Origin of the sequence: Halomonas sp. DP8Y7-1, assembly GCF_019801685.1 — a bacterium.
GTDB classification, from domain to species: domain Bacteria; phylum Pseudomonadota; class Gammaproteobacteria; order Pseudomonadales; family Halomonadaceae; genus Halomonas; species Halomonas litopenaei_A.
Map to the genome: position 1 here is coordinate 115,343 of NZ_JAHVIN010000010.1, position 57,671 is coordinate 173,013.

The window sequence follows — 57,671 nt, forward strand, 5'->3', positions numbered from 1 at the left end:
TAAACACACCTATGCATAAACACATAAGGCAACTTTGATTTCGTCACAAAAGGAGCGGTGATGAGAGCGACGTTCTTGCGTCGGCCTGACGGCCTGGCCACGGCAGTGGCCTGGGTAATGGCAAGCAGTCTCCTGGCATCGGCAGTGGAAGCCGCGCCAGCGTTTGACTATACCCGTCCGGCCATTTCCCCAGAGGAGGGCTCCGGTTACGAGGAAAAGCCGGGTTGGGCGACCGAGCGGTTTGCGGTGGCAGCGGCCAACCCGCTGGCGACGGATGCCGGCTATCAGGTATTGAAGGCAGGTGGCAACGCCATCGACGCGGCGGTCGCCGTACAGATGGTGCTGACGCTGGTCGAGCCTCAGTCCAGTGGGATTGGCGGTGGCGCCTTCCTGATGCTGCATGACGGCGAGAAGGTCCACGCCTTCGATGGCCGAGAGAAGGCTCCGTTAGGGGCCGACGAGGCGCTGTTTCTGGATGCAGACGGCGAGCCGATCGAGTTCATGACCGCCGTGGAAAGTGGCCGCTCCGTCGGTGTGCCCGGCACCGTGCGCATGCTCGAGCTGGCCCACGACGAACATGGCAAGCTGCCATGGGCGTCCCTGTTCGTGCCCGCCATCACCCTGGCAACCGAGGGCTTCGAGGTCAGTCCACGCCTCCACCAGAGTCTGGCCGCCACGCCATCGCTAGCGGAAGACGATGTCGCGGGTGCCTACTTCTTCGATGACGAAGGGCAGCCTGTGGCGGTCGGCACCCGGCTACGCAATCCGGCGCTGGCGGCGATTCTGACCAAGATCAGCGAGGAGGGGAGCACAGCTCTGCATACCGGTGAGATTGCCGAGGATCTGGTGTCCAGGGTACAGAATCATCCGGACATGCCGGGCACCCTGAGTCTCGAGGACATGGCCGGCTACGCGGCCGTGGAGCGGGACGCACTGTGTACCCCTTGGCGGCAGTGGGAGGTCTGCGGTTTTCCGCCTCCTTCCTCGGGGCATCTGACGATGATGCAGATCCTGGGCATCATGGAGGCCAGGCCCGAGATCGAGACCGCGCTGAATGAGGGGGTGCCCACCGTGGACTGGCTGCACCCGTTCCTTGAGGCGTCGCGTCTGGCCTTTGCCGATCGCGCCCGCTTCATCGGTGACAGCGACTTTGTCGAGGCCCCTGGCGGTACCTGGAGCTCGCTGGTAGCGCCGGAGTATCTGGCCAAGCGGGCCGAGTTGATCGAAGAGCAGAGCATGGGTAGCGGTGCGGCGCGGCCGGGCAACCCAGGGGCGATGAAGACAGCCTACGCGTCGCAGCCTCATCAGCCTGAGTATGGCACCAGTCACATCAGCATCATTGATGGTGACGGACAGGCGGTCGCCATGACCGCGAGTATCGAGCAGGCGTTTGGCTCGCGCATCATGGCCAATGGAGGGTCGGACCTGGACGGCGGCTACCTGCTCAACAATGAGCTGACCGACTTTTCCTTTACGCCTACCGATGAGCAAGGCACGCCCATTGCCAACCGGGTCGAGGCGGGCAAGCGGCCCAGGTCCAGCATGAGTCCGACGCTGGTGTTCGACCAGCAGACGGGTGACCTGGTGGCCAGCCTCGGGTCGCCGGGGGGCGCGGCCATCATCCACTACACCGCCCAGACGCTGGACGCCATGCTGGTGCGTGGGCTCGACGCCCAGCAGGCGCTTAATCTGCCCCATGCCATCACGCTGGGTGACGCTGTCTATCTGGAGGAAGGGCGTTTTCCCGAGGCCACCGTGCGTGATCTGCAAGGTATGGGACACGAGGTGGAGACCCGTGAGCTGACCAGCGGCTTGCAGGCACTGGAGGTCACCGAAGAGGGTCTGTTCGGTGGCGCTGACCCCCGTCGAGAAGGCGTTGTCATGGGCGACTGAGGTGATGGCTGGCTGAGCCTTGGCAGCGCCAGCTGGGCTTTGGCTGGCACTGCCACTTGGCTTCTGGCGGGCTACGCCACTTGGCCTGTGGCTGGCAGTGCCATGTCTCCGCCGCCGGAGCTCAGCTCTCCAGCCAGTGGCGTAGCTTGGTCAGCATCAGTTCCGCATCGCTCATGGCCTGGCGCTCGCGCAGCAGCGCCGTCAGCAGGTCAGGTCGGTCGGTAATGATACCGTCGACCCCCAGGTCGATCAGGCGAGCCATGCGCGCTGGGTCATTGACGGTCCAGGCGTATAGCGGCTTGTCGCTCACGTGGGCCCGGCGCAGCTGGTCGTCGTCAATCTGCGTATGGCGAAGCCCGAGCCCATCGAAATGGCGATAGGGCAGGCTTCCGGGCAATGCCCACTCCGCCAGCAGCAGGCTGCGTGCATCGGGCGCAAGCTGATTGATGCGCTGAACCTGGCGATAGGACAGCGATGCCAGCCAGCTGGTCTGCAGCAGCTGCGGGTCGCCGCAGACGAGCCGGTCGAGTTTGTCCGTGGCATCGTGACGACATGCCAGCCGCTGCTGCCGCTCGTTCTGCAGGTCGCCTAGCACAGCCTCGATCAGCGCTTCTTCCTGGCCCCGCTCAGGCTTGAGCTCTATCAACAGCCTAGCGCGTCCTCGCACCTCCTCAAGGACTCGATCGAGCCTGGCCAGGGGCTCTCCGGCATAGGCATGCGCGAAGCTTGCGCCGATGTCCAGCCTGGCAAGCTCGCTCCAGTCGAGATCACCGATGCGTCGGTCATCACCGGCCAGGCGCAGCAGGGTGGCATCGTGACTCAGTACCACGGTGCCGTCGCCGGCCAGCCTGACATCAATCTCGATCACATCAGCGCCGTCGTCCATGGCGCGACGAATCGCCGACATGGAGTTTTCCGGCGCGACCATGGAGGCGCCCCGGTGGGCGATCACGTCGACCTGTTCGCGGATATCCTGTCGCTCGACCATCAACCATGCCTGAGACAGGGCAAACAGCACGATGCCTACCTCGATACCCCATGCCCAACGACCCGGGTGGGCATCGGCAGGAGGTGGGGCGGGACGGGGCAGGCGATGGGCACGCCGCAGGTAAAGGCAGGTCGCCAGCAACGCATTGACGACGATGATGGCGAAAGCGACGCCCAGGGTCAGCAGCGTGGCCGAGGTCACCACCGCCAGCATGGTCGGTATGACCACTGCGCCGATATCCGGCAGATTGGCGATCAGGGGGCCGACCCAGGCACTGAATACCAGTGAGACCGCAGAAGGCAGGGCCAGCAGGATGGTCAGCATGCTGAAGATGACCAGTGCCAGGCCGCCTTGGCGTTTGACCGTCAGAGCGTGGCTGCGACGCAACGCGGCAAAGGGCTTGAGGCCCTCCAGCACGAGGCTTGGCAAGGCAAGCCACCAGCGAATGTACAGCCTGCCTGCAAGCGCCAGCCACAGTCCTACCATCGGCAGCAAGGTAGAGAGATAGAGCCAGAAAGCCGGTGGTCGCACGTGACGGACGTAGTAGGCGTCCAGGCCGCTGAGCAGACTGTCATGCACCAGGTGGGCACAGGCCAGCAGGATGGCCACGCCGCTTAAGTGAACGGCCACCTGCAGGCACGCCAGTGTGGCCAGTGCCGGCAGCCGATGCAGGCTCTGCCATAGCGCCACCAGTGCCTGACGCGCATGGGAGCCCTGGCGTTCGACCGCCACCAGCATCATGCCGGCCTGCTGCAGGTACAGCAGTGTCAGCAGGCCGGCGGCAAAGGCAAAGACCCAGGTGAAGCCCAGAGGTGACAGCAACAGCGCGACGGCGTCGGCAGTGGTCACCAGTGGTCGACCGACCTGTTCCAGCCAGATGGCCAGCAGCCAACCCAGTGTGGGCAACAGCAGGGCGGAGGCGAACAGGGTGAACAGCAGATGGTAGGCCAGCAGCGGGCGCAGGTGGTCGCTAAGGCTGGTAAAGACATCCCGGGCAAGCGTCATTGAGGGTCGTCTGCCGTTGGACGGTGCATGTATGGCGTGCCGAGGCTATGGTCGATGGTGCTGGACCACAGCCCTGGATGGGTCACAGGAGGCTGGGCAGCCGCGGTGGGGGGAAGCGTCGCGACGATCGCGGAACACCTCACTCCAGAGCGAGACGCTCTTCAGCCACCAGGATGCCGTTGTTGTCGGCGTAGACCCATTGGCCGGGGGTAAAGCTGACCCCAGCGAAGGTGACCGGCACATCGCGCTGCCCTTCACCACGCTTCTCGCTCTTGCGTGGGTGGGCGCCGAGCGCCTGAATGCCTAGATCCGTCTCGGCAAGGATGTCCACGTCGCGCACGCAGCCGTACATGATGACGCCGGCCCAGCCATTGCCTGCCGCCTGTTCTGCCAGCATGTCGCCGAGCATCGCGCAGCGGGTCGAGCCGCCGGCATCCACGACCAGCACCGCGCCGTCGCCAGGTTCGGCGACCGCCTGCTTGACCAGGGAGTTGTCCTCGAAGCACTTGACCGTGCGAACCGGGCCGGCAAACGCTTCTTGACCGCCGTAGTTGACGAAGATCGGGTCACATACGGCCACTTCAGGAAAGGCATCACAGATATCTGGGGTGACAATCTGGCTCATGGGGGCATCTCCGTTGCTGTTCATCGCATGATGCCATAGATGCGGGGGTTATCCAGCCCCGGGGCGCTGCGTGACATCGTGACATTCGCGAGGCGCCCAACGAAAAAGCGCCCGGACGTTGACGTCCGGGCGCTTCATTGCTGACAGGCGGCGTGCCTGATCAGGGCGTAACTCAGGCCTCCTGGGCGACCGGAATCACGTTCGAGGCGGCTTTCTGATATTCCTCGATTTCATGGAAGTTCATGTAGCGGTAGATTTCACCGGCCATGGCATCGAACTCACCCATGTAGCGACGGTACTCGTCGACGCTCGGCAAGCGGCCTTCCACCGCCGCCACCGCCGCCAGTTCGGCGGAGGCCAGGAAGACGTCGGCGCCGTCGCCCAGGCGGTTGGGGAAGTTACGGGTGGAGGTGGACACCACCGTGCTCTTGGCGGCAACACGCGCCTGGTTACCCATGCACAGCGAGCAGCCGGGCATTTCCATACGGGCGCCAGCGCGGCCATAGATGCCGTAGTAGCCTTCCTCGGTCAGCTGGTGCTGGTCCATCTTGGTCGGCGGAGCGAGCCACAGCTTGGTCTTCAGGCTGCCTGCGGGCTGCTTCTCGAGCAGCTTGCCGGCGGCACGGAAGTGACCAATGTTGGTCATGCACGAACCGATGAACACTTCATCGATGCTCTGGCCAGCCACTTCGGACAGCAGGCGCGCATCGTCCGGGTCGTTGGGGGCACACAGCACCGGCTCCTTGAGCTGCTCAAGGTCGATCTCGATGACCTCGGCGTACTCGGCGTCGGCGTCGGCGCGCATCAGGCTCGGGTTGGCCAGCCACTCTTCCATGGCCAGGATACGGCGCTCGATGGTGCGCTTGTCGCCGTAGCCGTTGGCAATCATCCACTTGAGCAGAGTGATGTTCGACTTCAGGTACTCGCTGACCGAATCCTCGGACAGGGTGATGGTGCAGCCTGCAGCGGAGCGCTCGGCACTGGCGTCGGACAGCTCGAAGGCCTGCTCGACGGTAAGCTCCTCGAGGCCTTCGATTTCCAGCACGCGGCCAGAGAAGGCGTTCTTCTTGCCGGACTTCTCGACGGTCAGCAGGCCCTGCTGGATCGCGTAGTAAGGGATCGCGTGGACCAGGTCACGCAGGGTCACGCCGGGCTGGCGCTTGCCCTTGAAGCGAACCAGAATCGACTCCGGCATGTCCAGCGGCATGACGCCGGTGGCGGCGGCAAAGGCGACCAGACCAGAACCCGCGGGGAACGAGATACCCATCGGGAAACGGGTGTGGGAGTCGCCGCCGGTGCCGACAGTGTCCGGCAGCAGCATGCGGTTCAACCAGGAGTGGATGATGCCGTCGCCGGGACGCAGGGAGACGCCGCCACGGTTCATGATGAAGTCGGGCAGGGTGTGGTGAGTTTCCACGTCTACCGGCTTGGGATAGGCACTGGTGTGACAGAATGACTGCATCACCAGGTCGGCCTGGAAGCCGAGGCAGGCCAGGTCCTTGAGCTCGTCACGGGTCATCGGCCCGGTGGTGTCCTGGGAGCCAACGGTGGTCATCTTCGGCTCGCAGTACATGCCCGGACGCACGCCGTCCATGCCGCAGGCCTTGCCGACCATCTTCTGGGCCAGGGTGAAGCCCTTGCCGGTGTCCTTGGGCTGCTCGGGCAGGCGGAAGACGTCCGACTGATCCAGGCCCAGCGCCTTGCGCGCGTTGTCGGTGAGTCCGCGACCAATGATCAGCGGAATACGGCCGCCAGCGCGCACTTCGTCGAGAATTACCTGAGTCTTCAGCTCGAAGGTGGAGATGACTTCGTCGGTGTCGTGACGGCAGACCTTGCCTTCATAGGGGTAGACGTCGATGACATCACCCATCTCCATCTTGGAGACGTCCATTTCGACGGGCAGGGCGCCGGCATCTTCCATGGTGTTGAAGAAGATGGGAGCAATCTTGCCGCCGAAGCAGAAGCCACCAGCGCGCTTGTTGGGCACGTTGGGAATGTCGTCACCAAAGAACCACAGCACGGAGTTGGTGGCGGACTTGCGCGAGGAGCCGGTACCGACGACATCGCCGACGTAAGCGACCGGGAAGCCCTTGGCCTTGACCGCTTCGATCTGGGCCATCGGGCCTTTGGTACCGGGGACTTCCGGCTCGATGCCTTCACGCTCGTTCTTGAGCATGGCATTGGCGTGCAGCGGAATGTCCGGGCGTGACCAGGCGTCCGGAGCCGGCGACAGGTCGTCGGTGTTGGTCTCGCCGGGCACCTTGAACACTGCCAGGGTGATCTTGTCGGCCAGGGCGGGCTTGGACAGGAACCACTCGGCATCGGCCCAGGACTGCATGACGTCCTTGGCGACGTCGTTGCCGGCCTTGGCGCGGTCAGCGACGTCGTGGAAGGCATCGAACATCAGCAGAGTGTGCTTGAGCTGCTCACCCGCTTCCTTGGCCAGCTCTGGGTTGTCGAGCAGTTCCACCAGGGTGGCGATGTTATAGCCGCCCTGCATGGTGCCCAGCAGCTTGACCGCATGGACCTTGTCGATGAGCGGAGACGTTGCCTCGCCCTTGGTAATGGCGGTCAGGAAGCCGGCCTTGACGTAGGCCGCTTCATCGACGCCGGGAGGCACGCGATTGGTCAGCAGATCGAGGACCGCTTCTTCTTCGCCGGCGGGCGGCGCCTTCAGCAGTTCGACCAGTTCGGCGACCTGCTCGGCATTCAGCGGCTTGGCAGGGATGCCTTCCTGGGCACGCTCTTCGACATGTTGGCGATAGGCTTCAAGCACGTGGGGGCCCTCATTGGTTTATGGTGGTCACGCTCCGGCGGACTGAGCCGAGCGTGAGGGACACGCTGTCAACGGTGGCCGGGATTCTAGAATAAACTGTCGACAATGTTAAGCGAGCCCCCCATAACGGCCTTTGAACTTTGGTCGCCGAGGGCATCGCCGAGCCAGTTCAGGGGTGTGTCTCGGCGGTGCAGGCGTTACCATGTCGCCGATTCAAGAGACGGGAACAGGCGGTGCATCAATGACGGGAGCAGTGCTGTCTCCTTGCGTCGGGCTATGTTCCACCACGCTGGGGGATGACGTTTGTCGAGGCTGTCAGCGCCATCGCGACGAAATTCGCGACTGGTTTGCCATGCCCGCAGAGGAACGTCAGCGGCGCATGAACGAACTCGATGCCTTGCGCCAGCAGCAAGCGTCGGTGCTGATCGACGTATTCGATGAAGCCCGGCTCGAGCAGCAGATGCGTCGACATCGCATCCGTTTTCGTGCGTCACAGCCGGCGTTGTCCCGCGCCGTCGAGCTGTTACGCGTCGGTCGAGAGCGCATTGGCGTGCTCGACGCCTATGGCCTCAGTCCACGCCCCGGCGCGCCTGCGTCGGCGGCCGAGTTGTACGCAGCGCTGAGCGACGCCTTGAATGGCGCCGCCGCTTCCCGTCGTCAGCGCGATTCCCAGGCAGGTCGCTGACCTGCCCACTACTGGATGTTTTCTGCATGAACAGTCCTGTCAGCACCGAGCATGACGCCTCCTTGCCTGTCGAACTTCTCGAGTTTCTGCCCTGTGAGACGCCTGCATCATGGGTTCAATGGGCCCTCGATAACGAAACCCTGCTATTGATCGATCACGCTCAATGCGAGAAGAAGGCGGCCTCGACCGCCATGAGCCTGATGTACCGTTATGTCGATCACACCGATCTGCTGACCAAGATGTCGCAGCTGGCGCGGGAGGAACTCCTGCACTTCGAGCAGGTGGTCAAGATCATGAAGACGAGAGGCATTGAATACCGTCATCTCAGTGCTTCGCGCTACGCTGAGGGGCTCAGAGAACTGGTCAGAAAAGATGAGCCTGATAGGCTTGTAGATATACTGATCGTGGGTGCCTTGATCGAAGCGCGCAGCTGTGAACGGTTCGCAAGACTGATTCCGCATCTTGATGAGGAGCTTGCCAAGTTCTACCGAGGTCTGGTTAAGTCGGAGGGACGTCACTTCGAGGATTACATCAGTCTGGCCCGCCAGCTGACCGACGCGCCGATAGAAACGCGTATTGCGGAGTTCAAGGCCCGCGAAGAGCAACTAGTGACGACCCCGGACGTCGCCTTTCGTTTTCACAGCGGTGTACCGGCCTGACGCCGAGTGCATCGCCACGCAGGGACACCATCATGCGGGACGCCCAACACGATGCTTCCCAGATAATCGACCAGGATCACCTGGCACTCTTCGGGCACTTTTCCCTGAGCCTGGGAGACGATGTCCTCGTTCAATTCAGCTACGACAAGGTCAAGGCATTACTGGTGTATCTGCTGCTGCATCAGCAGCCGGTCAACCGCGCCACACTGGCAGAACTGCTGTGGCCCGATCAGGGCCTGTCATCAGGCAGGACCAATCTGCGTCATGCACTGCACTGCCTGAGACAGTCTCTGGGGGATGAGGCCGACAAGGTGCTGACCGTGTCGCGCCAGACCATTGCCTTCCAGCTGCCGTCCCAGTGGGGCTTCGATGTACATGGCTTGCAGCGTTTGCTCGAGGGCAAGCGCGATATCGACACCCTCAAGACGATTCTTGAGCTGTATCGCGGAGATCTTGTCGAAGAGCTGCAGCTACCTGCCTGTCCTGACTTTCAGCGCTGGCTGATTCAGGTGCGTAACGAGTGGCGTCAGCGCGTCATCCGCTTTGCTGAAGACGTGCTGGACCAGGAGGGCGAAGCGCCTGATCAACTGCTGCAGGATCTGGTCAGCCGTTTCTCAGGCTACGCACCGTTTCACGAGCGACTGGTTCGCCAGCTGGCCGAGCAGGGTCAGATGGCGGCCGCTCACGAGCAGTACAACAGCTTCCTGCAGCTGCTGGCGCTGTCCGGCCAGCAGCCTGACCCCGGCTTCCTGCAGCTGGCCGCCTATTGGTCAGACAGCCAGGCCGATAGTGGTTCGCTGTCGCCCAAGGGAGCGTTCTCACGCACCTTGTCCGTGGACAGTCCACCTCTCAGTGAAGACGAAGTCGAGCATCGTCAGCTGTCCGTCATGGCAATCCGCCTGAGCCTGCAAGGCGACATGGGCAGCCGCGCGGAGACCCGTGCCTGCCTGGCGCTGCAGATCGAGCTGATGCGCTGGCTGGAAAAGCAATGTCATCACCTGGGTGGGTTCTGGCTGCCCGGTGCGACCGGCGGCCTGGGGCTTGCCTGTTTCGGTACCCATGGCCCGGCCCACCAGCTGGCTGAACTGGTTGCGCTGTACGAGCACTGCCGTCGGCTGCTGGATGAAGAATGCCAGCGCCATTGGACGGGCGAGGGCAGTGTACCGACCATCGAGCTGGCCGCCGGGTTGAACAGTGGCCAAGTGGTATACCTTCCAGCACGTCATCTGGTAGATCCGCTTGGCCAGGTGACCCAGGGGGCACTGAATTTGATGAGTGCCGCCGAGGGCAGCGAGCTGGTCATCTCCCAGGAGGCCAGTCAGCACATGCCTCCTGCACTGGACCTCCAGCCTCGGTTGTTTTCTCGGTTGGTCGCCAGCGATGGCCGGGTGCGCCTGCGGGCGCTGGTGCTGGGCAGCAACGAAGGCGGGCGCGACGCCATGCCACCCAGCCTGGTGGGCCGCGAGAATGCGCTGCGCATGTTGCGTGATGCCCTGGCGAGGGCAGGCATTGGCCTGCGCCAGAGCGTGTTGGTCAAAGGGCCATCCGGTCTCGGAAAGTCGGCCCTGCTGGTAGGTTTCCGTCACCTGGAGCAGAGCCGTGACGCGACGATCTGCTGGCAGCCGAATACCCGCATGTCGGTTCAGGAACCCTATGGAGTGGCGCGTCAGCTGCTGCGCTGGCACCTAGGGGGTGAGCTCGATGCCGAGGGGTTAAGCGGACTGGTCGAGCGCCTGGGGCTGGGTGAACTTGACGACAACGACCGGCAATGGCTGGAAGAGGCCATGGGCATCCGGGATGCCCAGGAGAGCACCTTGCTGGCCAAGAGCAGCGAGGCGGTGGAAGCTGTCGTCTCCCTGTTGCACGGCCTGGTGCTCGAGCTGTCACAGGATCGGCCGCTGGTACTGATGATCGATGACCTGCAATGGGTCGACGAGCCCTCCTTCAAGGTGCTGGCCGGACTGCAGGCCCGCCTTCCGATCAACTGCCCGCTGCTGTTGATCGCCAGTCATCACGGACGTGAGTCACTCCCGACTCGCCTGCACTGGGACCAGCAGATCACGCTGGGCCGTCTTGATGCGATGCAGTCGTCGCGGCTGCTGACCCAGCTGGCTCGACGTTATCGGCTGCACCTGTCACCGCGCTTGCGAGGTCAGATCATCGAGCGCTGTGATGGGGTGCCGCTGTATCTGCAGGAGATCTGCCGCCGCCTCGATATGGATCGACGTGAAGGCCGTAGCGTTCAGCTAGATGAGCTTCCCCACGGGTTGCTGGGCCTTCTGACCAGCCGGATCGACCAGCTGGACGTGGATCGTGAAGTTGCCCACGTGGCCGCCGTGCTGGGGCGTAACTTCCGTTTCGACTTTCTGGCCGAATGTAGCGGTTGGGAGCCCGATCGTCTGGGCAAGGCGCTGGAGGAAATGCGCCGGCTGGAGATCATCGAGATCGCTGACGGTGAAGCGGGCGCAAAGCAGTATCAGTTTACCCATCAGCTGCTCCACGAAGCCGCCTATCTATCCTGTCCCCGGGATGTGCGAGTCGACATGCATCGCCGCGTCGTGCAGTTGATCGAAGAACGCTTCCCGATGTGGATCAGCCGCCACCCCGGCGATTTCGCGATGCACTTGCGGCGCAGCGGACATTACGCGCGGGGTGCTCGCTACTTCGAACTGGCGGCACGAGAGGCCCTCAAGGTCAGCGCCAATCGCACGGCACTGAAGATGGCCGATGCGGGACTCGCGAGCCTGCGTCAGGTCGAACGACAGGCCGAGCGAGAAATCAGCCTGCTGACGGTCCGAGGTCAAGCCGCCTTTGCACTGGAGGGACACGGTTCTCCCACTGCCCACGAGAGTTTCGTCAAGGCCAGGGAGCTTCTGACCGAGTGCACCACGGATCTTGAGGACGAGGACGATCTCGAGCAGGCCTTCCTGGTCAAGTGGGGGCTATGGGTGGGCTGCAGTCAGCGTAACGCCCATGCCGATGCCTTCCTGCTGGCGTCACGTCTGAACGATCTGGCGGTGCGGCTGGAGGATCCCCGCTATCAGCGGCTGGCAGACTATGCCGGCGCCAATTGCGAGTACTGGGCGGGGCGCATTCGTCAGGCCTATGACCACCTCGAGGAACTGGATCCGCTCAATAACCCGATGATGATCGAGTGGCTGCCGTTCTCCGATCATCCTCAGGTGGCGGCGGCCTGCTTCCAGGGCTGGACGCTGTGCCTGAGGGGTGACTATCAGCGGGCTGAGCGACACGTGGAGTCCGCGATCCGACTGGCGGAAGAGATTCATCACCCCGGTAGCCTGGCGATGGCATTGATGTACGCCGCCGCCTTGTACCGCCAGCTGGGCCATGTGCACGAGGCCGCCCATCGCGCGCAGCGCGCGTTCGAGTTGACCGGAAGCTCCGATCTGCACCTGTGGCAGGTGTCCTCGCGGGCGGTGGTTGGCTGGCAGCGTGCGCTGGCGGGCAGCCGTGACGGCTTGCAACAGCTTCAGGCCGCCCACGAGGAACTGGCCGAGATCACTGGGCGAGATCCTTGCCAGCGTCCCAACTTCTGGTATGTGGACGCCTGCCTGGCCATGGGGGAACTGGAACAGGCCGAGGACTATCTCGACCAGTGCCTGCTGCTGGCCAGAGAACGCGCGACTCTGTTCGTTCCGGAGCTGGCCATTCAGTTGGCGCGGGTGAGGCGCCAGATCGGCCGTGATCTCGACTCGGTGCGCACCTTGGCCGAGCTGGCGAGACAGCAGGCCAAGCGCGACGGCAACCTGCATCAGCAGCTCTGTGCGCTGGAACTCTGGTTGAGCCACGTCGACGGCAATGATGATGCCGCCCACGATGAGTTCCGTCAGCTGTTGGCCCAGGTCTCGCTGAGTGACGCCCCGGTGCTGATTCGCTGGCGCGCCTTGCTGGATCGGCGAGTATCGCAGACTAGCGGAGCCTGATCTGCCCATCACGAGCGCTAGTGTTCTGGAGGGCCGTGACGCTTTTTTCGAAACGTCTCAAGGGCCCCAGTAGCAGGGCCCAGTGGCCAAGACCCCGACAGGCTAACCTGTTGGGGTCTTGTCGTCATAGAGCAGGGCGTGAGTCGTCCTGTAGTGTGGCGGAGGGGGTGCTGCTCACGTCATCTGCTCCAGAGCCGTGATGCGCTCAAGCGCTTCATCGCGATGGGTACCGCAGAGGTCAGCATCAAAGTCGAAGCGTGCGCATACCGCCGGGCGTTCGGGCGAGCCAAACAGCTTGCACAGGTGATCGCTGTCGAGCTGGACGCAGCGCACGCCGGCCGGTTTTCCCTCAGGCATGCCCGGTATCGGCGAGCTGATCGACGGGGCGATGCAACAGGCGCCACACCCCGGCCGACAGTCGAGGTGGCCAGATGCCTGGGCTTCTGTCGCTGGTGATGCCGCCGCGGCGACGGCAATCAGCTTGTCCGTGGACCTCATCGTCATGATCAGTGGGGGGCCTTGGCCGTGGCGGTGGCACCCTTGTCCACGCCCTCGTAGGCGCGCACCCAGGTATCAATACCCGTGTCCCGTGCAACGTGTTCGGCCAGCCACATGGCGATTCGTTCGACGGTGGTCGCGCCAGGCAGGCAGCGGCAGCGTTCCCGGGGCAGCCGCAGCTGGAAGCGCCCCTGGGGTGCCTGATAGGCGCTGACCAGGGCGTCACCCTCTACGCAGACCAGGTCATGCTCGTCCACCAGGTAGCTGTCATCCAGCCAGCGTGCATAGTGCTCCTCAAGTCCAGGCTGGCGACTGCCGCGCTGGATGATCTCGAGCCGCGAACGATGGCCGTGGGCAATGCGCTGACAGTTCCCGGCGTGGCGCCTGAGGCCGTGGCTGTAGGTATAGGCGGCGCCGTCAATTGACTCATCGCTCAGGTATAGCTCGATGTGCTCGACCCGCTCTGGCGGATGGCGCAGCAGTTGGCGCGACAGATGCTCGGCCATGGCAGCCTGGGTGATTCGTGGCCAGGGCAACAGGGTAAACGCCTGTCGTGGGCCGCGGACTTCCATGGGGTAGGGCGATGAGGTACGCACACACAGTCCCTCACGGCACTCACTGACCTCTACCCCGGGAGCTTGCGTAGGCACCAGCAGTGTATGGTCGGCACCGCTATCAAGGCGTGACTTGATCCATGGCTTGACCTCGCCGAAGTCAAACAGCATGCCATCCTCACCCAATGCACCGTCGAGGGTGGCATCCACTTGCCAGCTGGCCCCGATCAGACCACGGTCCGGGCACCACAGCGACACGTCGAGGTGCGTCAGTCGTCGTACAAAGAGTGCCATCAGTCGATTCCTGCGATCTTGTGGGTTTGCAGCGACAGCCGCCAGCGTGGATGAGCCATGCAGTGGGCGACGGTGGCTTGCAGTGGCGTGGCAGGCGCATCGCTGGCGACCAGCGAGGTGTCCATTGGCTGCAGCAGAAAGTGATCGAACTGCATCGCTTCAAAGGCCTCCGGCGGCGCCTCGGCCTGGGGAAAGACCAGCTTCAGCTCGTCACCATGGCGCTGCGCCAGCGGGGCGGCGCCCTTGGGACTGACGCACAGCCAGTCGATGCCCTCCGGGGCCGGAAGTGTGCCGTTGGTTTCGACGCCGATCTCGAAGCCCGCCCTGTGCATGGCCTCGATCAGCGGTGTGTCGAGCTGCAGCAAGGGCTCCCCTCCGGTAAACACCACGTAGGGAATGACTCGGGAATCGCTGTGGGGCCAGAGTGAGGCGAGGTGAGCGGTCAGCGCCTCTGCAGTGGAAAATTTCCCACCGTTCTGACCGTCCGTGCCGACGAAATCGGTATCGCAGAAGTGGCACTGTGCGCTCGCGCGGTCCTGCTCACGACCGGACCACAGGTTGCAGCCAGTAAAGCGACAGAACACGCTAGCCCGCCCGGCCTGTACGCCTTCGCCCTGCAAGGTATAGAAGGCTTCCTTGACGCTATACATCCTGCGTGGCTCCAACCGCCGGTTGGGCGTCTTCTGCTGCAGCAGCATAGGCTAGTGGATCCGTGACGCCCTGGGCCGCGAAGGCGGCGAGGCGCTCACGGCAGCTGCCACAGCGGCCACAGGCCAGTGGGCGTCCCTCGTAGCAGGTCCATGTGTGGCGGTAGTCCAGGCCCATGGCAAGCCCATCGGCGAGGATGTCGCTCTTGCTGGCATTGAGGTAGGGCGCATGTATGGCCACCGGGGAGAAGTTGGCGATGGCGGCCACGTCGTTCATCTTGTGCACGAATTCCGGGCGACAGTCGGGGTAGAGCACGTGATCACCACCATGAGCCCCGTAGTCCACGCGGCTGGCGCCAATATTCACCGCCTTGGCGATGGCCAGTGAAAGCAGCACCATATTGCGGTTCGGGACCACCGTGGCACTCAGGTTGTCCTCGGCGTAGTCCCCGTCGGGCATGGCGCGGGCTGCATTGGTCAAGGCGGAGTTGTCGATCAAGCCGTGGATGGCGGTGATGTCGACCACTTGATGGGGAATCTTCAGTTCCTGGCACACCTGCCGCGCCACCTCGAGCTCACGGGCGTGACGCTGCCCGTAGTCGAAGGACAGGGCATGTACCTTGAGGCCCTCGCGAAGGGCGCGATGAAGAACGGTATAGGAATCCATGCCACCGGAGTAGATCACCACGGTGGTGGCGGGAGTAGGGCTCATGCTGAATATCTCGAGTCGGAGAATTTGGGGGAGGCGACTCGTTGTCGCCAGGGGCCGGGGTCCGGTCCGGCTAGATGCCATGGGCAATGTCGCTGCCTGACTTGAGTGGCTTAAGTGCTTAAGTCGCTTAAGGGCTTAATTTGCTTAAGTGCATAGGCGGCTCAAGTGTCAGCGAGACACGCCGGCGCTGGAGCATTCTCTCGCCAGCACCTGCCTGTGGCGCCGCATAGGGTACCGAAAGGTGGGGAACAAGGCCAGGCACCTTTGATGCCGATCATTTGCGCCTCGTCAATATCGGACGTTCCCTGGCATGGCATGCTGCCGGGCCCGCACTGCGGTGTCTGAGCTGCGGCGTCTGAGCTGCGGTGTCTGAGCTGTGGTGTCTGAGCTGTAGAAGGAACCAGGATGTCCAGCCAGTCTTGGCTAGACATACGCTCCGCCGTATTGCCTTGACCATTACCCCTGACGAGAATCGCCACCATGCATGCCCCTGAACTGCTGTCCCCGGCCGGCACCTATCGCCATATGCGCTTCGCCTTTGCCTACGGTGCGGATGCGGTCTACGCGGGCCAGCCCCGCTATTCGCTGCGGGTGCGCAACAACGACTTTGGCTTGGATAATCTGCTGCGTGGTATCGAACACGCCCGCAGCCAGGGCAAACGCTTTTACGTGGCGTCCAACATCGCCCCGCATAACGCCAAGCTGCGAACCTACCTCGATGACATGGCGCCGATTGTCGAGGCGTCACCCGACGCACTGATCATGTCCGATCCAGGCCTGATCACGATGGTGCGGGAGCGCTGGCCCGAACAGCCCATTCACCTGTCGGTGCAGGCTAACGTGGTCAACCACGCGGCGGCCCGGTTCTGGCAGGCCCAGGGGATATCCCGGATCATCCTGTCACGGGAGCTGTCCCTCGAGGAAATCGCCGAGATTCGCGCCGAGTGTCCGAGTCTCGACATCGAGACCTTTGTTCACGGGGCGCTGTGCATCGCCTACTCAGGTCGCTGCCTGTTGTCCGGTTACTTCAATCGTCGAGACCCCAACCAGGGGACCTGCACCAATGCCTGCCGCTGGCAGTACCAGACTCACGCGGCCACCACGGATGACTGTGGCGACCTGGTACCCACCAGCGCTCAGCCGTCGGTGTTGATCGAGGACCCGCAGCGCTCGGGGGAGCTGATGCCGGTCCATGAGGACGAGCACGGCAGCTACATCATGAACTCCAAGGACTTGCGAGCGGTCCAGCACGTGGCAAGGCTAGTCGAGATGGGCGTCAGCTCGCTGAAGATCGAAGGGCGCACCAAGTCTCCCTACTACGTTGCCCGCACCGCCCAGGTCTATCGTCGTGCCATCGACGATGCCGTGGCGGGACGGCCGTTCGACAGGCGACTGATGGATGAGCTCGAGAACCTCGCCAATCGCGGCTATACAGAAGGCTTCTACCGCCGTCACGTACACGACGAGTATCAGAACTACGAGCGCGGGCACTCGATTGGCGTGCACCAGCAGTTTGTGGGAGAGGCGCTGGGCATGGAGCGTGAAGGGTGGCTCGAGGTTGCCGTCAAGAACCGCTTCGAAGTCGGGGATGGGGTGGAGTTGATGCTGCCGACCGGCAATCGGCGCTTTACCCTAAAGGCAATGATGTCGTCCAGCGGTCGTCCCCTGGAGGTGGCGCCTGGCGACGGGCACCGCGTGCGCCTGGCGTTGGAGGGCGAGTCATTGAGCGCTGCGGCGCGCAGCCAGGAGGCGCTTGGCTTTGGGCTGCTGCTGAGGGATCTTCCCGCTGCTCGCCAGGGTGCCGTACCTTTACAGGAAGACGTGCAACCCTGATGCTGGGGCTTGTACGAAAAGTGCCTGCGCTTGGTGATACGGCGTTAAAAATCAACTTAAAATGCTCATTTACACCTCGTAAACTGCGCTTTCTCACCGATTTTTGCCTTGTCTAACCTTCGCTCGTCGACTTTTCGGACAAAGCCTCGGGCTCAAGTGGCGCCACGGGTTGAGCGGGCGCCGGGACTTTCTGGCTCAGGATGCTGCCATGGCCACCATTGAACATAGCGCTGTTCTCGCCGCGCCACCGGAGCGGGTGTTCGCCCTGCTCGAGAACGTCGAGGACTTCGCCGACTACTCCGACCTGATCACCTCGATCGAAGCCTTGGGAGATGATCGTTACCGCTGGCACGTTCATGCGGTGGCGATGGACTGGACCTTCGATGTTCAGTTGACCGAGAAGTCGGCACCGTACCGGCTGGCGTGGCAATCGGTCGATGGGGTCAGCAATGAAGGGCGCTATGATCTTGAGCGCGTGGAAGAGGGCACCCGGGTCAGCCTGACCATCGACTATCGGATCCGCAATCGCCTTCTCGAGAAGGCGGTCAACCGAGCCGCCAAGCCGCTGGTCAGCAAGGTCAGCGCCCAGATCCTCGAGCGTGTCGAGGCTCGCCTGTGACGTCAGAGCTGTTCCTCGACCCCCTGGTCGCTGGCCTCGCTGTCGTGCTGGATGCGGGCGCGCCCTGACGCCTTGGCACCGTACATCTGCTTGTCGGCTGCGGCGATCAGAGCCGCTGCATCGGTGCGCGGCATCTCGGGTAGCCACTGCGCCACGCCGATCGATGCGGTGACCTGCAGCGGCCGCTGTTCCACGCTGGCCATCGGTTGTCGGGCCAGCCATTGCTCGATGCGTCGTGCGACCTCAAGTGCGCCGGACGCTGGCGTGCCTGCGAGGGCGATCACGAACTCTTCGCCTCCGTAGCGCGCGGCTAGGTCGTTGGCCCTGACGGCATCGCGCAGCGTGGCGGCTACGTTGACCAGCACGATATCGCCGATGCGGTGGCCATACTGGTCATTCAGCTGCTTGAAGTGATCAAGATCGATAAACAGAAGCGACAGCGGACGACTCGTGGAGTAGGCCTCATGCAGCATGGTGCCGAGGCGCTGTTCCAGGGCGGCTCGGTTGGCAAGTCCCGTCAGCGCATCCGTGGTCGCCTTTACGTCCAGGGCCTCGTTGTCACGCTTGAGCGCGGTCAGCTGGGTTTCACGATGATGCAGCTGTTCGACCAGGTGGAGCGTCAGTCCATGCAGCTGCTGTTTCCCGGCGAGCAGCAGGCGTTCAATGTCCGCTTCCGGTGACAACAGGGCAGCCAGGAAGCCGGGGAGGGTGCCCATGGCGTCGTCGAGCTGGCGGGTCAGCACCAGCTGCGTCTCATCGGCCAGGCCCGTGGTCAGCCTGAATCGGTGCAGACTGGCATCGATCGCCGCGCTATCGCCTGCCAGGCAATGACGCGATAGGTCATTGGCCAGGCGCAGGCAGCAGACGTCCAGCCAATGGGTCGTCATCTCGCTATCGACATCTTCCTCGAGCCTTGCCAGTACGGCGTGGGGCAGCTGCCAGCGTTCGACCAGCCAGCGTGAGGCCTGCTCGCGAGTGCAGCCCAATGCCGCGCGCTCGATGGACTGGCGCTGGCCCTTGTCGTCGGCCTCGGCGATCAGCGCAAAATAGCCAGGATCGACCCCGTGCAGGACCAGCATCCCGATGTCCTGAAGCAGTGCCTGGGTGGTCAGTTCCGTGACATGTTCTGGCCGCAGCACTGTGGCAATGGCTCGGGTCAGATGGGTCGTTGCCAGGGTCTGGCGCCAGTAGTCCTTCAAGGGGCCGCGGACGGCGTCACGAATCAGCGTGAAGCCGAGCAGGGCGGTCAGGGTGCCATCGACACCCAGTCGCGCCACGGCGTCGGCATGACAGCTTAGTGGTTTGCCGCCCCGGCGGTAGTACGGGCAATTGGCCAGCTTGAGCAGCTGCAGGCACAGGGCCGGGTCCTTGGCGACAAGCTCGACAAAATCTGTCAGTGGGGCGTCATGATCGTTGGCCAATGTCAGCAGTTCACCCACGACGGAGGGGAGCGACGGCAGTCGCTGTGCGGTTTCAAGTCGTGCTTCGATATCCGGAGAAAGCATGCTCACAGGGGCGCCGAGTCAAGTTCGTTGAAGGGGATAGTACCACCCAGGCATGCCCCTTCTGCGGGAGCAGTGCCTGTGGGATGAATGACAGATGATGGCAGTTCCATGACCGCCATCGCTGTCCCGCTGGCCGCTACCAAGGCCGAATGTCGCGGATGATGAGCGTCACGGTTTGCGCAGCGACGCATTCAGGTGATCGACGACCTCGGCCCAGTCCGCGTCCGCCTCGATGGCCTCGCGCAGGAACTCGGCTTGGCCTTCGTTCCAGCAGGCGGCATCCGGTAGCTCGACGTCCTCGGGGATTGGCGCGTTGCGGTCGATGAAGCGCTTGATCGCCTCGGGTTCCGATGCCAGTCCCAGCTGTTCGAACAATTCACTGAACGGGTGATCCGGGTGTTCCATGGACGTCTCCTCATCCTCACGGTTCTCCCTAACCTTACTCCATCGTTCTCGTTGGGGAAGACCATGAGCACAAAAAAGTTGTCTTGGTCTGCCCTTCAGCCGCGCTCGCCTACCAGCGGCGTGCGGAACAGCTCGCGCCGCTGGGCAGAGTCGAGAGGGAGAGACAGCAAATGGACGAGCTTGGTGAAGGCCGCTTCCGGGGTCATGTCATCCCCTGAGACCACCTCCGCCGCCGCCAGCAGCTGACCGGCGACGTAGTGACCGATAGCGATGGTGCCCTGGGGGCACTGGCTGATGGCCACCAGCAACTTGCCTTGGCCGCTGGCTTCAGCAAGTACCGCGCCGAGCTGCGGATCGTCAGGCACATTGCCGCCTCCCCACACCTCCAGCAGGGCGCCTTCGACTCTGTCATCATCCAGCCAGGCCGCCAGCTGCCAGGGGCGAATGCCCGGCCACAGCGGAATGCGCACGACCTTGTCGCCAAGCCCACGGTAGTCGCCGAGCTCGAACCGCGGGGCGCCGCGCTGCATGGCATCAAGACCGCGAGACTCATGCAGCTGCCATTGGCCGGAGGCACATTCGCCGAGGAGCGGTGCGTTGGGGCTGGTGAAGGCGTCGCTGTCACGAGCGTGCCATTTACGGCTGCGGCAGCCGCGCAGCAGCTTGCCGGCGAAGCACACGGCCACTTCCTGCAGCTGTGGCATCGCGGCGAAGCCGAGCGCGTCCACCAGGTTGTCCAGTGCATCGCTCTCCGCGGCGGCCAGCGGCGCCATGGAGCCGGTTACCACCACTGGGCGGTCGATCCCTTGCAACTGGAAGGCCAGGCTCGAGGCTGTCCAGGCCAGGGTGTCGGTCCCGTGCAGCACCACGATGCCGCGATAGGACAGGTAGTGGTCGGCCACCAGCCGGGCGAGCGTTGCCCAGTCTTCCGGCTGAGCGCTGCTTGAATCGATGGGTGTGGCCACCTCCAGCCACTCGAAGGCGGGCAATGAGGCGCGCCGCTGCGCTGGCAGCTCGTCGACGGCACGGCGGACCCTGGCCTCCATATCGGGGCCAGGAGCAAGGCCATGGGGCGTATCGACCATACCGATGGTGCCGCCGGTATAGATGACCAGTACCGCTGCGTGGTGATAGGAGTTCATGTGGCGATGTCCTAAGGGTGAAACGGTGAAACGAGGCCTACAGGCCATGTCATCTAGCGACGGCGAGATGCCTGTCGGGTGATGACGTTGTCGTTGTCATCGAAGGTCAGCTGGCGCTGGCGCCCGGCCAGCCAGGCACAGCAGGCGGCGGCCGCCGCGATACCCATCAACACGTAGGCCACCACGCTGACCGGAGCCTGGTGGTCCAGCAGGATGCCAATGCTCAGGGGGCCAAGTGACGCGAGGGCATAGCCGCCACCCTGGGCCAGCCCTGACAGGCGTCCCGCCAGGCGGGCGTCGGCAGTGCGCAATACAATCAAGGTCAGTGCCAGGCTGAAGTTGCCGCCTTGTCCAAGGCCCAACAGCAGTGCGCCCAGATAGCGCAGCGAGGTATCCGCCATCAGCAGCACCCATAGCCCACTGGCGGTGGCGCCCATCACCAGCAGCAGCGCAGGCCGTTGATCACGCCCGAAGCGTGCCAGCCACGGTGCCAGTAACGCCGAAATCAGCTGGACCATGACCGACATGCCCATCAGCAGGCCAGCCTCGGCCTCGCCGATGCCACGTTGCATCAACAGGGTCGGCAGCCAGCCGAACACGATGTAGGCCAGTGAGGATTGGGTCCCCATCAGCAGGGCGACCTGCCAGGCCAGCGGCTGGCGTAGCAGTCCCTTGGTCATGCCGGTTCCCACGTCCGCGCGGGCGCCTGGTGTGGCTGGCGTGCGCGGCATGTAACGTTCCCAGGCGATCAGCGCCGCCACCGCCAGCAGGGCCCAGGCGGCAAGGCTGCGCGTCCAGTCGCCCAGCAGATCCGTCAGCGGAATCGCCAGGCCTGCACCAAGCGCGCCTCCCAGGCAGAGGGCCATGGTATAGACACCCGTCATCAGGTCCGCCCCCCGGGGCAGCTCCCGCTTGACCAGTGCCGGCAGCAGCGCTCCGCTCACGCCAATGCCCGCGCCGACCATCAGGGTGCCGGCGAACAGCGCAACGGGGGAGCCCAGGCCACGCAGCAGCAGACCGGCGGCGATGACCCCCAGGCCGATGGACAGCGCACGTTCGGGGCCGTGTTGGCGAGCCAGGCGGGGGGCCAGCGGCGCGAACAGACCGAGGCACAGCACGGGCAGGGTGGTCAGGGCACCGATGGCGGTGGGGGACAGACTGGTGTCCTGCTGTACTCGCGACAGCAGTGGTGCCAGTGAAGACAGCGCGGGCCTGAGGTTAAGGCCGACCAGAACCATCAGCAGAAGAAAGCGCCAGGGCAGCGACGAGGCCTTCATGAGAACTCCTGAAAGATGGCCGACGTGCAGGAGAGCGCGTCAGCGAGGGGCGGCAACCCCTCACTGGCGGCCTTTGGATTACTTCAGGAAGCGGCGAAGGTCGCCACGCACCTGATCATTGAAGGTCAGAAACTGGCTGTGGCGCTCGCCGTCGATGCCGTCGATACGCACTGCCGTGGCCATGCCCTTGTCGACCAGCAGCTGGTCGTAGATTTCCAGCGTGACCTTTTCGACCGGGGTCTCTCCGGGGGCCTGTTGACCATTCTCGAGGCGGAAGGTCTCCAGCAGGCTGGCGCGTACGCGGGTCGCCCCACCCTCGGACAGCACGCGCCGGACGAACAGCCAGCCCTCGCAGGCCAGGGCGACACCGTCGTGGTTGCGCAGGTACAGGGTGCGGTAGCAGGCACCTTGCTCGGCGGCCTTGTCGGCCATGCTGCGATAGGCCTCGGTCATACGATTGGCGCTGACCCTGGCCTCATCTATCTTGGCCTGAGCGCCACGGTGTTCGCTGTCGAGCTGTGCCTGCTTCTGGAAGGCCCGGAAGCGCCGATATTCCTTGATCAGTTCTGGGGTAGCCATGTCGCGTTCCTGCTCAGGTGGGAGAGGCGCTTGAGCGCCCCTCCGTTTCAGTGGCATAGGTTCTGTGACGTAGGTTCAGTAGCGTGCGTTCAGTCGCGTCGCCTAGGCCTGGCCTTGGCGGTTGCCTTGTCCACCGCGGCGGCGCCTGCGGCGAGCGGGCTGGTCGCTGGCATTGCGGTTGTGGCTGTTACCATTGTCGCTACGCTGGCCGCCGTTGCGCTGGTTGCCGCCGCCATTACCGCTGTTACCGCCACCGCTGTTTCTGCTGGTGTTGCCACCTCGGCGCTGACCGCCGCCACGGCGATTGCGCCCGTTTTCGATGGGTTCCGGCTTGGCGTTGGGGTCCGGTTCGAAGCCGGGCTCGATGCGCTTCTCGAGGTCACGCTTGATCAGCCGCTCGATGTTCTTCAGCAGGCCATGCTCGTCGACGCACACCAACGATACCGCCTGGCCTTCGTTGCCGGCACGGCCGGTGCGGCCAATCCGGTGGACGTAGTCTTCGGCCACATTGGGCAGCTCGAAGTTGACGACGTGGGGCAGTTCATCGATATCCAGCCCACGCGCTGCTATGTCGGTGGCCACGAGCACTTGCAGATCACCCGACTTGAAGGCGCCCAGGGCGCGGGTCCGGGCTGACTGGCTCTTGTTGCCGTGGATCGCCATGGCGGTGATGTTGCGCTTGTCCAGATGCTCTGCCAGGCGGTTGGCACCGTGCTTGGTGCGGGTGAACACCAGTACCTGGTACCAGCGATGACTCTCGATCAAATGGGCAAGCAGCTCGCGCTTGCGCTCACGATCCACCCGGTAGACCGCCTGATCCACCGTCTCGGCGGTGGTATTGCGGCGGGCGACCTCGATCATCTCGGGGCGGTCCAGCAGCTTGTCCGCCAGCGCCTGGATCTCGCTGGAGAAGGTGGCCGAGAACAGCAGATTCTGGCGCTTCTCGGGCAGCAGCTTGAGCACGCGGCGAATGTCGTGGATGAAGCCCATGTCGAGCATGCGGTCGGCTTCATCGAGCACCAGGATTTCCACCTGGGACAGGTTGACGTGGCCCTGCTGATGCAGATCGAGCAGGCGACCCGGTGTCGCCACCAGCACGTCCAGACCCGGGCGAATGGCGTCGATCTGCGGCTGCTGGCCGACACCGCCGAAGATGACGTGATGGGTTAGTGACAGGTGCTTGCCGTAATCGCGGACGCTTTCCCCGACCTGAGCGGCCAGTTCCCGTGTTGGTGTCAGCACCAGGGCCCGTATCTGGCGCTTGGCGGGGCGGGGGCCTTCGGCCAGGCGCTGGAGCATGGGCAGGGTGAAGCCTGCCGTCTTGCCGGTGCCGGTCTGGGCACTGGCCAGCAGATCGCCGCCCTTCAGCACCGCGGGGATCGCTTGGCGCTGAATGGGCGTCGGGGTGTCATAGCCCTGTGCCTCGACGGCACGGAGCAATTCGGCACGCAGGCCGAGATCGGAAAAACTCATGCAAACTCCAACACGCACGCACTCGCAGGACGCCAACTGACGGCTGGCGCCGGTCCCGGACAAGGCGTGGGATAAATTCGGCGGGGGACCCCCCGTCACCGTTGCCGGCATGATGCCAGATTTGTTGCGCCAGCGCACCGGCAACCGCCCTTCCAGCGGTCGTCGGTGGTGATGCAGGGGGCGGGTATCAGGCGCTGACCGTCAGGATGCCTGGCGAACCCGAGCGGCGATGGTGTCGGCAACGCCGTCCCAGGTGCGGCCAAGGGCGCGCACCAGGGCGGCATAGCCGTCGCTGTCCAGCGGCTCTCTGGCTTCAAAGCTGTCGCTGTCGATGACCTGGCGTCGGGCATCGCGCAGCAGCCACTGCCCGGAGGTCACCGCGTAGCCATCGTAGTGCCCCTGGAAGCGGTCGATACTGAGCTCCAGGGTCATGGCGCCCTCTGCCGGTCCGCTCGACAACAGCACTCGGCGTCCCGTCAGCCGGTCGGCAAGACGATCACGCAATCCGCGCTCCAGCTGTTGCACCAGGGGGGCGGCCCATTGGTGACTCTTGGCCTGATTGAGGGAGATATCGTCGACCTGCAGGACCACGCCCTCGGCCTCAAGATAATTGGCCAGGCGCGGAGGAGCCACCACCAGTGGAGTGTCGCTGGAGGAGGGGATTCGCGCGTCCTGGCTGCCTGCATCGGCGGGCAGCACGTACTGGGTGACCGGCGTCTCGGCGGTGGCGCAGCCACCCAGCCAAAGTGCCAGCAGGGGAACACAGAGGTGTCTGATTGGCCTCATGGAGAACTCCTTTCCGTTGAGGTCAGTGATGTCATCACATTCGCTGGCCCGGGCCGGCATGGCCCGGGCCGCCTGAGTCAGCGCGGTGCCCGCGGAATCGGGTCTTCCGTCTGGATACTGTCGAACAGCAGGGCCCTTGGGTCATCGCTGATCTTGCGCGCCGCTGGCTGCAGGTCGCGAACCAGGCGCTCGACTTCGTTCAGCGTGCGGGTCAGGTCCTGGTAGGCACTGGACTCCGGTGACAGGCCGCTCAAGGTCTGGCGCAGCTCGTCCAGGGTCTGGTTGATGTTGCCCGGCAGACCCTGGGTCTCCGGGTTGTCCAGCAGGCTGTTCATGCTCTGCACCAGCGTGCGGGCCTGGGTCAGCATGGCTTCCGACACTTGCAGGTTGCGGTCCAGCCCGGACAGGATCGGCTCGATCTCGAGACGATTGAGCTTGTCGAGCAGCGCCGTGACCTGCGCCTGAATCTGCGCCAGGCCCGCCGAGGCGGTGGGGAATACGGGGCGGTCGGCAAAGCTTTCCGCCACGTACTGGCCACGTAGCTCTTCGTCGATCTTGAGGTCCACGAACAGGGCGCCGGTCAGCAGGCTGCCGCTCTTCAGGGTGGCGCGCATGCCGCGCTCGAACAGACGGTTGAAGCGCTCGCGCCATTCCTCCAGGTCAAGGTCATTGGCACCGATGCCAAGGCGCTGCGGCTCGATTCGGATCAGCACCGGAATGGCCAGGCGCTCACGCCCGGGAGGCTGCTTGGCGGTAAAGTTCCAGGGCACCGCGGCCACGGTGCCGATGCGGACGCCACGGAATTCGACCGGGGCACCACGGGACAGACCGCGGACGGTGTCCTCGTTGAGCAGTACGAACTCCAGGTAGCGGTTGAAGGTACCCTGACGCGCCGCCTCCTCGTCGGCATACAGCTCGAAGGTGGCGTCTTCCTCGGCCTCGGGGCCGGCAGGAATGTCATCCGGCACACCGAAGGTCACGCCGCCGCCGAGCAGGGCCTCAAGGGATTCGACTTTCACCTGGAAGCCTTCGGAACCCAGGCTTACGTCGATGCCGCTGGTGCCCCAGAAGCGGGTGTTCTCGGTGACCAGGGTGTCGTAGGGGCTTTCGATGAAGATGCGGTGATGCATGCTCTGGGTCGAGACATCGAATTCGGCCTTCTCCACGCGACCTACGCTGAAGCCTTGAAAGGTCACGGCGTCGCCCACGCTAAGTGAGTTGCCGACCTGGCTGACCAGGTTCAGGCGCAGCCCCTCGGCGCCTGGCGGCGCGACCGGAGGTTCATCGCTGACGTCGAAGTCCCGGGCATCGACCTCGCTGCGGCCCGGCTCCAGCTGAATATAGGCGCCGGACAGTACCGTCCCAAGACCGCTGATGCCCTCGCGGCCGATACGCGGCTTGACCACCCAGAAGTGGGTGTCCTCGACCAGCATCTGCTCGGCCTGGGGCTCCATCTGGGCGGTGATCTCGACGCCGGACAGGTCTTCGCTGAGGGAGACGGACGTCACCTTGCCGACCTCGACGTTACGGGTCTTGATCAGCGTCTTGCCGGCTTCAATGCCGTCGGCCGTGGGCAGATGCAGCGAAATCTGAGGGCCACGGCTGGCATAGTTGTCATAGACCAGCCAGCCGCCGATCAGCAGTGCCACGAAGGGCACTATCCAAACCGGCGACAGGCGTTTCTGCTGGGTCGGTGCGGCACGGTGCATGTCCTGGTCCGGCGGCACTTGATGATCTTCCGGGTGGCGCGAATCGGCGTCACTCATGATGTGCTTCCTTGTTCGTCCTGCGTATGGCGTGTCATCGATGGGGGCGTGTCTTCACCATCCTCGGCGGGATGGTGGATGGCGTCGGTGGGATGGTGGCTGGCCGGTGTATAGGGGGCATGCGTCTTGCTGTCGCCATCCCAGAGCAGACGTGGATCAAAGCTCATCGCGGCCAGCATCGTCACGATCACGACGCCGCCGAAGGCTAGCGACGCCGGGCCCGGGTCCACTGACATCAAGGCGCCCGCCCTGATCAGTGCGACCAGGATCGACACCACGAACACGTCAACCATCGACCAGCGTCCGATCAGTTCCGTCAGACGATACAGCCGAGCGCGAACCACGGAACGCATATTAGGTGCCCTTGGCGCGACCAGGCACAGCCACACCAGCGCCAGCAGCTTGCCGATGGGCACGATGACGCTGGCCACGAAGATCACCAGGGCGACAGGCCAGGAGCCGTGACTGACCAGGTAGATCACCCCGCCGATGATGGTCTGAGGTTCCGCCGAACCCAGGCTGGTGGTGTACATGATCGGGTAGACATTGGCCGGAATGTACAGCACCGCTGCGGTCAGCAGAAGTGCCCAGGTGGTCTGCAGACTGCGTGGGCGCCTGGCGTGAAGCTTCTCGCCGCAGCGTCGGCAGCGACCGTGGCCGTGCTGATCCAGCCGATTGATCAAACCGCAGGTGTGGCAGCCCGTCAGACCCTGGGACGCCGCAGTGGCGCCGGTGCGGGTGCCTTCCGGTGCCAGCGGCTCCCCGGTCAGCGAAAACCACAGCCAGTCCTGATCCAGCGACAGGGTGGTGGCCAACAGCAGTACGGCGTAGATGATGAAGGCCCAGAACGACACTCCGAGCGTGATCTCGGCAAGCCCCGCCACTTTGATCAGCGCGACCATGGTGCCGACGATAAAGACGTCGGCCATCAGCCATGGGGCGATGTGAGACAGTCCCCGTGCCAGCGTGCGACTGTAGGGCAGCCGACGAGGCAGCGTCAGGCTGAGCTGAAGATAGACGACGGTGATCAGATAGAGAGCGGGCAGCACGATGATCGACATCAGCACCATCATGGCGACGATTGGCTGATGATGCTCGAGCATCTGGGTCGCCGTCTGAGCGACCTCGATCTCATTGCCGACGCCCTTGGCACGAAAGCCGATGAACGGGAAGGCCAGGGCCGCCGCCATGGCCACCAAGGCGCTGATCGCCAGCGCCAGACTGCGCTGTGCGGGGAAGGCATGGCGCTTGACCAGATCATGGCCACAGCGTACACAGTCGGCTTCTTCACCGGGGCTCAGCGGGGGGAGTGCCATCACCCAGTCACACTCGTGGCAGGCGCGCAGGCGCCGGCGCGACTTGACGTGTGCCTCGGGTGGAAGATGCTGGGTGACGGATGTCTGGCGCAGCCGATCAATATGGCCGCGAAGGGATGTAGGCACGGTCGTCAATATCCTCCCGTGGGTGGCAGCAGCGAGGCGCTGTGCGGGTACTGGACGTCAGCGCTTTCGTAACAAGCTGATCCTGCGAATTAAAATAGTGTGGCACGTTGACGTGGGTGACACCATAGACAAAGATGCGACCGATATCATGGGCTGAGGAGTTGACATGTTGCTAGCGGTTTCTGCCGTCGTGGGCGGTCTGGTCGTACTGGTGTGGAGCGCAGAGCGGTTCGTCGAGGGGGCGGCAGCCACCGCCAATCGGCTGGGTCTGTCACCTTTGCTGGTCGGTATGCTGGTGATCGGCTTTGGTACGTCGGCCCCTGAATTGACCGTTTCAGCACTGTCTGCCGCCCAAGGGAACCCCGGCCTGGCGCTGGGCAATGCCTACGGCTCCAATATTGCCAATATCGGTCTCATCCTGGGGCTGGTGGCCCTGGTGTCTCCGCTGGCGGTGCACTCCTCGGTGATCCGGCGTGAGTTGCCGGTGCTGGGAGCGGCCACCCTGGTGTCTGCATTGATGATGTGGGGCGGGGTGATCAGCCGGCTGGAAGGAAGCCTGCTGCTACTCGGCTTGCTGCTGTTTATGGTCGTCAGCATCATTCAGAGCCGCCGTGAAGAGGCGGCGGCCAGGGCCGATGCCTTGGCGATGGACACGGTACAGGAACTCGATGCCCATGCGATGTCGCTGGGCAAGGGACTCGCTCTGACGCTTGGTGGCTTGGCGCTGCTGGTTGTCAGCTCGCGCTTGCTGGTGTGGGGCGCCGTCGACATCGCTCAGGGCTTGGGCGTGTCCGACGTGATCATCGGTCTGACGGTGGTGGCGGTGGGCACGTCCTTGCCGGAGCTGGCGTCGTCCATCAGTGCCCTGCGGCGCAAGGAGCATGATCTGGTGCTCGGCAATGTCGTCGGGTCCAACCTGTTCAACACCCTTGGCGTGGTTGGCCTGGCCGCCGTGATTGCGCCCATCGAGGCCGGACGTGAAGTGCTGCTGCGCGACTGGTCGATCATGACCGCCATGACCGTGATGATGGCGGTATTTGCGCTCGGCTGGAAAGGGCGCGCGGGGCGTATCAACCGCTTGGAAGGGGGCGTGCTGGTGGCTGTCTACGCCGTGTATACCGGCTACCTGGTATCGCTGGTGCTGAGCACGACCTCGGGCGCTTGATGCCTGGAGGCGAAGAACAGGCAGGCTGCGCCGTTGTCGTCGTTGACTGACGCGCTAGTAGGCGATTGACGACTGCGGCGTGCGACAATTAGCCATGCGACAGAGGCCGATCTGCATTCTATGCTGGGTGCAGCGCTGGATCGAATGTGCAAACTTTTGCATATTGCGTGCGACGATGGGCCACCAGGGATGTGGTGAGCCCCTCGGCGTCTGATCCAGCTCGGTTCAGCTGGGGTCCGGTCCGCAGTGGTTGGGTGGATGGCGGGACACCAACGCCGATCATCTCTGCCTCGAGGAGTCGCTCATGGAACTGGATCCCGTGCTTCTGTCACGCATACAGTTCGCTTTCGTTGTTTCCTTCCACGCCATCTTCCCCGTGTTCACCATTGGCCTTGCCTCTTATGTCGCGGTGTTGCACGGGCTGTTCTACAAGACAGGCAACCCTGCCTGGGATCGGCTCGCCGCCTTCTGGGTGAAGGTCTTTGCCGTGGTATTCGGCATGGGGGTGGTGTCCGGTATCGTCATGGCATTCCAGTTCGGCACCAACTGGAGCAATTTCAGCCAGGCCACCTCCAACTTCCTGGGCCCCATGCTGAGCTATGAGGTGGTCACGGCGTTCTTCCTCGAGGCAGGCTTCCTAGGCGTGCTGCTGTTCGGCCGAGGCAAGGTGCCTGAAGGCGTTCACTTGTTTGCCGCCATCATGGTCGCGGTAGGCACCTTCATCTCAGCGTTCTGGATTCTCTCGACCAACAGTTGGATGCAGACCCCCGCCGGGGTGGAACTGGTGGATGGCCGCTTTCATGTGACCAGTTGGGCCGAGGCGATGTTCACCGCTTCCTTCCCATATCGCTTTACCCATATGGCCCTGGCCTCCTTCCTCACGGGCGGCTTCGTGGTGGCTGGTGTCAGCGCCTGGTATCTGCTGATTGGCCGCGATGTAGAGGCCAATCGCAAGGCACTGTCCATGTGCATGTGGTTGCTGCTGGTACTGGCGCCGGTGCAAGCCGTCGTCGGCGATGCCCATGGCCTCAATACCCTGGAACATCAGCCCACCAAGGTGGCGGCCATGGAGGCCAACTGGGAGACCCAGTCCGGCGTGCCTCTGCTGCTGTTCGCCTGGCCGGACAAGGAGGCTCAGGAAAACCACTTCGAGATCGGTATTCCACGGCTGGCCAGCCTCATCCTGACCCACGATCTCGACGGCGAGGTGCCGGGGCTCAAGGCGGTACCCAAGGAAGAACAGCCGCCGGTGTGGTTCGTGTTCTGGTCTTTCCGCGCCATGGTAGCGATGGGCATGCTGATGATTGCGGTCGCTTTCGTCGGGCTGTGGCTGCGTCGTGGTGGCCGGCTTTACCGCAGCCGTCCGTTCCTGCAGACGCTGCGCCTGATGAGCGTGGCTCCCTTTATCGCGGTGCTTGGCGGCTGGTTTGTGACAGAGGCCGGGCGCGCGCCATGGTTGGTCTACGGCATGATGACCCAGGCCGAAGCGGTGACGCCATCGCTTAGCGGCTGGATGGTGCTCGCGACCCTGATTGGCTATGTGCTGGTGTATGCGGTGGTGTTCTTGACCGGCGGCTACTACCTGACCCGAGTGGTGCGTCAGGGAATGCTGGCGGAAGAGCCCCATGATGACGAGGTCGAGACGGCCAAGCGCCCGCTGTCCGCCGCCCACGCCACCCTTGAGGCCGATGCCGGCCGCCAGTTCGGGAGCTGATGACATGGAATTGATCAACCTCTCTGCCATCTGGGCCCTGATTATCGGGTTCGGTGTGATGATGTACATCCTGATGGACGGCTTCGATCTGGGGGTGGGCATTCTGTATCCGTTTGCCCCGGACGAACACGCTCGCGATGTGATGATGAACTCGGTGGCGCCCATCTGGGACGGCAACGAGACCTGGCTGGTGCTGGGTGGGGCCGGGCTGCTGGCAGCCTTTCCGCTGGTCTATACCATTCTGCTGCCGGCCCTGTACCTGGGGGTGTTCCTGATGCTCGCCGGCTTGATCTTCCGGGGAATTGCCTTCGAGTTTCGCTTCAAGTCGCGGCGCAACCGTCATTGGTGGAATCGGGCGTTCTGCTGGGGATCGATGGTGGCCACGTTCTGCCAGGGCGTCGTGGTAGGGGCCTATATCGAGGGTTTCGAAGTGGCCAATAACGTCTACGTGGGAGGTCCCTTCGACTGGCTGACGCCGTTCACCGTGATCACTGGTTTGGCGCTGATGGCAGGGTACGCCTTGCTGGGCGCAACCTGGACGATTCTCAAGTCCGAGGGTCACGTCCAAGAATGGGCCTATCGGATTACCCCCAAGCTGCTGCTGCTGGTGCTCGTCGGTTTCGCCATCATCAGCATCTGGACGCCCTTCGTCGATGACTTTGTGCGCGAGCGCTGGTTCGATCATCTGACCCTGTTCTGGATCTTCCCCTTCCTCGCCCTAGTGTGTGCCGGCCTGATCTGGCGCTCCGTGGCCAAGCGCCGTGAGGGGCAGCCGTTCGTGGCGACCATGGGACTGTTCCTGTTTACCTACCTCGGTCTGGTCGCCAGCAAGTGGCCGTATCTGATTCCCCCCGACATCACCCTGTGGGAGGCAGCGTCAGCCCCCGAAAGCCAGCTGTTCTTGCTGCTTGGGGTGCTGTTCGTCATTCCTGTGGTGCTGGGCTACACCGCCTGGTCCTACTGGGTCTTCCGCGGCAAGGTGCGGGGGGCGGGCTATCACTGAGTCCACACACCGCCCTGGCACGCGGGCGCGGCGCTGGCTGGCAGCTCATGTCGGCCAGCACCGGGCCTGGCTTGGAGGAGCGGCGGCCTGTGGCATCCTGTCAGGGTTGATCGGTATCGCGCAGTGGCTGGTGCTGGCGCAGGTGTTGGCCATGGCCATTCAGGGTAACGCCTCCATGGACAGACTGTGGCCATGGCTATTGGGGTTGCCCGTGTTGGTGCTGTTGCGAGCGCTCAGCGGTATCGCCCAAGACCTGCTGGCCCAAGCCGCAAGCCAACGCCTGCGTCGCGCAGTGCGCCGCGAGTTGTTGGATCATCTGGCCGCGCTTGGCCCCCTGCGGGTGGCCAACCACCATAGTGCAGGACTGGCCCATCAATGGGTCGAACAGGTCGATGCGCTGGACGGCTACGTGGAGCGCTTCTGGGTTCAGAGCCGCGTGGTGCTGGTAGTGCCGCTGGTGATCCTGGTGGTCGTGGCCTGGACCAACTGGCTGGCCGCGGTGCTGCTGGCGGTGACAGCGCCGCTGATCCCGCTGTTCATGGCGTTGGTGGGCATGGGCGCAGAGGCGCTCAACCGTGATCAGTTCGAGGCGGTCAGTCGACTCTCGGGGCATTTCATCGATCGCGTGCGCGGCATTCAGACGTTGCGTCTGTTCGGGGCTGGTCAGCGTGCCACGGACGACGTTGCCCAGGTGGCTGACGACTATCGTCGGCGGAGCCTGCGCCCGCTGCGCCTGGCGTTTCTGTCATCCGCCGTGCTCGAGTTCTTTTCCTCCGTGGCCATCGCGGCCTTGGCGATCTACATCGGCTTCGGTCTGCTGGGTGATCTGCCGTTGTCGATTGCCGACCAGCTGACCTTGGCCAGTGGCTTGACCATCCTGCTGCTCGCGCCGGACTTCTTTCAGCCGCTGCGTACGCTGTCCCAGTTCTATCATGATCGAGCCTCAGCCTTGGCCGCAGCCCAGGGCCTGACCGCCTTGCTTGATGAGCCTGCGCCGCCGGGCCGCCGCCGCTCCCAGCTAGCGTCGGGCAGGGATGCCATGGAGTCGTCGGGGCAAGTCACCGAGCCGGGTGTCCTGGTGAGCCTGCGCGGCGCCTGTCTTGACCATCCGGGACGCGGCCGCGCGGTAGGGCCCCTCGACCTGGACCTGCATGAGGGTGAGACGGTGGTGGTCAGTGGTCCTTCTGGTTCCGGCAAGTCGAGCTTGCTGGCGCTGGTGGCCGGCTTTGCCGGGCCTGGTGACGGGACTCGCCATGTGCGCAGCGACTTGTCCCTTGCCTGGATGGACCAGCGTCCTTGGCTATTGCATGGCAGTATCGCCGACAACCTGCGGGTGACCGCTCCCGAAGCGGATGACGAGGCGTTGTGGTCAGCCCTGGGCGATGCCGGTCTGGCCACCTTGATGAACACCCTGGAGCAGGGACTCGCCACGCCCATCGGCGAGCATGGAGTCGGTTTGTCGGGCGGTCAGGCCCAGCGTCTGGCCCTGGCACGGGTATTTTTGAGCGATGCTCGCCTGGTGTTGCTGGATGAGCCCACGGCAAGTCTCGACAGGGATACCGAGGCCATCTTGATCCAGGGCTTCCGGCGCCTGGCAGCAGAAGGCCGTACCTTGCTGGTGGCGACCCATCATCCGCAGCTGCTAGCCCTGGGAGGGCGTCATGTGCAGCTGGCAGCGTACTCGCCAAGCGCCAACACAGAGAGCGTTCTGGAGGAAAGTGCAGAGATAGAGAGTAGACCCTGATAGGGGCATAGAGGGGATTGCCCCGGGGCAGGGTCGCGATGGGTACTCTATAGTAGTCAAAGGTATTACCTGTTGGTTGGGAGGTTTATATGGCATCTGCAACGTCCATCAAGCTGGATGAGGATATGAAGGGGCGCGTTCGCAAGCTTGCCGAAGTCCGGCAACGGTCGCCGCACTGGATCATGCGGGAAGCCATTGCCCAGTATGTTGAGCGCGAAGAGCAGCGTGAGGCCTTGCGGCGCGACACCCTGCAGGCCTGGGCGGAATTTCAGGAGACTGGCGTACACGCGACTGCCGAAGAGGTTGAGCGGTGGCTGCAGAGCTGGGGAGGGAATGACGAACTTCCCGCTCCTGAATGTCACAAGTGAAGTTTGCCCCGGCAGCGATCCGGGATTTACAGCGTCTTCGTGAGTTTTTGCGCGCAAGGAACCCGGATGCCGCACGTCGCGCTGGTGAAGCCATCCGACAGGGCGTGCAGGTGCTGGGTGCTCACGCCCGACTCGGTCGACTTGTGGATGACCTTCCCGAAGTGTTCCGCGAGTGGCCGATCGACTTTGGTGACAGTGGGTATGTCGTGCGATATCGAATAGATGAAGATGCCGTGACCATTCTGGCGGACCGACATCAACGTGAGGCGGGGTGTTTGTGAAAGACTGCTGCAGGCAGAGAACCATGAGCTCGCAACAGCCGTCTATGCTGGCCCATTGGCATACGCTGAAGGGCTGGCTGGCCTTGCACGACGAACTACGCGGTCGGCTGCTGGTCGGCCTGCTGTTGATGGTGCTGACCGCGCTGTCGGCGTTGGGTCTGCTGGCGGTGTCGGGCTGGTTCATCACCGCCAGTGCCCTTACCGGAGTCGCCCTCGCCGCGGGTGTCGCGGCCGCGCTGGATGTGTACACCCCGGGAGCAGGGATTCGCCTGTTCGCGGTCAGCCGCACGGTGTCGCGCTACGTCGAGCGACTTTATAACCATGACACTATTTTGCGCCTGCTGGCCAAGCTGCGCGCGCGCTGCTTTGCTGGCCTGGTGGCCATGGATGGCAGGCGTCTCGCCACGGCGCGGGCGAGTGACTGGCTGAACCGTCTGACCGCCGATATCGATACCCTGGACGCCTTGTATCTGCGTCTTTTCGCACCAGCGGGGATGGCGCTGATGCTGTGCTTGGCGGTGGTCGGTCTGGTGGCCATATGGCTGCCTGAGGCAGCGCTGGCGCTATCGGCGCTGCTGCTGCTGGGATGGGGCTGGCTGACGCTGGGGCAAGCGCGTGCCGGTATGCAGGCCTGTCGCCAGCGTATGGTGGCGCTGGAGCGTCTGCGCGGGGCCATGATGGAGAGCGTGACGGGAATGTGCGAACTTGAAGCCTATCGGGCGCTGGATCGTCGCCGTCAGCAGTTGGAAGCCCTGGAAGACGACGTGTTGAAGGCACAGTGGCGGCTGAGTGTGGTCACCGCCTGGGGCAATGCCGTATCCGTCATGGTGATGGGAGCGGCCTGGTGGTGGCTGCTCGTCTGTGGCTTGCTGGCGTTTCAGGGCGGGCAGTTGTCAGCGCCGGTACTGGTCATGTTGCCGTTGGCAGCGCTGGCCTTGGCAGAAGGGCTGGCAAGCCTGCCGGCGGCATTCAGCCACGCCGGGGCGAGTCTGGTGGCGGCTGAGCGCCTGAACCAGATCGAGTCGACCGCGACACCCCCGGCGGAGGCAGGCACCGATGCCCGTCAGACGGCGGCAGATCATGCCACGTCGGGGAGTGGTGGGCCCGCTGGCGTGGCCTTCGACGCCTTGGCGTTTCGTTATCCCGCCGCACTGGATGATGCGCTGGCACCTGTCAGCGGCTATGTCGACCGTGGCGAGCGGGTGGCGCTGTGCGGTGCCTCCGGGGCAGGCAAGTCGACGCTGCTGGCGCTGCTGGCGGGTGAGCTGACGGGGTATCGTGGCCGGCTGACCCTGGACGGCACCGACCTCGTCCAGTGGCCACGCAAGGCGCTGGCCCAGCGTGTCGGCTGCTTGACGCAGCGGGTCGAGCTGTTCGATACCAGCCTTGCGGAAAACCTGCGCATCGGTCGGCCTGATGCCTCCGATGAGGCACTATGGCAGGCGCTGGAGGCGGTCGATCTTGCCGATTGGGCGGAAACCTTGCCGCGCCAACTGGACACTCGGGTGGGTGAGGGCGGGCGCCAGGTGTCTGGGGGACAGGCTCGGCGACTGGGCCTGGCCCGGCTGTGGTTGACCGACCCAGGACTGGTGATCCTGGACGAACCCTTCGCGGCGCTGGATGCTGCCACCGCCTCGAGGGTGGCGCGCGGAATCGAGCCCTGGCTTAGCCAGCGCACCGTACTGATGCTGGTGCACCACCACGACCCTCGCGACCCTGCTCCGGGCATGCAGGCTGTCGGCCGGGTGATCCCCCTGGAGGCAGCATCAGCATGGCGCAAGGCTCGCCAATCCGGCACCATGGACCTCATGTGACCGGCATCACTCCGTGTCCGCGCCACACCGTGCTATAGAACAGGGCCACGACCTCATGAACGACGACTTTCTCACCCGCCTGCCCAAGGCGGAGCTGCATTTACATATCGAAGGCACCCTCGAGCCCGAGCTGATGTTTGCGCTGGCCGAGCGCAATGGCGTGACGCTGCCTTATGCGTCGATCGAGGCCGCCCGCAAGGCCTACGACTTCAGCGATTTGCAGTCCTTTCTCGACCTCTACTATCAGGGCATGAGCGTACTGGTCAGCGCTCAGGACTTCGAAGACCTGGCGATGGACTACTTTCGTCGCGCTGCCGCCGAGGGAGTCGTGCATGTGGAACTGCACGTGGATCCCCAGGCACACCGCGCCCGTGGTGTCACCCTTGACCAGGTGATGACGGGGCTGACGGCAGCCTGCGCCAGGGCCCGCACCGAGCTGGACCTGTCCAGCGCCATGATCCTGGCCTTCCTGAGGGATCAGCCCGCAGAAGATGCGATGCAGCTGCTGGAGGACGCTCAGCCATATCTTCAACACTTCAGTGCCGTCGGCCTGGATAGCGCCGAGCAGGGCAATCCGCCGAGCAAGTTCCGTGAAGTGTTCGCCAGGGCAAGGGAGCTGGGCCTCGAGCGCGTGGCGCATGCCGGTGAGGAAGGCCCGCCCAGCTATATTCGCGAAGCCCTGGACGAGTTGCAGGTGTGTCGTATCGATCACGGCGTTCGCGCCATCGAGGACATCGAGCTGGTGGAGCGGCTGGCAGATGAAGGGACAGTGTTGACCGTGTGCCCGCTGTCCAACGTTCGCCTGAAGGTGGTGGAGCAGCTTGAGCACCACAGTCTACCGGCGCTGATCGACGCTGGCCTGGTGGTGACGATCAACTCTGATGATCCCGCCTATTTTGGCGGCGGCATGCGCGAGAACTTCGCCGCTTGCCAAAAGGCCTTCGCCTGGTCCGACGAGACACTGACCTGGTTGGCCAGCAACGCCATCGAGGCAGCCTTTATGGACGATGCTCGCCGGGAAGAACTGCGCCAGCGACTGCTGAACCTGTAGTACGACACCACACTCCCGCCAATCCGGCGGGGGTGTGGGCTGACGGTGGCTGACGATCCTCAGGGCAGCGCCGGTACTGTGACCGTTGGCTGATCGCCGGTCAGCGACCCAAGGAAGGCCACCAATTGGGTGATGGTGGCATCGTCGAGTTCCTTACCCAACATCTCGCGCCCCATGACCGAGACGGCCTCCTCAAGGGTGGCAGCGGAGCCGTCGTGGAAGTAGGGGTAGGTCAAGGCCACGTTACGTAGTGACGCCGTTCGGAAGGCCTGGCGGTCCGCCTGATCCGAGGTGACGGCAAAGCGCCCTGGGTCATCGGAGCCAGGCACCTGAATCGGATGAAATCCGCTGTCGCTGAAATTGGGTCCTCGGTGGCAGGCGATGCAGCCTTGGTCCACAAAGGCCATCATGCCTGCCTGTTGCTCGTCCGTCAGTGCCTCATCATCCCCCATTAGATAGCGGTCGAGCGGTGCGTTGGGAGTGTTCAGGGTACGTTCGAAGCTGGCGATGGCCGCAGCGAGATGATCGGCCGAAAGCGGCTCGTCGCTGTCAGGGAAAGCGTTGCGGAATGGTGCCATGTATCCCGGCAGGGATGACAGTCGCGCCAGTGCGCCATCCAGGTCATGGGCCATCTCGACGCTGTTCTGGATGGGACCCAGGGCCTGGCTCTCCAGGTCGGGTTCGCGGCCATCCCAGAACTGCGCGGTCAGGAAACCGGTATTGAGCACCGTCGGGGAGTTTCGGTTGCCGACCTGTCCATCATGGCCCACCGCCGTGGGCAAACGGTCGGTCCAGGCCAGCGCCGGATTGTGGCAGGAGGCGCAGCTGATGTTGCTGCTCTGTGACAGCCTGGGTTCGAAGAACAGCATCTTGCCCAGCGCAATCTTCTCCGCGGTGAGGCTATTGTTCGAAGGGATCGGCGGAAGGGCGGATAGCGGACTGAAGTACTTGCGGTAGTCGTCTGCGGTGGTGCCAGCGCTGGATGACTCGGTGGCGGCCTGGGCGTCGGCGGATGAAGCGGCATTGGCCCAGGTCGTCAGCGTCAGCACAAGGGCGCCAACCAGCAGCGACGGGGAGGCGTATCGGGTTGTTGGCATGTTCTCGTCTCGTTACTGCGTCACGGGTAACCGTCGTTGTGTCCCGCAGTGCAGCCGCTGGTCCGGCGGTCACGCTGCGAAAGAACATGGGCGCGAACCGACGGCGGCGCACGAGCCCAACGGGGCGAGCAGAGTGTCGAGTCGAACGCGCCCGCCCACGCCTGTTATTTCTAACGTGAAGACCACCGCCACTGGGGCAACGATCGTCCCGAATGGCTGCTAGGGCACGCATCTGTCGAGATTGACTGGCTGTTTGTCGGTAGTGTGAAGAGAGTTGCGACGTTGCGGACCAGCGTCGCTGGCGATAAGCCACGCGATTGAAATGACGCAGGCTTGGGGAGCAAGCGATACGGAAAGGGCTGCAGACGGTGCTGTCGAGCGCTCATGAAAAAGGCGCCCGGTAGACCGGACGCCTAGCTGATCACGTCGTGATATGGCCGACGTGCCGAGGCGTGGTGGGGAAATGAAAGAAAAGGAAAGGCGAGGAAAGGACTGGGTCGCTTGCCGACCCAGCCCCAGTCCCAGCGGCTTAGCCCTGTTCGCTGTTGGCCTGTCGGGCCGCTTCGCGGGCACGCTGCTTGGCCTCACGACGCTCCGCCATTCGGGCGACGGCGTCGGCCCCTAGGTGCGACTCACCGCGCTCCCGCGCCAGCTGCATCTGGCGTTCCCGCTCAGCAAAGCGCGCCTTTTGCTCGTCACTGAGCTTGTCATAGCAGCGCGGGCAACAGACCCCCTGCTGGTAGTGTCCACTCTGCTTGTCATCTTCAGTGATCGGCATGCGGCAGGCGTGGCACTGATCGTAGCGCCCTGGCTTGAGGTCATGGTCGACGGTGACGCGGTCATCGAACACGAAACACTCACCCTGCCACAGGGTCTGCTCCTTGGGCACGTCTTCCAGGTACTTCAGAATGCCGCCTTTGAGGTGGTAGACGTCTTCGAAGCCCTGTTCCTTGAGATAGGCGGTGGACTTTTCACAGCGGATGCCGCCGGTGCAGAACATGGCGACCTTCTTGTGGCGTGAAGGGTCCAGCGTATTTCTGACATAGTCCGGAAAGTCCCGGAAGGCCTCGGTGGAAGGGTTGATGGCGCCCTTGAAGGTGCCTACCTCAATCTCGTAATCATTGCGGGTGTCGATGACCAGCACGTCCGGGTCTTCGATCAGCGCGTTCCAATCCTTCGGTTCGACGTAGGTGCCGACGGTGTGTCGTGGGTCGATACCCTCGACCCCCATGGTGACGATTTCGCGCTTGAGCTTGACCTTGGTGCGCATGAACGGAGCTCGCTCGGTCAGTGACTCCTTGACGTCGAGCTGCGCCAGCCGCGCATCGCTGCGCAACCACGTCAGCAGGGCATCAATACTCTGACGCGGGCCAGCCACGGTGCCATTGATACCTTCGCGGGCCAGCAGCAAGGTGCCGCGGACCTGGTGATCGAGCATGACCTGAAGAAGCGGCTCGCGCAGCGCTTCGAAGTCTTCCAGAGTGACAAACTTGTACAGGGCACACACCACCAGTTTGCCGCTGTCGGCCTGGTAATCCGAAGCGCCAGTGGTGGTAGCGGTGGTAGAAGTGGTGATCCTGGTGGTCGAAGTCGTGCTATCGGTCGTCATAGGGGCCTCGTGCGAACCGGAGCGTAAATCCGGAGCAGGATGGGGGAAAATCGGAGGGGCGGGATTTTACCTCACTTGCCAACGATTTTCTAAGCCATGCCCGGTGGCCGACAGCGGGCTGCCTCGGCCAGGAGCGAAAGTTGATCCTTTTGCATCACCCTCGAGGTCACCCCTGACGTCCGCCTTGATGTCATCCTTGACGCCACTCCTGGCGGCCCCCTGTGGTGGCTGCTGGTGTCACCCCTGGCGGCGATGCTGCAGGCGTCCTCCCGCCCAGGTCTCATAGATGGCGCGATCGTCACCCATCATCATCAGCGTGAACAGCTCTTCGGAAAGGCTTCGCGTGCGGCCCATGCGCCTCGCCATCAGCGGTGAGGCCATCGGGTCGATGACCACGAAGTCCGCGTCCTTGCCTGCCGTCAGGCTGCCGATGCGGTCATCCAGCGACAGCGACACCGCATTGCCCAGCGTCAGGTCGTGGAAGCCAGCCCAGGCGGTCAGTGGCGTGCCACGCAGCTGGCCTACCTGATAGGCCGCCTTGAGGGTGGCCAGGCCCGACAGGTCGGTGCCGGCGCCGATATCGCTGGCCAGGGTCAGCTTGAGGCGCTGTTGCCTGGCGCCGGCACGGTCGAACAGGCCGCTGCCAAGAAACAGATTCGAACTGGGGCAGAAGGCGATATTGGCACCACGGTCAGCCAGCCGCTGGCGCATGCCATCGTCCAGGTGAATACCGTGGGCAAAGGTGCTGCGAGGGCCAACCAGGTCAGAAGCTTCGTAGACATGTAGATAGTCTCTGCTTCCGGGGAACAGCTCGGCGACCCAGTCCAGCTCGCCGAGATTCTCGGCCAGATGGGTCTGCAGCCATAGGCTCGGGTCGTTGCGCAGCAGGCCGCCGGCGGCATCCAGTTGGGCCCGCGTGGAGGTTGGCGCAAAACGCGGAGTGACGCTGTAGCCAAGTCGTGCTGTGCCGTGCCAGTCGCTGATCAGCCGTTCGCTGTCGCGGATGCCGCCCAGGGTGTCATCGGTCAGCGCGTCCGGAGCGTGGCGGTCCATCAGCACCTTGCCAGCCAGCATGCAGAGATCCCGGCGCCTGGCGGCGCTGAAGAAGGCGTCCACAGAGCCTGGGTGACTCGAACAGAACACCTGGGCGGTGGTGGTGCCGACCCGCATCAGCTCATCCAGAAAGACGTCGGCAATATGTTCGGCATGCTCGCGCTTGGCGAAGCGACACTCTTCGGGAAAGGTGTACTCATTGAGCCAGTCCAGCAGCTGTCGCCCGTAGGAGGCCATGATCTCGAGCTGGACATAGTGCACGTGGCTATCGATGAAGCCAGGCATCACCAGCTTGTCGCGATGATCAATGAGGGTGGTGTCGGCCGGCAGACGCGGGGCGATATGGGCGTACTCTCCGACGGCTTGGATGACGCCGCCGGACCACCATAGTGCGCCATCTTCGATGTAGCTGACGCTGCCTTCGGCGGGTGTGTCGTCATCGCCTGGGTCGGCATTGAAGCTCAGCAGCCGCGCGCGAATGACGTGATGGGCAGATGGCTGTGCCGCAACGTCTGGCTGCCGGGCAGGGCGGATGGACTCGGCGGCATGGCCGAGTGAGGAGTCAGGGGCATCCATCGGAAAACTCTCTTGTCAGTGTCGTCGCCGGCGCGGCCGGAAGGATCAGCGGTGGGCCCCATCCCTGGGGACGTTGCACGCCCGAAAGGGCGTTGGTGGCATCAGGGCATCAGGCGTTTCAGCGTCGCGCTATCGACACCTCTTGAGGTGTCGTCACGTTTCGTTGTGTCACGTCGTGGGTGGGCCAACGGTAGCAGTTCTGCCAAGGCGGCCAGCGCCACGGCGTGAGGCGTCTTGTTGCCGCCGGAGTCACCGATGGGGCAGCGCACGCGGTCGATGCGTGACGCCGCCACGCCGGCACGCTCGAGTCGACCGCGAAAACTGGCCCACTTGCTGCGTGAACCGATCAGCCCAATTGACGCAAGGTCGTCTCTTTCCAACAGTGCCGCGATCAGGGCGTAGTCCTCGCCGTGGTCGTGGGTCAGCACCAGGGCATGGCTGTGTGGCGCCAGGCCCGTGACAGCCTCGCCAGGGTCGTTCAAGCGGTGTTGATGAACGCAAGCATGGGCACCGGTACCTTCGAAGGCCGCGTCGCGACTGTCGAACCAGTCGATGCGCCATTCAAGCGGCGCCGCCAGTTCGGCGATGGCACGGCCCACGTGTCCCGCGCCAAACAGCGCTAGACGGGTCATGCTGCCAAGGTCGGTCTCCAGCAGCACATTGACGAAACCGCCGCAGCACTGGCCGCTGCGTCCGCCCAGGGGAAAGGCTTCCAGGCTCATGCCTGCCTGACCTTGAGCCAGCCGCTCGCGGGCGCTGGCGATCAGTTGCCACTCGAAGGTGCCGCCGCCCAGGGTGTCATGCAGGCTGTCCGGGGTGATCACCATCTTGGCGCCCGGCTCCCGCGGTGTGGAGCCAAGGCTGGTGACCTGGGTGGCCAGAACGAAGGGCTGGCCAGCCGCCTTGAGCCTTGCCAGGGCGTGGTACCAGGGCTCCTTGTCCGGTCCGGCGTGGGCGGTCATGGTGATGTGTCTCCTGACGGGGCGCCTGGACTTGCCTGGGCTGTTCGCAGGGCTGTGCTAGCGGCGATGTGACGTGCCTTGCGCGCGGCCTGCATGACCCGCTCCGGTGTGGCCGGGGTGTCCAGGCGCACCGCATGGCGGTAGTCGGTCAGGCTCGCCAGGGCGTCGCGCAGGGCACACCACACCGACATGCCAAGCATGAAGGGAGGTTCACCCACCGCCTTGGAGCGGTAGATACTGGCCATGGAATTGGGATGTCCCTCCATCAGCTGTACCTTGAAGGTGGCGGGCAGGTCTCCATAGGCGGGAATCTTGTAGGTAGCAGGGCCGAATGAGGTCAGCTGACCACTGTCATTCCACTTGAGCTCTTCGCTGGTCAGCCAGCCCATGCCCTGGATGAAACCACCTTCCACCTGGCCGACATCGATGGCCGGGTTCAAGGAGTCGCCTACGTCATGCAGTATGTCGACCCGGTCGACCTGGTATTCCCCGCTCAAGGTGTCGACCGATACCTCGGCCACGGCGGCACCAAAGGCAAAGTAGTAGAAGGGCCGACCCTGCCCACTGTGGCGATCGTAGTGGATCAGCGGCGTCGCGTAGAAGCCTTTCTCTGACAGCGAGACGCGTCCGAGATAGGCGTCCTGAATCAGCGTGCCCCAGGCGATTCGCTGCTCGCTGCCGGCAATGCCCGCGATAAGTTCACCCCGCTCCAGGCGCATTTCCTGGCGGTCGAGCTGGTAGTGCTCGGCGGCGAAGTCGAACAGGCGCTGCTTGAGCTTGTTGGCTGCGTCCCTCGCCGCCTGACCATTGAGGTCGGCACCGCTGGACGCTGCCGTGGGCGAGGTATTGGGGACCTTGTCGGTGCGGCTGGCACTGATACGTACGCTGGACAACTCGAGACCCAGCTCGCGGGCGACCACCTGACAGATCTTGGTGTGCAGGCCCTGGCCCATCTCGATGCCACCGTGATTGATCAGCACACTGCCATCGGTATACACGTGCAGCAGGGCACCCGCCTGATTGAGGTGCTGGGCGGTGAACGAGATGCCGAACTTGACCGGCGTCAGTGCCAGTCCTTTGCGGATCACCGGGCTTCGCGCATTGAAGTCGGCAATGGCGCGGCGCCTGGCCCAGTAGTCGCTGTCCGCCTCCAACCGTTCGACCAGTGTATGCAGCAGCGCGATCTGGTCTACCGTCTGGCCATAGTGGGTGGTGTCGCGGCCCTGGCGATAGAAGTTGCGCTTGCGCACGGTCAGCGGGTCTTCCCCGACCTGCCGGGCGATGTCTTCCATGGCGGCCTCGATGACCATCATGCCCTGGGGGCCGCCAAAGCCGCGAAACGCGGTGTTGGACGCAGTATGGGTGCGGGCTCGATGCCCTGTGACTCTGGCCTGTCCCAGTGAGTAGGCATTGTCGGCGTGGAACATCGCACGGTCGACGATGGCGTCTGACAGATCCGGGGAGTAGCCGCAATCGCCGGTAACGCTGATGTCCCCCCCGCTGATCACTCCCGCGGCGTCGATGCCCAGGCGATAGCGGTTATGGAAGGGGTGGCGCTTGCCGGTGACCTTCATGTCATCGCCACGGGGCAGGCGAATACGGCAGCTCTTGCCGGTTCTTCGCGCTACCAGGGCCGCCAGGCATGCCCAGGGAGACGCCTGCGTCTCCTTGCCGCCAAAGCCGCCGCCCATGCGCCGCACCTCGACGGTGACCGCATGGAACGGAATATTCAGCACTTCCGCGATCAGCTTCTGTGTTTCGCTGGGATGCTGGTTGGAGGTGTGGACCATCACCCCTTCGTCTTCGGTGGGGTGTGCGACGCAGGCCTGTCCCTCAAGATAGAAGTGCTCCTGACCGCCGATAAATTGCTCGCCCTCGACCACATGGTGGGCGTCGGCCAGCGCCGCTTCCCAGTCACCGCTTTGCTGACGATGGGTGGGGCGCACCAGATCGCCTGCGTCGACCGCAGCCACCGGATCGAGAGACACTGGCAGCTCATCGATCTCGATGCGGGCCTTGGTAACGGCCTGTCGGGCAGCGCGATGGCTGGTGGCAGCCACGCAGAACATGACCTGGCCGGCGTAGAGCACTTCCTGGTCTGCCATGATCGGGTCGCCAGGGAAGACCGGACCAATATCGGTGTGACCCGGCACGTCGGCAACGCTGATGACATCGACCACCCCAGGCGCCCGCCGCACCTCGTCAAGGTGCATGGCGGTGATGCGCCCGTGAGCCTTGGGCGAGAGGCCCACGGCCAGGTGCAGGGCGTCGGAAGGCAACGCCAGATCATCGATATAAGCGGCTCGTCCAGTGACATGTTTCACGGCACTCTCGTGACGGGCGGACGAGCCAGAAAAACCGTGGGCAGCGGTGGCATCGGCGTTGTGGCGCTCCGTCGTATCGGATGGAGGTGTCGGCAGATCAGTGAGCGTACGCATGAAGCATCACCTCCGTGGCGAGGGTGTCGGAATGGTCACGAGCATCAGTGGATGACGGATCCGGGGACGTCGCGTCCTGGGCTGCCCCCTGGGCAGAGGATGCGATCACCAGCAGCAGTCGCTCGAGCAGGGCGGCGGCGGCATCTTGACGGTATTCGCTGCTTCCGCGCACGTCGCTCATGGGCGTAAAGTCCTGGGCCAGGGCCTCGCTGACTGCGCCAAGGCTGGCGCTGTCCGCAGGCTTACCCTCAAGGGCGGCTTCGGCGCCCGTGGCCCTGGCGGGGATGGCGGCCATGCCACCGAAGGCCAGGCGAACATCGGCCAGGCGCCCGCCGACCAGGCGCCAGGAAAAGGCGCCCAGCACTGCCGAGATGTCATCTTCCCGACGCTTGGACAGCTTCCACACCTTCAATTGCTGATCGCCAGCCAGATGGGGCAGGAAAATGGCTTCCAGCACCTCATCGTCACCCAGGGCGGTATCCCGGTAGCCCAGGAAGAACTCGCTGGCGGCCAGGGTCCGGCTGCCGCCGGGCCCGGTCAGCCGCAGTCGTGCATCCAGCGCCAGCAGTACCGGCGGGGTATCGCCGATGGGCGAGGCGTTGGCGACGTTGCCACCGAGGGTGCCGCGGTTGCGCACCTGGCCAGAACCCAGGCGATGCAGCAGATGGGCAAAGGCGGGGTAGTGCTCGGCAAAGAGTGGCTCCAGGCGTGAGTAGGTCACCGCAGCGCCAATCCACACGCCGCTGCGACCCAGGTCGTCGGCCGCAGATTCGACGGTCAGAAGCTCTGCAACGCGAGTCACATCAATGACCTGTGGAAGATCCTTGAGCTGTTGCGTCACCTCGAGCCATAGATCGGTACCGCCCGCGACCAGCCGTGCCTCGGGGAAGCGCTGACGCAGAGCCACCAGGTCAGCCAGGCTGCGGGGCTGGTAGAAGCCGGAGGCGTTCGCTGTCTCAGCACCGCGTGAAGCAACGTTGCGCTGGTCGGGAGTCGCGCCAGGGCCACCCACGTCGGTGGCAAGGGCGTCGGCCAGGGACAGGTCGTCGAGCCAGGCAGGACGGAAGCCCGGAGTGTCGTGCATGGCCAGGGCTGCATCTCGAATCGGCCGGTATCCGGTGCAGCGACACAGGTTGCCGCCCAGCGCGGCTTCCAGCCGCTGTGGGGTCAGCGGGGCGGGCTGCTGGCGTTGATGCTCGTGCAGGGTGAACAACGACATGACGATGCCCGGCGTGCAAAAGCCGCACTGACTGCCGTGGTGCTCGACCATGGCCGCCTGGCAGGGATGGAGCTCGTCGCCATGGGAGATTCCTTCGACGGTCACCAGGTGACGACCGGACAGCTGATGGGCCGGCATGATGCAGGCGTTGGCACTGTGATAGTGCAGGCGGCCGTCGGCATCCACTTCACCGATGGCGACGGTACAGGCACCGCAGTCTCCGGAGGCACAGCCTTCCTTGGTGCCCGTCTGGTTCAGCCGTTCGCGCAGCAGATCAAGGACGCTGAGATGGGGCTCGGCATCCACGTGCTGCATCCGGCCATTGAGGTAGAAACTGATCATGGCTAGAGGTCCCGCTTTGGCGTTGTCATTATCGTTGGACAGTAGGGCGCACGAGGCGTCCTGTCGTGGGGCTTGCGATCTTCGGTCGATGTCGCCTTGGTATTAGCGTCGGTCTGTTTAGCTCAGGTCTGTTTAGCGCGGGCCTGTCTGGCGTTTGCCCATCTGGCTTCGGGCCATCACTTCTTGATGTATCACTCTTCGATGCATCACATTTTGGTGTATCAAGCTTTGACTCTGCTTTCCTAGACCCTGCTTTCGTGGATCGGGGTCCCTTGCGCCCCTATGTAAAGAAAATCGTGTATAGGGGAATGGTGCAAAGGAGATGGCTGAGCCGGGTCTTGTGAGCCGCGATAGTGTTATTCTTGACCAATCGGTCAGCTTCTTCAAGGTGAAGGAGTGAAATTTGCTTAGGACTGCCGTTTGGCGTTAGTTCGACAACGACATGACAGGGCAGCCATGCCTCACCCACAGACCTGTGTCGAATTGCCAGTCCCTGACCCTTCAGGCACTCTTTTACGGCGCGTTGTCCTGATCAGGCGTGACGTGGGTTCACGCCAAGGGCGGCGGTTTGTCAACGACCGGGATGAGCATGGGATCACAGCTGGATGATGCAGCGCTCGACAGGGCGCTCGACACCGAAGGCGGCGCCATACGCCAGCGCAACGAGCGCGAGATACTCGACGCAGCCGAGCGGGTGTTTTCTCGCCACGGCTATCGGGGTGCCAGTCTCAAGCTGATCGCGGAAGAGGCGGGCCTGCCAAAGTCCAATATCCTCTATTACATGGGCAGCAAGAAGGCACTCTACGTGCGTCTGCTGGAAGGCGTGATGGAGCGCTGGAACACCATGCTCGACGATATTTCTGTCGAGGACGATCCCGCCGAGGTACTCAGCGCCTTTATTCGCTCCAAGATGGAGATGTCTCGCCGTTATCCCGAGGCCTCGCGGCTGTTTGCCGGTGAGATCCTGCAAGGGGCTCCCTTTCTGCAGGACTTCCTGCGTGGCGAGCTGCGTGACTGGGTCGAGGGCCGGGCCGAAGTGTTCCGTCAGTGGGCCGAGCGCGGCCTGATGGACCCCGTGGACCCGGTGTCGCTGATCTTCCTGATCTGGTCGGCGACGCAGCACTACGCGGACTTCGAAGCTCAGGTGGCCGGTATCACCGGCCATGAGCACTTCACCGACGACGACATGCAGCGCGTTACCGACTTTCTCGTCCAGGTCGTTCTGAAAGGATGTGGAGTGGTGTCGGCATCCACAGGGCACTGAATGGCTGCGTGCCCTGGGAGGCCGGCATGGTGACTCGCGATGGTTACTGCGCGGTGGCCAGCATGATCGCCGACAGCACTGCAGATACCCACATCGCGGGCTTGATCTGAGCGGTCTTGCCGGTGGCCAGCTTGATCAGAACGAAGCTCATGAAGCCGAACGCAATCCCGAGCGTGATGGAGTAGGTCAGCGGCATCAGAATGATGGCCAGAAAGGCAGGAAAAGCGTCCTCGAAGCGACTCCAGTCGATCTTGCCGATGGGGGCCATCATGAACAGGCCGACCAGGACCAGAGCTGGCGACGTGGCGATGCCCGGTACCAGAGAGAGCAGTGGCGACAGGAACAGGAAGGGCAGAAACAGCGCCGCAATGACCAGCGCCACTAGCCCGGTACGTCCTCCCTGGGCGACGCCAGCGCCTGACTCGATAAAGGTCTGGGCTGCGCTGGTGCCCAATGGCGCCGCGATCATCGAGGCAAACGCATCGACGGTCATCGAACGTTTGAGGTTACGAGGATTGCCGTTGGCATCCTTGAGGCCCGCCGATTCCGACAGCGCCATGAAGCAGGACAGGGCGTCGAAGAAGTTGGTGAACAGCATTACGAAGATAAACGGCAGATAGGCGACCTTGAGAGCGCCGAGCACATCGACCTTGCCCAGGGCAGAGAAGTCCGGCCACGCCGCCAGTCCTTGCCACACCACCACGACCTCGTCTCCCCACAGGCGGCCCAGGGGCAGCGCCAGCAACGTGGTGGCCGCGATGCCAAGAATCAAGGCGCCGTTGAAGCCCCGGATGACCAGCACCGCAGTGATGATCAGGCCCGCGAGGAAGGTGACCAGCGGCGCATCCAGGTGTCCCAGGCTCACGAGTGTGGCCGGACTGGCCACGATGAAGCCGGCATTCTTGAAACCAATGAAGGTAATGAACAGGCCGATGCCACAGGTGATGGCGTAGCGCAGTGACGCCGGAATGGCGTCGATGATGGCCTCGCGGACGTTGAACATGGCCAGGACCGCGAACATGACGCCGGACCAAAAGACGCAGCCAAGTGCCACCTCCCAGGACAAGCCGGCTCCCAGTACCAGGGTGTAGGTGAACAGCGCATTCATGCCCATACCCGGTGCGACCAGAATCGGGTTACGGGCGTACAGTGCCATCGCCAGGCTGCTGAGACTGCTGATGACCACGGTGGCTGACAGTGCAGCGGAAAAGGGGATGCCCGCGTCTGACAGAACCGCCGGGTTGACCACGATGATGTACATCCCGGCCAGGAAGGTAGCGATACCGGCCAGAATCTCGGTTTTAACCGAACTACCGCGTCGGGTCACGTTGAAGAATCGGTCGAGCAACGCCCCCAGACCGCTGGAGTCGGAAGGGCAGGATCTTTCGCGGTCTGTCGTCTGGGGGTCTGCGGTTGATGGTTCTGCGGTTGATGGTTCTGCGGTTGATAGTGCCGCGGGCGATGAACCGGGATCACTCATGGCGGGGTCCTCTTGTCGTTGTCATGGCCATGGGGTGCAAATCTGACCGTTCGGTCAGGCGCTAAGCGTAGACAAAGATGCGCCGTCATGGCAACAAACGCTGGGCGTAAATGTATACAAAACCCTTGCCGAAGAGAGCTGCAAGGCTGTCGTGCTATGATCCGCGTCCGCGCGGCGCCATGCCGCTGAGCCAGCCGCTGAGCCACTTGCCCCTGCCGACGGAGCTGTCTTGATGTCCTTGTTCCCGCCACTGCCGATCGACGAACGTCTGCCCGAGCTGCGTCGCGCGCTGGAGGCAGACAACCGCGCGATGCTGGTCGCCCAGCCCGGGGCGGGCAAGACCACACGGGTGCCGCTGGCGCTGCTGGAGTCGGACTGGTGTCGTGGTGACAGCGGTCGGGGCAAGTTGCTGCTGCTGGAGCCCCGGCGGGTTGCCGCCCGTCTCGCCGCCAGCCATATGGCAGACCTGCTCGGAGAGGTGCCAGGCCAGACCGTGGGCTATCGCATGCGTGGTGAGAGCTGCGTGGGTCCAGATACGCGGCTCGAGGTGGTGACCCAGGGGGTGCTGTCCAGAATGTTGCAGGACGATCCTTTGCTCGACGGTGTGACTGGCATTGTGTTTGACGAATTTCACGAACGCAGCCTCGAGGCGGATCTCGGTCTGGCACTGGCGCTGGACGTCCAGCAGGGGCTGCGTGAAGACCTGCGGCTGCTGGTGATGTCGGCCACGCTTGATGTCGCGGCATTGTCGCGGGTACTCGGCGACGACGTCAGCGTGGTGGACTGCCCAGGACGGCAGTACCCGGTCACGACCCTGTATCGGCAGGCCTCGTCGCGGCTGTCGGCGGAAGAGCACCAGGGGCGTGTCGTGCTGGAAGCACTGGCGGCAAAGAGTGCGGCGGACGAAGAGGGCGCAGCGGACCAGGCGGCGGACATACTGGTGATCTTGCCCGGCGTGGCGGAGATCGAGAGGCTATCTCGCTGGCTGTCCCAGCGGCTCGATCAGGTCGCGCTGGTGCCGCTCCACGGACGGCTGCCGCTGGATGCTCAGCGGGCTGCCCTAAAACCACGGGCGGACGGCCTGCGCCGGGTGGTGCTCGCCACCGCGATTGCCGAGTCCAGCGTCACCGTGGACGGCGTGCGCACGGTGATCGATGCCGGGCAGCAGCGGGTGCCGGTGTTTGCGCCTCGCACGGGGCTGACTCGGCTGGAGACCCGCCGTGTCAATCGGGCCAGCGCCGACCAGAGGCGAGGACGAGCGGGGCGCCAGGGGCCAGGGCGTTGTTATCGCCTGTGGGCGGAAGAGCAACCGTTACCACCCCACGGTGAGCCGGAGATCCTCCAGGCCGATCTATCCTCGTTGGCCTTCGAACTCGCCCGTTGGGGAGTGAAGGACGCGACCCAGCTTGCCTGGGTCACGCCGCCGGGGCGCGCCTCGCTGAAGGCCGGTCGCCAGCTGCTGCGACAGCTCGAGCTCAGTGATGAGCGGGATGGGCTGACGCCGCTGGGTCGTGCCGCTGGCCGTTGGCCCACATCGCCCCGTCTGGCGGGGATGTTGGAGCGGGCGAGCCAGCGTGACGAGGCCTCGCTGGCCCTTGCCTGCGCGCTAGCCGCCTGGCTTGAAGGGCGTCAGGGTAACGGCCGTCAGGTGGACCTCGAAGCGGTATTCGCCGAGTTACTCAATGACTCACGCCGAGACCCCCACTGGCAGCGAGAAGCCAAGCGGCTGTGTGCTCGCGCGGGTGTCTCGCTGTCTGCAGCGAAACGGGCGGGTGACGGCGCGCTGGCTCGCATGCTGTTGCACGCGTTTCCCGATCGGGTGGCTCAGCAGGTGGCGGCGGGGCGGTTTCGACTGCGCTCTGGCGGGCTGGTGACGTTGCCCCAGGATCAGCCCCTGGCCCATGCCCCCTGGCTAATCGCGGTGGAGCTTGACGGTCGCGCCCGGGAGGGCAGGCTGTATCGGGCAGTGCGCACCGATGAGTCGGCCCTGGTGGCCCAGTGGCCGATACTGTCCGAGTGGCGTGAACGGGTCGAATGGAACGCCGACGCGGGGCGCCTCGAGGCAGAACAGGTACGGGGTATCGACGCGCTGGTGCTGGCGCGCCGTCCGATGCAGGGCCCCCCAGGCCCCGCTGCCTGTCGTCAGGCGTTGCTGCAGGCCATCCACGACGCCGAACGCCTGCCGCTCAATGACGCCGCCGAGGCGCTGCGGCGGCGGGTGGCGTTGCTGCGTCAAAGCCACGATGGTCAGTGGCCTGCGCTGGACGATGAAACCTTGAAAGCTGAGCTGGACGAGTGGTTGGGGCCCCATCTGGAGGGACTGACGCGGATGGAGCAGGTGTATGCCTTGCCGTGGGAGCAGCTACTGCGCGAGCGCTTGCCCTGGCCGCTGGCCAGTCGTCTGGACGAATTGGCGCCGACCAGGTTGACGCTGCCCAGTGGCGACAGCGCTTCCCTGCGCTATGAATGCGAGGGATGGGTCGGGCAAGCCGCTGAGGCGAACCCGTCTCAACCGTCTTCTCAACACCTTGCGCAACAGCCAGATGATGGGTCTGGCGAGGCGTATCGTGTGGTGCCGGTGCTCGCCGCAAAACTCCAGGCGCTGTTCGGCTGGCAACAGACGCCACGGATCGCCGAAGGACGGGTGCCGGTGCGTGTCGAGTTGCTGTCCCCGGCCCGTCGCCCCCTCGCCACGACCATGGATCTCGCGAGCTTCTGGCGCAATGTCTATCCCGAGGTGCGCAAGGAGAACCGCGGTCGATATGCCAAGCACCCCTGGCCTGAGGATCCGCTGACGGCTCAGGCTACCTCGCTGACCAAGGCACGCCTGGGCAAGACGTGACGGCACCACCTGGCGGCTGACATTGGTGGGCAGGGCTAGAGGGCCCGATGGCCGCAGGAGCTGTCAATGGTGAGTGCTCAGGGCAATCCGCGTACCGTGGGCGATGACATCCGCCAAGGGCGCCGGGGACGTCGTCTGACCGACCATTTCGTCGGTGACCTCTGCCCAGGTCAGGGTGGCGTGGGTGAACCCCAGTGGAGCGAGAGTGCGACTGATCCACGCCGTACCGGTAAAACGCCAAGGGTCACCCGCGTCATCGACCAGCAGCGCCATCTGATCGTCGAGGTGAATCCTGACCAGATAAAAGCCCATATCGATGGAGTGGATCTCGATGGTGGGGGAACGGTCCGTCAGCGCCGTCAGGCCTGTCAGGGTCAGGGTGTCGGGAAGCGAGTGGACGGCGGATGTGGCGTCCGCGGGGAGATCGCTGGTGCGGTCCTCGGAGAATGGCATGATCGTCTCTCTCTGTGGGTGGCGTCGTGCGTAGGTGGCGTCGTGCGTGGCTGGCGTCTTGTGCGCGCCCGGCGTTGAGGTATCTCTCTTTTACTGTCGACCTGTTCCACTGTCGCCTGGCGATACTGTCCCGGCCTTGTCACGATGAAGGGCTCAGGGCTGGGCTGGTGGATGGCCATGGGTCAGATATAGGCTGTCAGCGACAGCCAATAATGGGATTCAAGTGATTTCTTGCATAGTATGTGTACAGGAAATGTACATGCCTGGTCGCATGGGCGCCACTCCGTCATCCACCCGGTAGCCACCAGATCGCCACCCGGCACGACCTTGATCACGGTCGCAAGAGAGCGCTGAGGCGTTGACAGTCGTGCGCCCTGTCGCCACCATCGCCGGCTTTGCCGAATCTGTCTTGCCTGGCGTTGCGAGAAGTGGCCTCGGTATCGACGTCTTGCGATCAAGCGCCATGTGATCACCAGCCCTGTCACCAAACGCCCAGTCACCACAAGCCCAGTCACCACAAGCCCAGTCACCACAAGCCCAGTCACCAAGAGTCATGCCCATGGGGAACACCCTGACGCCCAAGCAACTGCAATCACTGGTCGAGACCCTCGACCGCGAGGCTAGAGCCAGTGACCAGTGGGGCAACGTCGCCAGCTACATTCCCGAACTGGCGTGCATCGACCCCCAGCAGTTTGCCATCAGCATCTGTACCTGCGATGGGCGTGAATATCACGCAGGTGATGCCCACACCGGCTTCTCGATCCAGAGCGTCTCGAAGGTCTTCACCCTGGCCCTGGCGCTTGGGCGACTGGGGGCAGGCCTGTGGGAGCGCGTCGGGCGGGAGCCCTCCGGGCGTGCCTTCAACTCCATCGTCCAGCTGGAGATGGAAGACGGCATCCCGCGCAACCCGTTCATCAATGCCGGTGCCATTGTCACCACCGACGCAGTGCTCGGGCGCAACGCGCCTCGAGACACCCTGGGAGAGATTCTGCGCTTTCTGCGCGAAGCCTCCGGCGACGATGACATCCATATCAATGAGCAGGTGGCCCGCTCGGAACACGCCACCGGGGACCGCAACTTCTCGCTGGCCTATTTTTTGCGTTCCTGCGGCAACCTCACCAACGACTGTGACCGGGTGCTCGGCACCTATTTCCACCACTGTGCGATCGAGATGTCCACCGCCCAGCTGGCGCGGGCGACCCGATTTCTGTGCGGCGGCTTCGAAGGTCAGCGGATGATCGGTATCGAGCGGGTCAGGGCCATCAACGCGCTGATGATGACCTGTGGTCACTACGACGGCTCCGGCGACTTTGCCTATCGCGTCGGGTTTCCGGGCAAGAGCGGCGTCGGCGGTGGCATCATGGCGGTCGTCCCGAACGTTGCGTCCATTGCGGTGTGGTCTCCCGGGCTCGACCGTTATGGCAATTCGCTCAAGGGCACGGCCGCACTGGAAGGCCTGTCGAAGGCGACCGGCTGGTCCGTGTTTGCCTGAAGGATGGCCCCATGGACCAAGATCCATCGTTACAAGGAGCCTGACATGGCCACATCGAATGCCTCTGCATGTCCCTGCGGAAGCGGCCTGGCACTCGCCGACTGCTGTCAGCCACTGCACCAGGGAGGTACGGCGACCAGTCCCGAGGCGCTGATGCGCTCCCGTTATAGTGCCTTCTCGCTGGGGCTTGATGACTATCTGCGCCACAGCTGGCACCCGGACTGCTGCCCACAGGAGATGGGCACCTCAGACACCTGCTGGAAGCGTCTTGAGGTCCTGGGCAGCGGTGAAGAGGGCGATGCGGGCTGGGTGCACTTTCGTGCCACCTTCGCCGAGGGGCCACGGGCACGGCAGCGCTGGGGAGTGCTGGAAGAGCGCTCACGCTTCGTTCGCTACCAGCAGCGCTGGGTCTACCTGGATGGTGAGCCAAGTGTCACCAGACTCAAGCCGGGACGTAATGACAGCTGCCCCTGTGGCAGTGGGCGGAAGTTCAAGCAGTGCTGCGCCTGACCTCCATGGTCGTTGCATCGAGGGTGCTCGCTGCGGCGGCATGTTGGGCGTTTCGGCTAAAGGCATCCGCTGCATGTCTCTATCCCACAGCAACTATCCCACAGCAACGCAAAAGGCCGCCCGCGGGCGGCCTTTTGCAGGTTGGCGGACGGCGTACGTGCTGCCCGCAGGTGCTCAGTCCTTGAGCATCGGCAGGTCGAGGCCGTTTTCGCGTGCGCATTCCTTGGCGGACTCGTAACCGGCGTCGGCGTGGCGCATGACGCCGCTGGCCGGGTCGTTGCGCAGGACGCGGGCCAGGCGAGCATCGGCGTCATCGGTGCCATCGGCAACGATGACCACGCCCGCGTGCTGCGAGAAGCCCATGCCGACACCGCCGCCGTGGTGCAGTGACACCCAGGTCGCGCCGCCGGCCGTGTTGGCCAGGGCGTTCAGCAGCGGCCAGTCGGATACCGCGTCGCTGCCGTCCATCATCGCTTCGGTTTCGCGGTTGGGGCTGGCAACGGATCCTGAATCAAGGTGGTCGCGACCAATCACGACGGGGGCCTTGAGCTCGCCGTTCTTGACCATCTCGTTGAAGGCGCGGCCAAGACGAGCCCGGTCCTTCAGGCCGACCCAGCAGATACGCGCGGGCAGTCCCTGGAAGCTGATGCGCTCGCGGGCCATGTCGAGCCAGTTGTGCAGGTGCTCATCGTCGGGGATCAGCTCCTTGACCTTGGCGTCGGTCTTGTAGATGTCCTCCGGGTCGCCGGACAGGGCTGCCCAGCGGAAGGGACCGATGCCCTGGCAGAACAGCGGGCGAATATAGGCCGGTACGAAGCCGGGGAAGTCGAAGGCGTTGTCGACGCCTTCTTCCTGGGCCATCTGACGAATGTTGTTGCCGTAGTCGAAGGTCGGCACGCCCATCTTCTGGAACTCGAGCATGGCGCGAACATGCACCGCCATGGACGCCTTGGCGGCCTTGACGACCACTTCCGGCTCGGACTTGCCGCGGGCGACGTATTCGTCCCAGGTCCAGCCAGCAGGCAGGTAGCCATGCAGCGGGTCATGGGCGCTGGTCTGGTCGGTCACCATGTCCGGCTTGACGCCACGCTTGACCAGTTCCGGCAGCACGTCGGCAGCGTTGGCACACAGGCCAATGGAAACCGCCTTGCCCTCGCTGGTGTAGCGAGCGATGCGTGCCAGGGCGTCGTCCAGGTCGCTCGCCTGCTCGTCCAGGTAGCGGGTGCGCAGGCGGAAGTCCAGGCTGGACTGCTGGCATTCGATGTTCAAAGAGCAAGCGCCGGCCAGGGTGGCGGCCAGCGGCTGAGCGCCGCCCATGCCACCGAGGCCCGCGGTCAGCACCCAGCGGCCCTTGAGGTTGCCGTCATAGTGCTGGCGGCCCGCCTCGACGAAGGTTTCGTAGGTGCCCTGGACGATGCCCTGGGAGCCGATGTAGATCCACGAGCCCGCGGTCATCTGGCCGTACATCATCAGGCCTTTCTTATCGAGCTCGTTGAAGTGCTCCCAGTTGGCCCATGCCGGCACCAGGTTGGAGTTGGCGATCAGGACGCGTGGGGCATCCTTGTGGGTCGGAATGACCGCCACCGGCTTGCCGGACTGGATCAGCAGGGTCTGGTCGTTCTCCAGGCGCTTGAGCACCTCGACGATCTTGTCAAAGCACTCCCAGGTACGTGCCGCGCGACCAATGCCACCGTAGACCACCAGATCTTCAGGACGCTCTGCCACGTCCGGATGCAGGTTGTTCATCAGCATGCGCAGCGCTGCTTCGGTCAGCCAGCTCTTGCAGGACAGCTCGGTGCCGGTGGGCGCGGCGATCTTGCGGGTCGGGTCGTGACGATCGTTCTTGGGGGGTGTGATCTGGTTCATGGGGTCACCTTGAATGTGGACAGATAGGGGGAAACGATGGCTCGGTCAGTGGTCCGACCGGGTCAGCTGGTGGACCAGTCGTGCGGCAAGGCGTGCGGTGCGCTGGTCAATGTCATACGCCGGGTTGACCTCCGCGATATCGATCAGGCGGAGCTTGCGTGAACGGCGCAGGAATTCGAGGATCGGTTCCAGGTGGGTCAGGATCACCCCGCGTGAGGCGGGAGCACTGACCCCGGGAGCATCGCTGGCCGGGAACACATCCATGTCGATGCTCAGGTAGACGTGATCGCAGTCGGCGACGAGTCGCTGGACATCGCGCTTGATGAAGGCAATGCGGCTATCGCGAAATTCGCGGTCTTCCACCACCAGCGTCTTCAGGCGAGACGCCGTATCGAACAGGGCGCGGGTGTTGGCAGCCTGGCTGACGCCAAGGCAAGCGTAGCGAAATGGCCATCGACGGCTGGCGCAATCGGCGGCGATCTGAGCGAACGGGGTGCCCGAGGACGTCAGCTCGCTGGGATCGCGCAGGTCAAAGTGGGCGTCGAGATTGATGATCGCCACGCAGGACCGACGCTGCTGCTGTGCCAGATGATCCGACAGCCCACGCCAGCTGGCGTAGGCCACCTCATGACCACCGCCCAGCACGACCGGCAGATGGCCTCGGTCAAGCAGCTCGGTCAGGTGCTCTCCCATGCGCTGCTGGGCATGCTCCAACCCGTCGCCGTGGCAGGCCACGTCGCCGGCATCGTAGACGGGGGTGTCATGGTGCCAGGCCATGGGGCCCAGCGCCTGGCGGATGGCGGTCGGGCCTGCTGCAGCGCCGATACGGCCCTTGTTGCGCGCCACCCCGGCGTCGCTGGCAAAGCCGGTCAGTACGGTGCCCGCAGCGGCATCCGTGTGATAGGCGGTTATCCGCTGATGCCAGCGCTCGCTATTCGGCTCCGGGTCGATACGCCCTTGCCACAGGCTCATGTCCGGCGTGGCATGGGCTGGCTTGATCACGGCAGCTTGCTCATCCATGGGTCAGCACTCCTTCCAGCACGCGATGCCTGAGTCTTCCTGGCTGAACGGCGTAGGCCAGTTCCGCGGGTCGTTGTACGTCCCACACGCACAGGTCGGCGATGGCCCCCACGGTGATACGCCCAAGACCCGCCGTGCCGATGGCCGTGGCGGCGTGGGCGGTCATGCCGGCCAGGGCTTCCTGGGGTGTCAGTCGCAGCA

The 57,671-nt window shown here is 64.0% G+C and carries 45 protein-coding genes (1 of these 45 cut by a window edge); 18 read left to right on the forward strand and 27 right to left on the reverse strand.

The window, feature by feature from the left end; all coding sequences use genetic code 11:
• Positions 1 to 117: 117 nt before the first annotated feature.
• Positions 118 to 1,893, forward strand: coding sequence for a gamma-glutamyltransferase (gene ggt, locus KUV41_RS13495; protein ID WP_222486563.1), 1,776 nt, complete (start codon positions 118 to 120; stop codon positions 1,891 to 1,893).
• A gap of 121 nt (positions 1,894 to 2,014) precedes the next feature.
• Here the strand turns inward: ggt and KUV41_RS13500 are convergent, their stop codons facing one another.
• From KUV41_RS13500 to acnB, 3 genes are all read right to left on the reverse strand, one after another.
• Positions 2,015 to 3,886, reverse strand: a complete 1,872-nt coding sequence (locus tag KUV41_RS13500; protein WP_222486516.1) for a glycerophosphodiester phosphodiesterase family protein — start codon at positions 3,884 to 3,886, stop codon at positions 2,015 to 2,017.
• A 139-nt stretch (positions 3,887 to 4,025) separates the two neighbouring features.
• Entirely contained in the window at positions 4,026 to 4,511 is a 486-nt protein-coding gene (gene rraA, locus KUV41_RS13505) for a ribonuclease E activity regulator RraA (RefSeq protein WP_206938199.1), read from the reverse strand.
• 172 nt (positions 4,512 to 4,683) lie between these two features.
• Positions 4,684 to 7,287: a bifunctional aconitate hydratase 2/2-methylisocitrate dehydratase gene (gene acnB, locus KUV41_RS13510; RefSeq protein ID WP_206938202.1), complete on the reverse strand. Its 2,604-nt coding sequence runs from the start codon at positions 7,285 to 7,287 to the stop codon at positions 4,684 to 4,686.
• A gap of 202 nt (positions 7,288 to 7,489) precedes the next feature.
• On the opposite strand from acnB, the gene KUV41_RS13515 reads away from it, so the two are divergent.
• The 3 genes from KUV41_RS13515 to KUV41_RS13525 are packed head-to-tail and all read left to right on the forward strand — an operon-like array spanning position 7,490 to position 12,575.
• Positions 7,490 to 7,972 (forward strand): DUF1289 domain-containing protein, encoded by a 483-nt coding sequence (locus tag KUV41_RS13515; protein ID WP_224852017.1) that lies wholly within the window; start codon positions 7,490 to 7,492, stop codon positions 7,970 to 7,972.
• A 26-nt stretch (positions 7,973 to 7,998) separates the two neighbouring features.
• On the forward strand, positions 7,999 to 8,631 hold the full coding sequence (locus KUV41_RS13520; protein WP_206938204.1) for a tRNA-(ms[2]io[6]A)-hydroxylase: 633 nt from the start codon (positions 7,999 to 8,001) through the stop codon (positions 8,629 to 8,631).
• A 32-nt stretch (positions 8,632 to 8,663) separates the two neighbouring features.
• Complete coding sequence (locus tag KUV41_RS13525) at positions 8,664 to 12,575, forward strand: AAA family ATPase (protein WP_206938206.1); 3,912 nt, start codon at positions 8,664 to 8,666, stop codon at positions 12,573 to 12,575.
• A gap of 174 nt (positions 12,576 to 12,749) precedes the next feature.
• Here the strand turns inward: KUV41_RS13525 and KUV41_RS13530 are convergent, their stop codons facing one another.
• The 4 genes from KUV41_RS13530 to queC are packed head-to-tail and all read right to left on the reverse strand — an operon-like array spanning position 12,750 to position 15,280.
• Positions 12,750 to 13,073 carry a YkgJ family cysteine cluster protein gene (locus KUV41_RS13530; RefSeq protein ID WP_222486564.1) on the reverse strand — a complete coding sequence of 108 codons (324 nt, stop codon included), beginning with the start codon at positions 13,071 to 13,073 and terminating at the stop codon, positions 12,750 to 12,752.
• A gap of 8 nt (positions 13,074 to 13,081) precedes the next feature.
• On the reverse strand, positions 13,082 to 13,921 hold the full coding sequence (locus KUV41_RS13535) for a 6-carboxytetrahydropterin synthase (protein WP_222486517.1): 840 nt from the start codon (positions 13,919 to 13,921) through the stop codon (positions 13,082 to 13,084).
• A complete protein-coding gene (gene queE, locus KUV41_RS13540; protein ID WP_222163176.1) occupies positions 13,921 to 14,571 on the reverse strand; it encodes a 7-carboxy-7-deazaguanine synthase in 651 nt (216 codons plus the stop codon). The genes KUV41_RS13535 and queE overlap by 1 nt, the downstream gene beginning before the upstream one ends.
• Positions 14,564 to 15,280, reverse strand: a complete 717-nt coding sequence (gene queC / locus KUV41_RS13545) for a 7-cyano-7-deazaguanine synthase QueC (protein ID WP_206938226.1) — start codon at positions 15,278 to 15,280, stop codon at positions 14,564 to 14,566. Before queC ends, queE begins: the two co-directional genes overlap by 8 nt.
• A 480-nt stretch (positions 15,281 to 15,760) precedes the next feature.
• Between queC and yegQ the strand changes: the two genes are divergently transcribed.
• Both yegQ and KUV41_RS13555 read left to right on the forward strand, forming a co-directional pair.
• Positions 15,761 to 17,113, forward strand: a complete 1,353-nt coding sequence (gene yegQ, locus KUV41_RS13550; protein ID WP_222486518.1) for a tRNA 5-hydroxyuridine modification protein YegQ — start codon at positions 15,761 to 15,763, stop codon at positions 17,111 to 17,113.
• 208 nt (positions 17,114 to 17,321) lie between these two features.
• A complete protein-coding gene (locus KUV41_RS13555; RefSeq protein ID WP_222486519.1) occupies positions 17,322 to 17,732 on the forward strand; it encodes an SRPBCC family protein in 411 nt (136 codons plus the stop codon).
• Positions 17,733 to 17,734: 2 nt separating this feature from the next.
• On the opposite strand, the gene KUV41_RS13560 is transcribed toward KUV41_RS13555, so the two are convergent.
• From KUV41_RS13560 to KUV41_RS13600, 9 genes are all read right to left on the reverse strand, one after another.
• Entirely contained in the window at positions 17,735 to 19,237 is a 1,503-nt protein-coding gene (locus KUV41_RS13560) for a GGDEF domain-containing protein (RefSeq protein ID WP_261396056.1), read from the reverse strand.
• Between the two features lie 168 nt (positions 19,238 to 19,405).
• Positions 19,406 to 19,642 carry a DUF2789 domain-containing protein gene (locus tag KUV41_RS13565; protein WP_206938244.1) on the reverse strand — a complete coding sequence of 79 codons (237 nt, stop codon included), beginning with the start codon at positions 19,640 to 19,642 and terminating at the stop codon, positions 19,406 to 19,408.
• Between the two features lie 95 nt (positions 19,643 to 19,737).
• Positions 19,738 to 20,784, reverse strand: a complete 1,047-nt coding sequence (locus KUV41_RS13570) for an asparaginase (RefSeq protein WP_222486521.1) — start codon at positions 20,782 to 20,784, stop codon at positions 19,738 to 19,740.
• Between the two features lie 53 nt (positions 20,785 to 20,837).
• The gene (locus KUV41_RS13575) at positions 20,838 to 22,061 is read right to left on the reverse strand and encodes an MFS transporter (RefSeq protein ID WP_261396050.1); all 1,224 of its coding nucleotides are present in this window, start codon (positions 22,059 to 22,061) and stop codon (positions 20,838 to 20,840) included.
• 78 nt (positions 22,062 to 22,139) lie between these two features.
• Positions 22,140 to 22,640, reverse strand: a complete 501-nt coding sequence (locus KUV41_RS13580; protein ID WP_222239373.1) for a hypothetical protein — start codon at positions 22,638 to 22,640, stop codon at positions 22,140 to 22,142.
• 102 nt (positions 22,641 to 22,742) lie between these two features.
• Positions 22,743 to 24,113 carry a DEAD/DEAH box helicase gene (locus tag KUV41_RS13585; RefSeq protein ID WP_222163183.1) on the reverse strand — a complete coding sequence of 457 codons (1,371 nt, stop codon included), beginning with the start codon at positions 24,111 to 24,113 and terminating at the stop codon, positions 22,743 to 22,745.
• A 201-nt stretch (positions 24,114 to 24,314) separates the two neighbouring features.
• Positions 24,315 to 24,899 carry a membrane integrity-associated transporter subunit PqiC gene (locus KUV41_RS13590; RefSeq protein ID WP_206938266.1) on the reverse strand — a complete coding sequence of 195 codons (585 nt, stop codon included), beginning with the start codon at positions 24,897 to 24,899 and terminating at the stop codon, positions 24,315 to 24,317.
• Between the two features lie 77 nt (positions 24,900 to 24,976).
• Positions 24,977 to 26,665 (reverse strand): intermembrane transport protein PqiB, encoded by a 1,689-nt coding sequence (gene pqiB / locus KUV41_RS13595; RefSeq protein WP_206938275.1) that lies wholly within the window; start codon positions 26,663 to 26,665, stop codon positions 24,977 to 24,979.
• Positions 26,662 to 28,107 carry a paraquat-inducible protein A gene (locus KUV41_RS13600; protein WP_315900591.1) on the reverse strand — a complete coding sequence of 482 codons (1,446 nt, stop codon included), beginning with the start codon at positions 28,105 to 28,107 and terminating at the stop codon, positions 26,662 to 26,664. Before KUV41_RS13600 ends, pqiB begins: the two co-directional genes overlap by 4 nt.
• A gap of 166 nt (positions 28,108 to 28,273) precedes the next feature.
• Between KUV41_RS13600 and KUV41_RS13605 the strand changes: the two genes are divergently transcribed.
• The 8 genes from KUV41_RS13605 to KUV41_RS13640 all read left to right on the forward strand — a co-directional run bounded on the left by KUV41_RS13605 (position 28,274) and on the right by KUV41_RS13640 (position 37,247).
• Positions 28,274 to 29,272, forward strand: coding sequence for a calcium/sodium antiporter (locus KUV41_RS13605; RefSeq protein ID WP_222163184.1), 999 nt, complete (start codon positions 28,274 to 28,276; stop codon positions 29,270 to 29,272).
• A 304-nt stretch (positions 29,273 to 29,576) separates the two neighbouring features.
• Positions 29,577 to 30,986, forward strand: a complete 1,410-nt coding sequence (locus KUV41_RS13610; RefSeq protein WP_222163185.1) for a cytochrome ubiquinol oxidase subunit I — start codon at positions 29,577 to 29,579, stop codon at positions 30,984 to 30,986.
• 4 nt (positions 30,987 to 30,990) lie between these two features.
• A complete protein-coding gene (gene cydB, locus KUV41_RS13615) occupies positions 30,991 to 31,989 on the forward strand; it encodes a cytochrome d ubiquinol oxidase subunit II (protein ID WP_222239376.1) in 999 nt (332 codons plus the stop codon).
• 37 nt (positions 31,990 to 32,026) lie between these two features.
• Positions 32,027 to 33,733 carry a thiol reductant ABC exporter subunit CydD gene (cydD, locus tag KUV41_RS13620; protein WP_261396058.1) on the forward strand — a complete coding sequence of 569 codons (1,707 nt, stop codon included), beginning with the start codon at positions 32,027 to 32,029 and terminating at the stop codon, positions 33,731 to 33,733.
• A gap of 89 nt (positions 33,734 to 33,822) precedes the next feature.
• Positions 33,823 to 34,101, forward strand: a complete 279-nt coding sequence (locus KUV41_RS13625; RefSeq protein WP_206938291.1) for a CopG family ribbon-helix-helix protein — start codon at positions 33,823 to 33,825, stop codon at positions 34,099 to 34,101.
• Positions 34,089 to 34,382, forward strand: a complete 294-nt coding sequence (locus tag KUV41_RS13630; RefSeq protein ID WP_222486522.1) for a type II toxin-antitoxin system RelE/ParE family toxin — start codon at positions 34,089 to 34,091, stop codon at positions 34,380 to 34,382. Before KUV41_RS13625 ends, KUV41_RS13630 begins: the two co-directional genes overlap by 13 nt.
• Before the next feature lie 23 nt (positions 34,383 to 34,405).
• The gene (gene cydC, locus KUV41_RS13635) at positions 34,406 to 36,196 is read left to right on the forward strand and encodes a thiol reductant ABC exporter subunit CydC (protein ID WP_222486523.1); all 1,791 of its coding nucleotides are present in this window, start codon (positions 34,406 to 34,408) and stop codon (positions 36,194 to 36,196) included.
• Between the two features lie 55 nt (positions 36,197 to 36,251).
• Complete coding sequence (locus KUV41_RS13640) at positions 36,252 to 37,247, forward strand: adenosine deaminase (RefSeq protein WP_206938317.1); 996 nt, start codon at positions 36,252 to 36,254, stop codon at positions 37,245 to 37,247.
• A gap of 59 nt (positions 37,248 to 37,306) precedes the next feature.
• Here KUV41_RS13640 and KUV41_RS13645 read toward each other — a convergent pair whose 3' ends face one another.
• The 6 genes from KUV41_RS13645 to xdhA form a co-directional block, all read right to left on the reverse strand.
• Positions 37,307 to 38,344 (reverse strand): cytochrome-c peroxidase, encoded by a 1,038-nt coding sequence (locus tag KUV41_RS13645; RefSeq protein WP_222486524.1) that lies wholly within the window; start codon positions 38,342 to 38,344, stop codon positions 37,307 to 37,309.
• A gap of 529 nt (positions 38,345 to 38,873) precedes the next feature.
• Entirely contained in the window at positions 38,874 to 39,953 is a 1,080-nt protein-coding gene (locus KUV41_RS13650) for a rhodanese-related sulfurtransferase (RefSeq protein WP_222484608.1), read from the reverse strand.
• Positions 39,954 to 40,190: 237 nt separating this feature from the next.
• Positions 40,191 to 41,582, reverse strand: a complete 1,392-nt coding sequence (guaD, locus tag KUV41_RS13655; protein ID WP_222484607.1) for a guanine deaminase — start codon at positions 41,580 to 41,582, stop codon at positions 40,191 to 40,193.
• Between the two features lie 101 nt (positions 41,583 to 41,683).
• The gene (gene xdhC, locus KUV41_RS13660; RefSeq protein ID WP_222484606.1) at positions 41,684 to 42,544 is read right to left on the reverse strand and encodes a xanthine dehydrogenase accessory protein XdhC; all 861 of its coding nucleotides are present in this window, start codon (positions 42,542 to 42,544) and stop codon (positions 41,684 to 41,686) included.
• On the reverse strand, positions 42,541 to 44,982 hold the full coding sequence (xdhB, locus tag KUV41_RS13665) for a xanthine dehydrogenase molybdopterin binding subunit (protein WP_222486525.1): 2,442 nt from the start codon (positions 44,980 to 44,982) through the stop codon (positions 42,541 to 42,543). The genes xdhC and xdhB overlap by 4 nt, the downstream gene beginning before the upstream one ends.
• A complete protein-coding gene (gene xdhA, locus KUV41_RS13670) occupies positions 44,966 to 46,543 on the reverse strand; it encodes a xanthine dehydrogenase small subunit (protein ID WP_222486526.1) in 1,578 nt (525 codons plus the stop codon). The genes xdhB and xdhA overlap by 17 nt, the downstream gene beginning before the upstream one ends.
• Before the next feature lie 589 nt (positions 46,544 to 47,132).
• Here xdhA and KUV41_RS13675 point away from each other — a divergent pair.
• Positions 47,133 to 47,807, forward strand: a complete 675-nt coding sequence (locus tag KUV41_RS13675; protein ID WP_222486527.1) for a TetR/AcrR family transcriptional regulator — start codon at positions 47,133 to 47,135, stop codon at positions 47,805 to 47,807.
• Between the two features lie 43 nt (positions 47,808 to 47,850).
• Here KUV41_RS13675 and KUV41_RS13680 read toward each other — a convergent pair whose 3' ends face one another.
• Positions 47,851 to 49,287, reverse strand: a complete 1,437-nt coding sequence (locus KUV41_RS13680) for an NCS2 family permease (protein WP_222486528.1) — start codon at positions 49,285 to 49,287, stop codon at positions 47,851 to 47,853.
• 232 nt (positions 49,288 to 49,519) lie between these two features.
• On the opposite strand from KUV41_RS13680, the gene hrpB reads away from it, so the two are divergent.
• The gene (gene hrpB, locus KUV41_RS13685; RefSeq protein ID WP_222486529.1) at positions 49,520 to 52,129 is read left to right on the forward strand and encodes an ATP-dependent helicase HrpB; all 2,610 of its coding nucleotides are present in this window, start codon (positions 49,520 to 49,522) and stop codon (positions 52,127 to 52,129) included.
• A gap of 63 nt (positions 52,130 to 52,192) precedes the next feature.
• Here hrpB and KUV41_RS13690 read toward each other — a convergent pair whose 3' ends face one another.
• A complete protein-coding gene (locus KUV41_RS13690) occupies positions 52,193 to 52,582 on the reverse strand; it encodes a DUF6482 family protein (RefSeq protein ID WP_222486530.1) in 390 nt (129 codons plus the stop codon).
• A 559-nt stretch (positions 52,583 to 53,141) separates the two neighbouring features.
• Here KUV41_RS13690 and KUV41_RS13695 point away from each other — a divergent pair.
• Positions 53,142 to 54,074 carry a glutaminase gene (locus tag KUV41_RS13695; RefSeq protein WP_206938357.1) on the forward strand — a complete coding sequence of 311 codons (933 nt, stop codon included), beginning with the start codon at positions 53,142 to 53,144 and terminating at the stop codon, positions 54,072 to 54,074.
• Positions 54,075 to 54,119: 45 nt separating this feature from the next.
• Entirely contained in the window at positions 54,120 to 54,584 is a 465-nt protein-coding gene (locus tag KUV41_RS13700; protein ID WP_222486531.1) for a YchJ family protein, read from the forward strand.
• Positions 54,585 to 54,758: 174 nt separating this feature from the next.
• On the opposite strand, the gene hutU is transcribed toward KUV41_RS13700, so the two are convergent.
• The 3 genes in view from hutU to hutI are tightly spaced (at most 45 nt apart) and all read right to left on the reverse strand, a layout consistent with a single transcriptional unit that may run on beyond the window.
• Positions 54,759 to 56,450: a urocanate hydratase gene (hutU, locus tag KUV41_RS13705; RefSeq protein WP_222163197.1), complete on the reverse strand. Its 1,692-nt coding sequence runs from the start codon at positions 56,448 to 56,450 to the stop codon at positions 54,759 to 54,761.
• A 45-nt stretch (positions 56,451 to 56,495) separates the two neighbouring features.
• Positions 56,496 to 57,470: a formimidoylglutamase gene (hutG, locus tag KUV41_RS13710; RefSeq protein ID WP_222486532.1), complete on the reverse strand. Its 975-nt coding sequence runs from the start codon at positions 57,468 to 57,470 to the stop codon at positions 56,496 to 56,498.
• Positions 57,463 to 57,671, reverse strand: the 3' end of a protein-coding gene (gene hutI, locus KUV41_RS13715; protein WP_222486533.1) for an imidazolonepropionase. It continues 1,015 nt past the right edge of the window; the window shows 209 of its 1,224 coding nt (coding positions 1,016-1,224); its start codon lies beyond the right edge, outside the window; its stop codon occupies positions 57,463 to 57,465. The genes hutG and hutI overlap by 8 nt, the downstream gene beginning before the upstream one ends.

Excerpts from the sequence above, each read along its gene's own strand:
- ggt (WP_222486563.1), top strand. The coding sequence starts at position 118 with ATGGCAAGCAGTCTCCTGGCATCGGCAGTGGAAGCCGCGCCAGCGTTT.
- KUV41_RS13500 (WP_222486516.1), bottom strand. The coding sequence starts at position 3,886 with ATGACGCTTGCCCGGGATGTCTTTACCAGCCTTAGCGACCACCTGCGC.
- rraA (WP_206938199.1), bottom strand. The coding sequence starts at position 4,511 with ATGAGCCAGATTGTCACCCCAGATATCTGTGATGCCTTTCCTGAAGTG.
- KUV41_RS13515 (WP_224852017.1), top strand. The coding sequence starts at position 7,490 with ATGTCGCCGATTCAAGAGACGGGAACAGGCGGTGCATCAATGACGGGA.
- KUV41_RS13520 (WP_206938204.1), top strand. The coding sequence starts at position 7,999 with ATGAACAGTCCTGTCAGCACCGAGCATGACGCCTCCTTGCCTGTCGAA.
- KUV41_RS13525 (WP_206938206.1), top strand. The coding sequence starts at position 8,664 with ATGCGGGACGCCCAACACGATGCTTCCCAGATAATCGACCAGGATCAC.
- KUV41_RS13530 (WP_222486564.1), bottom strand. The coding sequence starts at position 13,073 with ATGAGGTCCACGGACAAGCTGATTGCCGTCGCCGCGGCGGCATCACCA.
- KUV41_RS13535 (WP_222486517.1), bottom strand. The coding sequence starts at position 13,921 with ATGGCACTCTTTGTACGACGACTGACGCACCTCGACGTGTCGCTGTGG.
- queE (WP_222163176.1), bottom strand. The coding sequence starts at position 14,571 with ATGTATAGCGTCAAGGAAGCCTTCTATACCTTGCAGGGCGAAGGCGTA.
- queC (WP_206938226.1), bottom strand. The coding sequence starts at position 15,280 with ATGAGCCCTACTCCCGCCACCACCGTGGTGATCTACTCCGGTGGCATG.
- yegQ (WP_222486518.1), top strand. The coding sequence starts at position 15,761 with ATGCATGCCCCTGAACTGCTGTCCCCGGCCGGCACCTATCGCCATATG.
- KUV41_RS13555 (WP_222486519.1), top strand. The coding sequence starts at position 17,322 with ATGGCCACCATTGAACATAGCGCTGTTCTCGCCGCGCCACCGGAGCGG.
- KUV41_RS13560 (WP_261396056.1), bottom strand. The coding sequence starts at position 19,237 with ATGCTTTCTCCGGATATCGAAGCACGACTTGAAACCGCACAGCGACTG.
- KUV41_RS13565 (WP_206938244.1), bottom strand. The coding sequence starts at position 19,642 with ATGGAACACCCGGATCACCCGTTCAGTGAATTGTTCGAACAGCTGGGA.
- KUV41_RS13570 (WP_222486521.1), bottom strand. The coding sequence starts at position 20,784 with ATGAACTCCTATCACCACGCAGCGGTACTGGTCATCTATACCGGCGGC.
- KUV41_RS13575 (WP_261396050.1), bottom strand. The coding sequence starts at position 22,061 with ATGAAGGCCTCGTCGCTGCCCTGGCGCTTTCTTCTGCTGATGGTTCTG.
- KUV41_RS13580 (WP_222239373.1), bottom strand. The coding sequence starts at position 22,640 with ATGGCTACCCCAGAACTGATCAAGGAATATCGGCGCTTCCGGGCCTTC.
- KUV41_RS13585 (WP_222163183.1), bottom strand. The coding sequence starts at position 24,113 with ATGAGTTTTTCCGATCTCGGCCTGCGTGCCGAATTGCTCCGTGCCGTC.
- KUV41_RS13590 (WP_206938266.1), bottom strand. The coding sequence starts at position 24,899 with ATGAGGCCAATCAGACACCTCTGTGTTCCCCTGCTGGCACTTTGGCTG.
- pqiB (WP_206938275.1), bottom strand. The coding sequence starts at position 26,665 with ATGAGTGACGCCGATTCGCGCCACCCGGAAGATCATCAAGTGCCGCCG.
- KUV41_RS13605 (WP_222163184.1), top strand. The coding sequence starts at position 28,274 with ATGTTGCTAGCGGTTTCTGCCGTCGTGGGCGGTCTGGTCGTACTGGTG.
- KUV41_RS13610 (WP_222163185.1), top strand. The coding sequence starts at position 29,577 with ATGGAACTGGATCCCGTGCTTCTGTCACGCATACAGTTCGCTTTCGTT.
- cydB (WP_222239376.1), top strand. The coding sequence starts at position 30,991 with ATGGAATTGATCAACCTCTCTGCCATCTGGGCCCTGATTATCGGGTTC.
- KUV41_RS13625 (WP_206938291.1), top strand. The coding sequence starts at position 33,823 with ATGGCATCTGCAACGTCCATCAAGCTGGATGAGGATATGAAGGGGCGC.
- KUV41_RS13630 (WP_222486522.1), top strand. The coding sequence starts at position 34,089 with ATGTCACAAGTGAAGTTTGCCCCGGCAGCGATCCGGGATTTACAGCGT.
- cydC (WP_222486523.1), top strand. The coding sequence starts at position 34,406 with ATGAGCTCGCAACAGCCGTCTATGCTGGCCCATTGGCATACGCTGAAG.
- KUV41_RS13640 (WP_206938317.1), top strand. The coding sequence starts at position 36,252 with ATGAACGACGACTTTCTCACCCGCCTGCCCAAGGCGGAGCTGCATTTA.
- KUV41_RS13645 (WP_222486524.1), bottom strand. The coding sequence starts at position 38,344 with ATGCCAACAACCCGATACGCCTCCCCGTCGCTGCTGGTTGGCGCCCTT.
- KUV41_RS13650 (WP_222484608.1), bottom strand. The coding sequence starts at position 39,953 with ATGACGACCGATAGCACGACTTCGACCACCAGGATCACCACTTCTACC.
- guaD (WP_222484607.1), bottom strand. The coding sequence starts at position 41,582 with ATGGATGCCCCTGACTCCTCACTCGGCCATGCCGCCGAGTCCATCCGC.
- xdhC (WP_222484606.1), bottom strand. The coding sequence starts at position 42,544 with ATGACCGCCCACGCCGGACCGGACAAGGAGCCCTGGTACCACGCCCTG.
- xdhB (WP_222486525.1), bottom strand. The coding sequence starts at position 44,982 with ATGCGTACGCTCACTGATCTGCCGACACCTCCATCCGATACGACGGAG.
- xdhA (WP_222486526.1), bottom strand. The coding sequence starts at position 46,543 with ATGATCAGTTTCTACCTCAATGGCCGGATGCAGCACGTGGATGCCGAG.
- KUV41_RS13675 (WP_222486527.1), top strand. The coding sequence starts at position 47,133 with ATGGGATCACAGCTGGATGATGCAGCGCTCGACAGGGCGCTCGACACC.
- KUV41_RS13680 (WP_222486528.1), bottom strand. The coding sequence starts at position 49,287 with ATGAGTGATCCCGGTTCATCGCCCGCGGCACTATCAACCGCAGAACCA.
- hrpB (WP_222486529.1), top strand. The coding sequence starts at position 49,520 with ATGTCCTTGTTCCCGCCACTGCCGATCGACGAACGTCTGCCCGAGCTG.
- KUV41_RS13690 (WP_222486530.1), bottom strand. The coding sequence starts at position 52,582 with ATGCCATTCTCCGAGGACCGCACCAGCGATCTCCCCGCGGACGCCACA.
- KUV41_RS13695 (WP_206938357.1), top strand. The coding sequence starts at position 53,142 with ATGGGGAACACCCTGACGCCCAAGCAACTGCAATCACTGGTCGAGACC.
- KUV41_RS13700 (WP_222486531.1), top strand. The coding sequence starts at position 54,120 with ATGGCCACATCGAATGCCTCTGCATGTCCCTGCGGAAGCGGCCTGGCA.
- hutU (WP_222163197.1), bottom strand. The coding sequence starts at position 56,450 with ATGAACCAGATCACACCCCCCAAGAACGATCGTCACGACCCGACCCGC.
- hutG (WP_222486532.1), bottom strand. The coding sequence starts at position 57,470 with ATGGATGAGCAAGCTGCCGTGATCAAGCCAGCCCATGCCACGCCGGAC.